The organism is Vibrio owensii, from assembly GCF_002021755.1.
Classification (GTDB): Bacteria; Pseudomonadota; Gammaproteobacteria; order Enterobacterales; family Vibrionaceae; genus Vibrio; species Vibrio owensii.
Genome location: NZ_CP019959.1, coordinates 3,343,851 through 3,401,521, shown reverse-complemented (window position 1 = coordinate 3,401,521; position 57,671 = coordinate 3,343,851). Strand labels below are relative to the sequence as shown.

At 45.5% G+C, this 57,671-nt stretch carries 50 protein-coding genes (1 of these 50 only partly in view); 23 read left to right on the top strand and 27 right to left on the bottom strand.

Annotated features, from left to right (window positions below; translation table 11 throughout):
- The 4 genes from fos to A9237_RS15910 form a co-directional block, all read right to left on the bottom strand.
- Positions 1-370, bottom strand: partial view of a fosfomycin resistance glutathione transferase gene (gene fos, locus A9237_RS15925; RefSeq protein WP_078608615.1) — the 5' portion only. It extends 29 nt beyond the left edge of the window; 370 of the gene's 399 nt are visible here — the first part of the coding sequence; its start codon is at positions 368-370; its stop codon lies off the left edge, out of view.
- 102 nt (positions 371-472) lie between these two features.
- Entirely contained in the window at positions 473-1,420 is a 948-nt protein-coding gene (locus tag A9237_RS15920) for an LpxL/LpxP family Kdo(2)-lipid IV(A) lauroyl/palmitoleoyl acyltransferase (RefSeq protein WP_078608614.1), read from the bottom strand.
- Between the two features lie 365 nt (positions 1,421-1,785).
- Entirely contained in the window at positions 1,786-2,724 is a 939-nt protein-coding gene (locus tag A9237_RS15915; RefSeq protein WP_020197648.1) for a LysR family transcriptional regulator, read from the bottom strand.
- Positions 2,725-2,854: 130 nt separating this feature from the next.
- Positions 2,855-3,715, bottom strand: coding sequence for an SDR family oxidoreductase (locus A9237_RS15910; protein WP_078608613.1), 861 nt, complete (start codon positions 3,713-3,715; stop codon positions 2,855-2,857).
- A 151-nt stretch (positions 3,716-3,866) separates the two neighbouring features.
- Between A9237_RS15910 and A9237_RS15905 the strand changes: the two genes are divergently transcribed.
- From A9237_RS15905 to A9237_RS15895, 3 genes are all read left to right on the top strand, one after another.
- The gene (locus tag A9237_RS15905) at positions 3,867-4,778 is read left to right on the top strand and encodes a LysR family transcriptional regulator (protein WP_078608612.1); all 912 of its coding nucleotides are present in this window, start codon (positions 3,867-3,869) and stop codon (positions 4,776-4,778) included.
- A 96-nt stretch (positions 4,779-4,874) separates the two neighbouring features.
- Entirely contained in the window at positions 4,875-5,504 is a 630-nt protein-coding gene (locus tag A9237_RS15900) for a LysE family translocator (protein ID WP_078608611.1), read from the top strand.
- A 525-nt stretch (positions 5,505-6,029) separates the two neighbouring features.
- A complete protein-coding gene (locus tag A9237_RS15895; protein WP_078608610.1) occupies positions 6,030-7,457 on the top strand; it encodes an APC family permease in 1,428 nt (475 codons plus the stop codon).
- 94 nt (positions 7,458-7,551) lie between these two features.
- Here the strand turns inward: A9237_RS15895 and A9237_RS15890 are convergent, their stop codons facing one another.
- From A9237_RS15890 to A9237_RS15875, 4 genes are all read right to left on the bottom strand, one after another.
- Complete coding sequence (locus A9237_RS15890) at positions 7,552-7,884, bottom strand: DMT family transporter (protein ID WP_005442747.1); 333 nt, start codon at positions 7,882-7,884, stop codon at positions 7,552-7,554.
- Between the two features lie 153 nt (positions 7,885-8,037).
- Positions 8,038-8,718, bottom strand: a complete 681-nt coding sequence (locus A9237_RS15885) for a hypothetical protein (protein WP_078608609.1) — start codon at positions 8,716-8,718, stop codon at positions 8,038-8,040.
- Between the two features lie 193 nt (positions 8,719-8,911).
- Entirely contained in the window at positions 8,912-9,409 is a 498-nt protein-coding gene (locus tag A9237_RS15880) for a GNAT family N-acetyltransferase (protein ID WP_078608608.1), read from the bottom strand.
- Positions 9,410-9,411: 2 nt separating this feature from the next.
- A complete protein-coding gene (locus A9237_RS15875; protein ID WP_078608607.1) occupies positions 9,412-9,813 on the bottom strand; it encodes a hypothetical protein in 402 nt (133 codons plus the stop codon).
- 352 nt (positions 9,814-10,165) lie between these two features.
- Here A9237_RS15875 and A9237_RS15870 point away from each other — a divergent pair, with 352 nt between their 5' ends.
- The 5 genes from A9237_RS15870 to A9237_RS15850 all read left to right on the top strand — a co-directional run bounded on the left by A9237_RS15870 (position 10,166) and on the right by A9237_RS15850 (position 15,706).
- A complete protein-coding gene (locus A9237_RS15870) occupies positions 10,166-10,468 on the top strand; it encodes a DUF1330 domain-containing protein (RefSeq protein WP_005442737.1) in 303 nt (100 codons plus the stop codon).
- A 1,074-nt stretch (positions 10,469-11,542) separates the two neighbouring features.
- Positions 11,543-12,484: a homoserine O-acetyltransferase MetA gene (metA, locus tag A9237_RS15865; RefSeq protein WP_005442735.1), complete on the top strand. Its 942-nt coding sequence runs from the start codon at positions 11,543-11,545 to the stop codon at positions 12,482-12,484.
- 149 nt (positions 12,485-12,633) lie between these two features.
- Positions 12,634-13,362, top strand: a complete 729-nt coding sequence (gene pilW / locus A9237_RS15860) for a type IV pilus biogenesis/stability protein PilW (protein ID WP_078608606.1) — start codon at positions 12,634-12,636, stop codon at positions 13,360-13,362.
- Positions 13,363-13,719: 357 nt separating this feature from the next.
- On the top strand, positions 13,720-15,315 hold the full coding sequence (locus tag A9237_RS15855) for a S41 family peptidase (protein ID WP_078608605.1): 1,596 nt from the start codon (positions 13,720-13,722) through the stop codon (positions 15,313-15,315).
- Positions 15,299-15,706, top strand: a complete 408-nt coding sequence (locus A9237_RS15850; protein ID WP_038894019.1) for a hypothetical protein — start codon at positions 15,299-15,301, stop codon at positions 15,704-15,706. Before A9237_RS15855 ends, A9237_RS15850 begins: the two co-directional genes overlap by 17 nt.
- A 108-nt stretch (positions 15,707-15,814) precedes the next feature.
- Here A9237_RS15850 and A9237_RS15845 read toward each other — a convergent pair whose 3' ends face one another.
- The 3 genes from A9237_RS15845 to hrpA all read right to left on the bottom strand — a co-directional run bounded on the left by A9237_RS15845 (position 15,815) and on the right by hrpA (position 21,278).
- Complete coding sequence (locus tag A9237_RS15845) at positions 15,815-16,330, bottom strand: outer membrane beta-barrel protein (RefSeq protein WP_009704277.1); 516 nt, start codon at positions 16,328-16,330, stop codon at positions 15,815-15,817.
- A 215-nt stretch (positions 16,331-16,545) separates the two neighbouring features.
- The gene (locus tag A9237_RS15840; protein WP_009704276.1) at positions 16,546-17,025 is read right to left on the bottom strand and encodes an outer membrane beta-barrel protein; all 480 of its coding nucleotides are present in this window, start codon (positions 17,023-17,025) and stop codon (positions 16,546-16,548) included.
- A gap of 215 nt (positions 17,026-17,240) precedes the next feature.
- The gene (gene hrpA / locus A9237_RS15835; RefSeq protein WP_078608604.1) at positions 17,241-21,278 is read right to left on the bottom strand and encodes an ATP-dependent RNA helicase HrpA; all 4,038 of its coding nucleotides are present in this window, start codon (positions 21,276-21,278) and stop codon (positions 17,241-17,243) included.
- A 175-nt stretch (positions 21,279-21,453) separates the two neighbouring features.
- Here hrpA and A9237_RS15830 point away from each other — a divergent pair, with 175 nt between their 5' ends.
- Positions 21,454-22,038: an FMN-dependent NADH-azoreductase gene (locus A9237_RS15830; protein ID WP_005433839.1), complete on the top strand. Its 585-nt coding sequence runs from the start codon at positions 21,454-21,456 to the stop codon at positions 22,036-22,038.
- Positions 22,039-22,090: 52 nt separating this feature from the next.
- Here the strand turns inward: A9237_RS15830 and A9237_RS15825 are convergent, their stop codons facing one another.
- The 6 genes from A9237_RS15825 to A9237_RS15800 form a co-directional block, all read right to left on the bottom strand.
- Positions 22,091-22,588, bottom strand: a complete 498-nt coding sequence (locus tag A9237_RS15825; RefSeq protein ID WP_078608603.1) for a 4Fe-4S binding protein — start codon at positions 22,586-22,588, stop codon at positions 22,091-22,093.
- Positions 22,575-23,186, bottom strand: a complete 612-nt coding sequence (locus A9237_RS15820; RefSeq protein ID WP_045481777.1) for a TorD/DmsD family molecular chaperone — start codon at positions 23,184-23,186, stop codon at positions 22,575-22,577. The genes A9237_RS15825 and A9237_RS15820 overlap by 14 nt, the downstream gene beginning before the upstream one ends.
- Positions 23,187-23,316: 130 nt before the next feature.
- Complete coding sequence (locus A9237_RS15815) at positions 23,317-24,168, bottom strand: dimethyl sulfoxide reductase anchor subunit family protein (RefSeq protein WP_009703242.1); 852 nt, start codon at positions 24,166-24,168, stop codon at positions 23,317-23,319.
- A complete protein-coding gene (locus A9237_RS15810) occupies positions 24,168-24,797 on the bottom strand; it encodes a DMSO/selenate family reductase complex B subunit (RefSeq protein ID WP_078608602.1) in 630 nt (209 codons plus the stop codon). Before A9237_RS15810 ends, A9237_RS15815 begins: the two co-directional genes overlap by 1 nt.
- Positions 24,797-27,244, bottom strand: a complete 2,448-nt coding sequence (locus A9237_RS15805; RefSeq protein ID WP_078608601.1) for a DmsA/YnfE/YnfF family dimethyl sulfoxide reductase — start codon at positions 27,242-27,244, stop codon at positions 24,797-24,799. The genes A9237_RS15810 and A9237_RS15805 overlap by 1 nt, the downstream gene beginning before the upstream one ends.
- Before the next feature lie 524 nt (positions 27,245-27,768).
- On the bottom strand, positions 27,769-29,082 hold the full coding sequence (locus tag A9237_RS15800) for a MipA/OmpV family protein (protein ID WP_020195926.1): 1,314 nt from the start codon (positions 29,080-29,082) through the stop codon (positions 27,769-27,771).
- A 256-nt stretch (positions 29,083-29,338) separates the two neighbouring features.
- On the opposite strand from A9237_RS15800, the gene A9237_RS15795 reads away from it, so the two are divergent.
- The 4 genes from A9237_RS15795 to A9237_RS15780 all read left to right on the top strand — a co-directional run bounded on the left by A9237_RS15795 (position 29,339) and on the right by A9237_RS15780 (position 34,450).
- Positions 29,339-31,375: a M4 family metallopeptidase gene (locus A9237_RS15795; RefSeq protein ID WP_078608600.1), complete on the top strand. Its 2,037-nt coding sequence runs from the start codon at positions 29,339-29,341 to the stop codon at positions 31,373-31,375.
- Between the two features lie 177 nt (positions 31,376-31,552).
- The gene (locus A9237_RS15790) at positions 31,553-31,903 is read left to right on the top strand and encodes a VC1380 family protein (RefSeq protein ID WP_005442702.1); all 351 of its coding nucleotides are present in this window, start codon (positions 31,553-31,555) and stop codon (positions 31,901-31,903) included.
- A gap of 22 nt (positions 31,904-31,925) precedes the next feature.
- On the top strand, positions 31,926-33,866 hold the full coding sequence (locus tag A9237_RS15785) for an alkaline phosphatase D family protein (protein ID WP_078608599.1): 1,941 nt from the start codon (positions 31,926-31,928) through the stop codon (positions 33,864-33,866).
- Between the two features lie 143 nt (positions 33,867-34,009).
- Positions 34,010-34,450 carry a tellurite resistance TerB family protein gene (locus A9237_RS15780; RefSeq protein ID WP_005451837.1) on the top strand — a complete coding sequence of 147 codons (441 nt, stop codon included), beginning with the start codon at positions 34,010-34,012 and terminating at the stop codon, positions 34,448-34,450.
- A 222-nt stretch (positions 34,451-34,672) separates the two neighbouring features.
- Here A9237_RS15780 and A9237_RS15775 read toward each other — a convergent pair whose 3' ends face one another.
- Both A9237_RS15775 and A9237_RS15770 read right to left on the bottom strand, forming a co-directional pair.
- Positions 34,673-35,203: a 3'-5' exonuclease gene (locus A9237_RS15775; RefSeq protein WP_005442698.1), complete on the bottom strand. Its 531-nt coding sequence runs from the start codon at positions 35,201-35,203 to the stop codon at positions 34,673-34,675.
- An 82-nt stretch (positions 35,204-35,285) separates the two neighbouring features.
- Positions 35,286-36,827, bottom strand: coding sequence for a sensor domain-containing diguanylate cyclase (locus A9237_RS15770; RefSeq protein WP_078608742.1), 1,542 nt, complete (start codon positions 36,825-36,827; stop codon positions 35,286-35,288).
- 286 nt (positions 36,828-37,113) lie between these two features.
- On the opposite strand from A9237_RS15770, the gene A9237_RS15765 reads away from it, so the two are divergent.
- Genes A9237_RS15765 through A9237_RS15755 form a run of 3 tightly spaced genes read left to right on the top strand, consistent with a single transcriptional unit; the run spans position 37,114 to position 42,576 of the window.
- Positions 37,114-37,746: a DUF2760 domain-containing protein gene (locus A9237_RS15765; RefSeq protein WP_005442696.1), complete on the top strand. Its 633-nt coding sequence runs from the start codon at positions 37,114-37,116 to the stop codon at positions 37,744-37,746.
- A complete protein-coding gene (locus A9237_RS15760; RefSeq protein WP_078608598.1) occupies positions 37,746-39,710 on the top strand; it encodes an Hsp70 family protein in 1,965 nt (654 codons plus the stop codon). The genes A9237_RS15765 and A9237_RS15760 overlap by 1 nt, the downstream gene beginning before the upstream one ends.
- Before the next feature lie 55 nt (positions 39,711-39,765).
- Entirely contained in the window at positions 39,766-42,576 is a 2,811-nt protein-coding gene (locus A9237_RS15755) for an Hsp70 family protein (protein WP_078608597.1), read from the top strand.
- An 85-nt stretch (positions 42,577-42,661) separates the two neighbouring features.
- Here A9237_RS15755 and A9237_RS15750 read toward each other — a convergent pair whose 3' ends face one another.
- The gene (locus A9237_RS15750; protein WP_005377692.1) at positions 42,662-42,856 is read right to left on the bottom strand and encodes a hypothetical protein; all 195 of its coding nucleotides are present in this window, start codon (positions 42,854-42,856) and stop codon (positions 42,662-42,664) included.
- A gap of 86 nt (positions 42,857-42,942) precedes the next feature.
- On the opposite strand from A9237_RS15750, the gene A9237_RS15745 reads away from it, so the two are divergent.
- The gene (locus tag A9237_RS15745) at positions 42,943-43,629 is read left to right on the top strand and encodes a DNA-3-methyladenine glycosylase I (RefSeq protein ID WP_005377694.1); all 687 of its coding nucleotides are present in this window, start codon (positions 42,943-42,945) and stop codon (positions 43,627-43,629) included.
- 84 nt (positions 43,630-43,713) lie between these two features.
- On the opposite strand, the gene A9237_RS15740 is transcribed toward A9237_RS15745, so the two are convergent.
- Positions 43,714-44,691 (bottom strand): Gfo/Idh/MocA family protein, encoded by a 978-nt coding sequence (locus tag A9237_RS15740; RefSeq protein ID WP_078608596.1) that lies wholly within the window; start codon positions 44,689-44,691, stop codon positions 43,714-43,716.
- 11 nt (positions 44,692-44,702) lie between these two features.
- Positions 44,703-44,990 (bottom strand): putative quinol monooxygenase, encoded by a 288-nt coding sequence (locus tag A9237_RS15735; RefSeq protein ID WP_005389066.1) that lies wholly within the window; start codon positions 44,988-44,990, stop codon positions 44,703-44,705.
- Positions 44,991-45,093: 103 nt separating this feature from the next.
- On the opposite strand from A9237_RS15735, the gene A9237_RS15730 reads away from it, so the two are divergent.
- Positions 45,094-45,972 (top strand): LysR family transcriptional regulator, encoded by an 879-nt coding sequence (locus A9237_RS15730; protein WP_078608595.1) that lies wholly within the window; start codon positions 45,094-45,096, stop codon positions 45,970-45,972.
- 128 nt (positions 45,973-46,100) lie between these two features.
- Here A9237_RS15730 and A9237_RS27165 read toward each other — a convergent pair whose 3' ends face one another.
- Complete coding sequence (locus tag A9237_RS27165; protein WP_153303237.1) at positions 46,101-46,256, bottom strand: hypothetical protein; 156 nt, start codon at positions 46,254-46,256, stop codon at positions 46,101-46,103.
- 143 nt (positions 46,257-46,399) lie between these two features.
- On the opposite strand from A9237_RS27165, the gene A9237_RS15725 reads away from it, so the two are divergent.
- The 5 genes from A9237_RS15725 (at position 46,400) to A9237_RS15705 (ending at position 53,068) form a co-directional block, all read left to right on the top strand.
- A complete protein-coding gene (locus A9237_RS15725) occupies positions 46,400-47,743 on the top strand; it encodes a sodium/glutamate symporter (protein ID WP_078608594.1) in 1,344 nt (447 codons plus the stop codon).
- A 230-nt stretch (positions 47,744-47,973) separates the two neighbouring features.
- Complete coding sequence (locus A9237_RS15720; RefSeq protein WP_078608593.1) at positions 47,974-48,465, top strand: prepilin-type N-terminal cleavage/methylation domain-containing protein; 492 nt, start codon at positions 47,974-47,976, stop codon at positions 48,463-48,465.
- A gap of 270 nt (positions 48,466-48,735) precedes the next feature.
- Positions 48,736-50,475: an ABC transporter transmembrane domain-containing protein gene (locus A9237_RS15715; RefSeq protein WP_078608592.1), complete on the top strand. Its 1,740-nt coding sequence runs from the start codon at positions 48,736-48,738 to the stop codon at positions 50,473-50,475.
- Positions 50,476-50,477: 2 nt separating this feature from the next.
- A complete protein-coding gene (locus A9237_RS15710) occupies positions 50,478-52,256 on the top strand; it encodes an ABC transporter transmembrane domain-containing protein (protein WP_078608591.1) in 1,779 nt (592 codons plus the stop codon).
- 263 nt (positions 52,257-52,519) lie between these two features.
- On the top strand, positions 52,520-53,068 hold the full coding sequence (locus A9237_RS15705; RefSeq protein WP_020195938.1) for an MSHA operon transcriptional regulator: 549 nt from the start codon (positions 52,520-52,522) through the stop codon (positions 53,066-53,068).
- Positions 53,069-53,252: 184 nt separating this feature from the next.
- Here the strand turns inward: A9237_RS15705 and A9237_RS15700 are convergent, their stop codons facing one another.
- From A9237_RS15700 to A9237_RS15685, 4 genes are all read right to left on the bottom strand, one after another.
- Positions 53,253-53,468, bottom strand: a complete 216-nt coding sequence (locus A9237_RS15700; RefSeq protein WP_078608590.1) for a hypothetical protein — start codon at positions 53,466-53,468, stop codon at positions 53,253-53,255.
- 99 nt (positions 53,469-53,567) lie between these two features.
- Complete coding sequence (locus A9237_RS15695) at positions 53,568-54,692, bottom strand: HD-GYP domain-containing protein (RefSeq protein WP_078608589.1); 1,125 nt, start codon at positions 54,690-54,692, stop codon at positions 53,568-53,570.
- A 258-nt stretch (positions 54,693-54,950) separates the two neighbouring features.
- On the bottom strand, positions 54,951-56,156 hold the full coding sequence (locus A9237_RS15690; protein WP_078608588.1) for an aromatic amino acid transport family protein: 1,206 nt from the start codon (positions 56,154-56,156) through the stop codon (positions 54,951-54,953).
- A gap of 173 nt (positions 56,157-56,329) precedes the next feature.
- On the bottom strand, positions 56,330-57,523 hold the full coding sequence (locus tag A9237_RS15685; protein WP_078608587.1) for an iron-containing alcohol dehydrogenase: 1,194 nt from the start codon (positions 57,521-57,523) through the stop codon (positions 56,330-56,332).
- Positions 57,524-57,671: the final 148 nt, after the last annotated feature.

Below are 57,671 nucleotides of genomic sequence, written 5' to 3'. Positions count from 1 at the left end.
GATGCTTTATGCTCTCTAATCGCGAGTACAAATCACCACTGTGGATTTCTAATTTGTGCCCATCAGGATCGAGAAGATACAACGAATCCCCTTCACTCTTGTTCTCTTTCCACTGAGCAATATCGAACTTAATAAGCTTGTGAGAAAAGTCCGTGAAGTCTTGCTGTGAGATAGAAAAAGCGATGTGGGAGTAATCAGTCTTCTCGTCTGGCTTATCGACGGATAAACAAAGCCATAGATCACCCAAAGAAAGATACGCGCCTTGTTTCCACTTCACGTGTCCCTTAAAACCGAGCGCGTTGATATAGAAATCGAGCGAGCGTTCTAAATCACTCACCGCTATCGTAATGTGGTTCAATCCTGTCAGCATGGTTCATCCTTGGTCATCAAACGTCGCTATTGTGGCAAACAACCAAGCAGAAATGAATCGACAGATAAAATAAAGCCCAGAACAAATGTCTGGGCTCGTAGGTTACATCGCAGGTACAAGTTGGGGTTTATACAAACAACATTCCCCATCCGGACGAGTTTTAAAGCGACGATGCAGCCACATGTACTGCCCAGGGCATGCCATGATCGACTTCTCGACAATCTTATTTACAAACGCTGCCGCTTGGTCTGGATCGTTTTTTGGAAAGCCTTCAACTGGCGCGCTAATAGTTAAAGTGTATTGCCCATTGCTTTCACGAACCATAGTAAATGGCACAATGGCACAATCCGTAGCATCCACCAGCAAGCTGGTTCCCGTTGTTGTACAGGCACGCTTTACCGCAAACAAAGGCGCAAACGTCGATCGACGTGTACCATAGTCGTGATCAGGTGCGTACCAAACACGCTGGCCTGTTTTCAGTGCTTCCAACATGCCCTTTACATTTTTACGATCAATCAAAGTACGATTCGAGCGAGAACGTCCTTTGTATTGGAAGTAGTCAAAACATGGGTTGTTGTTTGGGCGGTAAACACCAGAACCCGACTTTTGGATCCCAAATGCTCGCGCACCAAGTTCTAGATTCATGGAATGCACTGCTAACATCAGAACACCTTTGCCTTGTTGTTCTAACGCTTCGATATGTTCCATTCCTTCGATGTTGACGTGCTTGCTGACACGTTTATCTGACCAAAACCACGCCATCGCGGTTTCAAACAGTGCGATACCCGCGTTGTCGATGTTTTCTTTTATTATCGCCTCACGCTCTTGGTCGCTCATGTCTGGAAAACACAGCTCTAAATTACGTTTTATCGTGACTTGTCGTTTTTTCATTAATCGCATCGCAATGCGACCAATTCCGCTTCCGAGCGCGAGTTGTACACGAAATGGAAGGAGGCTAAGAAGGTACATGATACTAATTATGATCAATGTGCCCCAGTAGCGAGGTGCCAAAAATTCTGCCTTGAATTTTGGTGCTTTGTGCTTATTCATGAGTGTGTCATCAGACGAATTCGTCTATAAAAATCCTTAAAACAACGATAAATACGAAAAGTTATTATCATTGACTGTGCTTATTAAAAACTAAAGCGCGCGGAGTGTAGGCCTCTTTGACACGCTACACAATAAGAACTTTCGGAGATTGCGGGCGACTTTATCAAATCTAAGAAAAATGCCGTGATTTTCGTCGAATTGCCATAAAAATGCGGCTTACTGCACTGACGACAAGCGGTAGTTCCGCCGCAGCGAGTAGTTGCGTTTCGAGAAATGAATTTTGAAAGAGTGAGCGTCCCGAGAGTGTCTCTCTCGTCTATCGCCCAATAAAAGGAAAAAGGGAGCGAAAAGGCTCCCTTGTTGAGTCAGTTTTTAAGTACGCTTTGTTCCAATAAACCACTTTCCACCAGATCAGTAAGAATGACTTTAGTTTTTTCTCTGAACAGATCACGCAGTAATCTTACGGTTGGCGTAATTGATTGTCGGCTCGGACAAATCAGCCACAGTTCCGTTGGTGTTGGTTTGTATTCACTCATGACATTCACTACGTTGCCTTTTAGCAAATCTTGCGACATATCTAAACACGATTTGATAGCCAAGCCCTTTCCAGAGACACACCAACGTCGGACTAAATCGCCATCATTGGAAGCTCGATTGCCTTTGAGTTTGACCTTGTGTTCACTATCACCGTCACTGAATCCCCAAACATCCTGCAACGTATCGTGGAGTTGATACAACAAACCATTATGTTCGATTAAGTCTTGTGGGTGCTTAGGCGTTCCATGTTCCGCAAGATATTCTGGTGTTGCGCATAATAACCTTGGCACATTGCAGATTTTAAACCCATACATGCTGGAATCTGTCGGTGCACCGTAACGCAGTGCCATATCGACAGAGTCTCGATAGAAGTCCACGTTGCTATCACTGATGTTGCTTCTCAGCGTCACCTGCGGATAACTGTCCATAAACTCATCGAGCCAAGGAGTAACTAAGTTTCGTCCTAAATCGGAAGAAAGCGCGATTCGCACTTCCCCATCAATAATGTCGAGATCTTCACGCATGTTCTGTTTCGCGTGTTCTAACAGTTCGAGTGCTTTCTCACACTGAGGAAGATAACGCTCACCCGCACTGGATAAACGCAAATGGCGCGTGGTTCGCACAAACAACTCAGCCCCTAAAGAAGCTTCGACTCTTTTTACCGCCGCGCTGGCCGTGGCGGTTCTCATATCTAATGCGGTCGCGGCTCCTGTAATGCTACGAAACTCAGCGACTTTGAGCACTACTTGAAGATCTTCAAGCAACATATTATCTAATCCTATTTGATAATCTCTTGATGATTATAAAGCTTTAGAGAAGATAAGCATGTTTGAAATCTCACATTCAAATAACGACAAAGGGAGCACTTGGCTTCCCTGTCATTAAATTCTTAGGATGTTATTTCTCAATGGCATGCGCAAATTCATTCGCAAAGTCATCGAAGTTGCGTGCTGGCTTACCAGTCACTCGCTCAACGGTGTCCGTCACTTCTGTGTAAGCCCCCGTTCCGAACCAAGCCATGATTTCAGCCAACGCATTGGCGAACCATTCATCCATTCCTGCTTCTTTCATCGCTGCGGCGGCGTCTTGTTCAGAAACAGCCACATATTCGATTTGCTTGCCTGACGCTTGAGAGATCACTTCGGCTTGCTGTGCAAAAGTCAGTGCCTCAGGGCCAGAAAGCAAATACGTTTGGCCATCGTGACCTTCTCCAATAAGCGATTCAACAATCACTGCCGCCACATCGCGAATATCCACCACGCTTTGTTTTGCATCACCAAGCGGTAAGAAGAATTTACCCATTGCATTGATGGTCGCTAAGCTACCAAAGAGGTTCTGGAAAAAAGAGTTAGGCTGAATAATGGTCCAAGCCAAGCCCGATGCTTTGACTAAATCATCGGTCACTACGTGGGTACGAATGATTTCTGAATCCGCATCGCTCTTAGCCCCCATGCCCGATAGCTTAACAACATGTTCAACATTCGCTGCTTTTGCCGCTGCGATGACGTTCTTCACCCAAAGCTTGTTGTCTTGATGAATCGGCATAGAAACGTAAATACGTTTTACACCCTGCATCGCTTTTTCCATCGCAGCAACGTCGGTAAAGTCACCCTCACGAACTTGTTCTGGCTGAAGATTCATGGTTGCTGTTGAGTTGGCACTTCTTACCATGACACCAAAATCTGCGCCTGTTTGTTGTAGTTGACGAACCACTTCTGAGCCTGTGTTACCTGTTGCGCCTAAAACTAGAATGTCCATGATGTTCTCCTACCGAGATTGAGCGTATGTTCTGTATTTGCAGCATGCCGCTGCGGTATGGAGTAACTTTAGTTAATCCCGTAAAAATTGACTAGATAGCTAATCTGGGCTTCACTATCCCATATTCGGGATGAAGAAAAATAGAGTTAACATGAAAGAGATATCAGCCTTGCCTTTATTTGCGCGCGTCATTGAGCTCAATAGCTTTGCTGAAGCGGCAAGGCAACTCAATGTGCCGACAACAACCGTGAGTAGGAAGATTCAGCAGTTGGAAGCTGAGCTTGGCGGCAAGTTGATTAATCGCTCCACTCGCTCATTGTCGCTTACTGAACTCGGCCAACAAGTCTTGCCCAAAGCACAGTTAATCGCAGATACGGTCAGCGAGCTTTATCATGAAGCGGAAGATGCCGCGAGCAAGCCGATTGGCACACTCAATATCACTGCACCTCGTGCACTCAGTCAGAACCTACTCGCCTCCCTATTTGCGGAGTTTCAAGCACGCTATCCCACGATTAAGATCAACCTTGCTTCGTCTAATCGATATCAGGATATGACGAAACAGAGTTTGGACTTCGCCTTTCGTTTAGGCCCATTGAGCGATTCTTCTTTGGTGGCGATTTCGCTCTCTCCCGTGAAGTATGTTTTGGCCATTTCAAACGCTCTGGCTAACGCTCTACCCAAGTTCGAACACCCGCGTCAATTGAATGCAGCGCCGTGCATCCGCAATCACGTGGAGGGCTACTTTTTACCTTGGCGGTTTAGCTTGAAAGATGAAGTGGTCGAAGTGACCGAAGCTGGCAGTGTCACAACCGATGATTTCTTTGTTAGCAAACAACTTTGCTTAGACGGTGCAGGCGTTTGTTATCTGCCAAAGTCTATGCTCTACAAAGAATTGCAAACCCAAGAGCTCACGGTGATTTTGGATGATTGGGTCCCCCAAGATAAAACCATGCTCTTGGTATATCAGGACAGAAAACACTTACCGCAGAAGTCGCAATTGTTTATCGATTTTATAAGAGAGAAAAAGTCTTATATCGAAGCGTTTTTATCCGGTCAAAACTGACGATGACGTCGCACTCTAATCGTTTGTTTTTCAACACATGCGGGTGTAAAGTCTCGCCATAATAGCTATGAGACATTCTCTTTAATTGGAACAAGTATGAACTTCGACACCTTGTTGGCGTTTGGCGGCATCGTTTTCTTTCTGGCTGTGATACCCGGCCCTAACGCTTTGCTGATTTTGTTTACAGCCCTGACGCAAAGCCGCCGCTTCGCGATAGCCAATATCCTTGGCGTGGCGCTAGGCTTTCTGATCCATGCGTTTGTATCGGCGAAAGGTTTGAGCCTGCTGCTTTCTCAGTCCGCGTTAGCATTTAATATTTTAAAGTGGATGGGTGTCGCTTACTTGGTATGGCTGGGAATCAATAACTTGAAAAGTGGCCTTAAGCTGGCAGACCAAAAGCTAAAGCTCGACCGCAAGATAGAAGAGCAGACGCTAAAACAAGCCTTTGCGAAAGGATTACTGACCAATCTGCTGAACCCAAAAATCGTATTGTTTTACCTATCGATCTTCCCTCAGTTTGTGCAACCCGAACACATTCTTGAACAAAGCATGATGTTGGGTGCGCTACAGGCAAGCATCGTCGCGAGTTGGTTTTTGTTTGTGATCTTCTTTGCCACCAAAGTGAAAGCACTGCTCACTTCTTCCAAAACCAGTAAGTGGTTGAACTACTTGAGTGGTGGGCTGTTTATCTTCTTTGGCATTGGGTTAGCTAACACCCGTTTTTAGCCCCCAATGACAGACACAAAAAACACGCTCTAGGGCGTGTTTTTTAATACTGTTCTGTTAGCCAAAAACTGCGGCCAATACTAAGATCCCGACAAATAGCACCGCCACCAATCCCAGCAGATAAGAGAGTTTTCCGGTGCCGCCTTTTGGCGCTTGATTGCAACATCCCATGGTTTTCTCCACTTTCTAAATCACTCTAACCGCCCTCAATCTAGACCTTCCCCCAAGGTTAGAGTCAAACAATGGCGTATTTCGACCAAATTTCTAGGATTCTGGTAATAAATAATTCGCTATAAACACATTTCTTAATATGCATTTTTTAACGCAATCTTGCGTTTTTTGACCAGAGCAAACGTTTAAATTGATTACGATTAAACCACTGAGATTTCGGTTCATTTTTGAGTAAATACATACCATTTTTGGCTATATACCGGCAGATTCGTGCAGCCCTACAATACGCCCGTCTTACTTGTAGCACGCGGGTTCTCCGTCCGAGACACGTGGCTCAATAATTAAAGGTATCGAATGAGCAATATCGCCAAATCCGCCGTCAAACTCAGTGTCTTTTCTGTCATCATGATTACGGTTACTTCCGTCGACAGCATAAGGAACATTCCGGGTGCCGCCTTATTTGGTAGTCACGCCATCTCTTTCTTCTTACTGGCAGGTCTTTGCTTCTTCGTCCCTACGGCATTAGTGTGTGCAGAATTGAGTACCACCTACCCGCAACAAGGCGGTGTGTATTTGTGGGGTAAAGAGACGTTAGGTCCAAACTTTGGCTTTGCGACCGTGTGGTATCAGTATGCTGAGAACATCGTGTACTACCCACCTCTCATCTCGTTTATCGTCGCAACCGGTGCGTATCCTTTCTTCCCTGAACTAGCCCAGAACAACATCTTTATGTTGATCATGATTAACGTGATTTTCTGGGCGCTGACTTTGGTGAATATCTTCGGTCTGCGTTTGTCTTCGCTCATTACGAATGTGTTCGGTACGCTTGGGCTTATCTTCCCTATCCTGCTGATCATCGGCTTAGGCGGTTACTGGGCGTACACCAATCCAAGTGAATCGCATATTTCACTTCGTCATGCATCTGACTGGTTACCTGATTTCTCACAAGATGGCATTGGTGCCGGCTTTACCGCGGTTGTGCTTTCTCTAACAGGGCTTGAGATCACCACCTCTTACGCGAGTGAAGTCGATAACCCGCAAAAGACTTATCCAAAGGCACTTATTGCTTCAACTGTGTTGATTCTGGTTTCTCTAACCGCGTGTTCACTTTCCATCTCTTCCGTAGTATCGAGCGATCATTCAAGCCTAAGCGAAGGGGTTATTCTGGCGTTCAAGGCGTTCTTCGATGATTTGAACATGTCGTTCATGCTGCCAGTTATCGCGCTCGCGATTGTGTTTGGTAGCTTAGCGAGTCTGAATAACTGGATCATTGCACCAACTAAGAGCTTACATGTCGCTGCGAAAGACCATTTCATGCCGCTGACATTATCAAAAGAAAACAAGAACCAAGCACCAGTTCCACTTCTGTTGCTGCAAGGTGCGATTGTAAGTGTGCTTTCTTTGGTGTTCATCTTGGTGCCTAACGTGAACCAAGGCATGTGGCTGTTGAATATTCTGATGACTCAACTCTACATGGTGATGTACATCTGTATCTTTGTCAGCTTCTTGGTCTCACGCCGTAAACACGCCGATATTGAACGCCCGTTCCGCGTACCTGGTGGCAAGTTCGGTATGATGCTAGTGGCGACGCTAGGCTTGGTTAGCTGTCTGGTGACCATCTTCGTTTCATTCGATGTGCCAGCAGGTATCAGCGCTCAAACAGGCGCATCTGCTTTGATTCTTGGCTTTATCGCCTTTAGTTTGCCAGCGATTGGTGCCGTAATGTACCGAAATCGTAAGCGTCGCCGAGAAGGCCAATTGATTGAGGCGATGGCGAATTAATCGCATCCATGTTTCTTTACATAGCCAAAGAGTGTTTCTTCAGATAGCAAAAAGCCGCGAACTATTCGCGGCTTTTTGTTGGTAAATCTATGGATTAGTGACCGACGGTCTTAGACAGCAAGTTCACAATCATAACGCCAGTAAGAATGAAACCAATACCAACGAGAGCAGCAAGGTCGAGTTTTTGTCCGTACAGGAAGTAACCGACAGCAGCCACAAGTACAATCCCCGCCCCGCTCCAGATCGCATATACAATACCAACTGGCATGCTTTTTACGGTCACAGACAGTAGGAAAAAAGCGATACCATAACCGATGATAACCACGGTGCTCGGCATCAACTTAGTAAACTGTTCTGTCTTTGGAATAGAAGAAGTCGCAATCACCTCACACACGATAGCAATAGACAGCGCAACCAGTGGAGGCATAGAAACAAGCATTTTGAACATAAGGCAAACAACGCTCAATTAACCTTAACTCGATGACATATCGAATCTCTGAGCGGCGCATTATAATCAAAATCCGTCAGTACGCTATAAAAAGTGATGCAACTCACATTTACACCAGCGTAATAATCGCAGTTAGAAGTCGGTCTCTTCCAAATTAATCACGCAGGCAGACGCGTCATTTCTGGCTGTAAGTAACGAATCTGGATCCGCATAAACGATGTTTTCCAACCCCAACTTTTGCATATCATCAATGTGATACATCCAAGCTGCGTTGCTGGTATCGCAACCTGCTTTGTGTAATTTTTCACGTTTGTTCAAGTGCCCAAACATGGTGATCTTTGGATTTACCGCCACCAGCGCAAAAAAGGCTTCTTCATGCTGACGCCATAAACTCAAGGATTGATGCCATTGTTCGAGTTCTTGTTGATCAAAGCCATCGGTGTCCCATTCATCTTGCATCGCGCCACCAAACCAAAGCACTTCTGAGCCTTTCATAACCAAAGTACTCGGTGCCGCTGTTAGAACATAGTTCGCACAAGCAGAAGCGCACGTTCCATTGACGATTAAATGAACCTGATTGTTGTAAACCCAGCGTCCTAGTTCCATCGCTGGTCGATACTCGCCTGAGTCGCTGTCTATCATCAAGGCAACAACACCATGCGGTTGAACGTTGGCAAGCTCGATGGCTTCTCGCACGCTCTCCGCGGTTATTTCGCCATTAAAGTAAAGTGTTCGCCCTTCCATGTAGATATCTTCAGATAAACTGCACGCTGATAACCCAGTGAGCGTGAGTGCACCTAGCCACTTTCGCATATCTCTCTCCATGATCTTCATTCCAAAACTCGACATCCAACTTCAAATGAGTATTGAACAAGTTGAATAAAAACGACGGAGAAAGTGGCACATTTTTGACCAACGTCAAAATATGCACATTGTTACTTATAACCTATTATTTTTTAGCGAATGGCGATTTAAATTGCACTAACGTGGGGGGGGATGAAAGATATCAAGAACTTAGCTCGGATGACTCCCAAACCATAATGATGGTCTGGACTCCGTTGTGTGAAGCGTTATGTAGAGGACGGAAACCGTATTTCAGATATAAAGCTTCATTATGCGGTTCGCATTGCAAAAACAATTTTGGAATGCCAAGTTGAAACACGTGATTTTGTGCACGAACGACCAGCGCAGCAGCATAACCTTTACCGCGTGATGAGGCATCGACGTAGACTCCACCTAACCAGTGCTCATACTCAGGGAAATGAATGTTCTCTCGGATCTTGAGTTCAGCGACTGCTACAAGGTCATTGTTTTCATCATGAACCACAAATGAAAGTGGAAATGCATGGCGGCTATTGGCTTTGAGTAAAACCTTCTCGCGAACTTGAGTGGGCGTCACACCAGGAACAGTGTAAGCCCACTCATCAAAGTACCATTGTGCAATAAGATCAGACTCATGGGGGAAGTCAGCGAGAAAGTGAATTTGGAATGCCCTTTCTGCCACTATTAATAGCCACCATCTGCACTATCGACAACAGTCGCTTCATTGCCAACATCCGCTTTAGCATGGTTAAAATGATGCTGCTGTGAAAGCTCAAAGTAGATATGCATATCAATCGGTTCTGGTGTGTTGAGAAGCATTTTACCAACCTCACGCTGGAAGTGGCCGTAATTACCAAGCTCTTCGGTTAAACCTAACTGCTCATAGCTCGCCAAACTGGTAAACATGCCGTAAGCGTATTGATAACGCATCATGTCTTCCATTTTGTCGTGCCCAAGTTCGGCCAACGCTTTGTCGACTTCGTCTGGCAGATAAACGTCCTTATCGCCAAACTCCCTAAGCAAGACGTTAGGAACTTGATGTGCAATGCTCTGAATGGTCTCTTTTCTTTTAAACATACCGAACATAATGTCCTCCACTGACGATGATTTTCCATACAACGTATTTAAGTACGTGCTGGCGAGCCAATTAGTATCTTTATTGGTATTAAGGCTCAAAATTTATACTAACTCGATCTCATAATTCTCTTCAAACGCTACCGTATTCGTTACACAAAAATGTACTCAGAAATCTTGCCGCAATCACAATTGCAGAGCGTCAGTTTGAGTCGATAATTCATACCAATTGAGCAATAACCCCTAATCAATTTGGATTTTCAATGGAATCTAAAAAGTGTTTCGATTCCGCTCTCTCTTATCGAAATGACCAGACTGCATTAAGCTAAATTTCATCGGCTAACGTGCAATCAAGGAGCATACCGTGACTTACTATTCAGTATTAGATGTAACCCCTACAGCCCAAGACTGGGTACCTGCTTATGTCAGCGTCTCGAACGCACTGGTGGAAAAACACGGTGGCAAGTACATCGCACGAACTAACGTGCACGAACGACTAGAAGGCAATGGTGAAGCACCGGCGCTTCGCATCATTATCGAATGGCCTTCTCGCCAAGCAGCACTCGACTTTATGAATGACCCAGAGTATGTGCCTCACCTAAACGCTAGAACCGCAGGTTCAATCAGTAATCACTACTTGATCGAAGGTAATGACCAACTGGCATAAGACACATAAAAAAAAGCCCAGCAAACGCTGGGCTTTTTCCGGTTTATATCAACAAGGTGAGTTTTCACTGCATCAACAGAAATAGTTTCAATATCATTATATTATTCCTGCTATCACCTTTTAATAAACCACCTACACTAACTGACGTGTTAATGAATGATGCATAATGTATGATTCTCAATCATCAAAATAGCTCCAACGTTAAGAATCAAAAACTTTGTCAGTGATATGTTTATATCTCAGAACTAACTTACAAACCTATATTTTATTTCTAATTTAATCTTATCAATCTTTGTTCGTTTTAAATCACATAATGTCTAAGTAGAGTTCTTATCTAAGGCTCATTCTAATTGTGATATAAGAGCGTTGAAAACGGTGTCTAACGACGTAAGTAGGTCAACCTGAGTAGGTTGTGATGACAAGACAGCCGTTCACCTACCTCTAGAGACTCACTTGCCTTGGAAGCTTCTCTAACCAACACTGATTAGGCTTCGAGAAAACTCAGCACTCTCTAACTACTCAACTTACTAATAAGACCATTATTCGGCTTTTTCTTACAATAATTTTTATAGGGGTCATTCTTTCTATAAATTCAGACTTTAAATTATTGCTTCATCAATTTCAATCGTACACAGCCAAATTAGAGATATTAAAAATTAGTTGTTAGCATATCATTCGATAAAAGACAAAGTAACTTGTCATAACCTTTAACAACGCATCACACAAAAACAAGAGTTAGAATATAACCCAACTAAATTAAATGAATTAATAATTTTAATTATCTTACATCGGCATAATTTAACCTTCCGGATTATTAGCGTAATCAAGTATTCACTTACTGAAAATAAGTGATTGGAATATTTAAAATTAGAACAGTTCGACTTAGGTTTTTTATTCTAACAAGCACTATCTTCAAATGTAGAGCCCCTTTGGTGTGTTTGCCTCTTGTGTGAGATGAAAGTAAGAACAAAAGAAATCCGGTTCAAAGTCACATTTCATGTCGACATCCGTCAGTAATTACGTTAGCTTTAGAAGTATAGACGTCTAAAAAGTTAAGCTTAGGGAGAGAAAGCCGTGCCAATTAGAATTCCAGATCAGTTACCCGCTAGTGATGTATTAAGGACAGAGAACATCTTTGTGATGAGCGAAAGTCGAGCGGCGAGTCAGGAAATCCGTCCATTGCGAGTGCTTATTCTCAATTTGATGCCAAAGAAGATTGAGACAGAAACTCAGTTTCTTCGCCTACTTTCTAATAGCCCACTTCAAGTGAACGTGGAACTGTTACGAATCGATAATCGCCCAAGTAAGAACACACCAACGGAGCACCTAGACACATTTTATCGTCAATTTGAAATGGTAAAAGGCAAGAACTTCGATGGCCTTATCATTACTGGTGCTCCATTAGGTTTGGTCCAATTTGAAGATGTGATTTATTGGGATCACTTGAAGACCATTATGGAGTGGGCAAAAGATCACGTCACGTCAACACTTTATGTTTGCTGGGCTGCACAAGCAGGTTTGAAGCTTCTATACAACCTGCCAAAGAAAACACGCAAAGAAAAGCTATCAGGCGTGTACCATCACTCTATCCATCATCAGTACCACCCTCTTCTGCGTGGTTTCGATGATACGTTCTTAGCACCACATTCTCGTTATGCAGATTTCTCGCCGGAGTTTTTAGAAGAACATACGGACCTCGATATTCTCGCAACGTCCGATGTCGCGGGTGTTTATCTAGCAACCACAAAAGACAAGCGTAATGTGTTTGTCACTGGTCACCCAGAATATGACTCTCACACACTCCATAACGAATACATTCGAGATTTGGGCGAAGGGATGGAACCTGCTATTCCAATCAATTACTACCCGAATAACAACCCAGACAATCCACCTTGTGCGAGTTGGCGCAGCCATGGACACTTGCTGTTCTCTAACTGGTTGAACTATTGCGTTTACCAACAAACGCCGTACGATCTGGATCATTTCAGCGAAGACGCCTTCACTAAAGACGACTAACTGCCTGAATTTAGAGTGTGAACTAAGCCGCCAACTGGCGGCTTTTTTGTATCAGTTTGCTAACCTGATCGCATAGTATTTTTTCCCCAATAGGCTTTTGCATCGTAATTCATATCATGCTGTGTGAATCAGGGATGTGGGGCATATATATGAAGCTTGGAAAACTCGGTGTATTAGTGTTAGCAAGCCAGCTAGGTTTGGTTGGGTGTGTCACCGTCAATGAAGATGGAAACAGTCCAGTTGTGAAAGCCGATCCAGTTTCTATGGCAGAGTCTAGAATCGCTCTCGGTCTCGGCTATTTAGAGAGTGGCAGTATGATCCGAGCACACGATAATCTGCAGCAAGCCCTTACCCACGCACCCAGCTACTATCGAGCTCAGCTTTCGATGGCGCATTACTACGAAACCGTAGGTGAAGACTCCAAAGCAGCACAGATGTACAAACGCTCTCTTCGCCAGCATCCCAAAAATGGTAACGTACTGAACAATTACGGCACCTTCCTGTGTAAACAAGGTGAATACAGCCAAGCAGATAAAATGTTCAATCGTGCGATCGAGCAGCCTTACTATTACCTTATCCCTGCTAGTTACGAGAACGCCGGATTTTGTGCACTAAAGTCGAATCAAGCTGAAAAGGCAAAGTATTACTTCGCTCGAGCTATCGACCATGACCCTCACCGTCCTAAATCTATCCTTCAGTTAGCAAAGCTAGAGATCGACAGCGGAAACTACACCGATGCTCGTATTCGCTTGATGCGCTTTAACCAAATGTACGGAGTCAAGAAACCCTCTCTCCGTCTGATGGTAGAACTAGAACGCGCTGCGGGCAATGAAGCCTTAGAGCGAAAGTATCAGTACCAACTCGATCAAATTTCTTAACTCCATAAACTCAAAGAGTCGACCACAAAGCGTCGACTCTCGTCATGCTCGGACTGTTTGCCTAGCATTCTTCTGTCGTTCAATGCTTTTCTAAAGCCACTTTCAATCGTCTAAAATTACAGAAGTGTCATGGTGAATTTTCGCGTCAAAAATAGCACTAACTTGCTATTTATTAATGAATTTTTAGATTTAACTAAATTAGTAAACTGAATTTTTACTCTAATTTATATGACACCAATCACACTAATTTGCTTAGTGTTTGCACAGCAACGAACAAGATCTATACATTCGAGTGGCTTATAGGTAATTTATTAAAAACAATTCAAATCTATAAATGTCACAGAAATAAGGAAATTTATGTTGAAGTATAAGAACACAGCGTTGGTGGCAACTCTCCCTCTTCTATTGTTACAAGGCTGTGGAGGCGGCGGTGACAATGGAAATAGCTCTAGCACTGCAGTCGGCAATAACATAACCTGGTCAGCAGGAGACTTCTCTACCCCGGCTAGCGAGTTTGCGAATAAATGTAGCATCGCTAGAACAGGCATTGACCCATACACAGGGGATTATTATCCAGACCAAACAGGTTCAGCACTGCAAGAAAAAATGTTCTTACGTGCGTTCAGTAATGATACCTATCTTTGGTATGACGAGATCCCAGATATCAACCCGGACAACTTCCCTACCGTTGCGGCTTATTTTGATTCGCTGGTAACGACAGAAAGAACGGCTTCTGGCCAATACAAGGATCGATTCCACTTCACTCGCTCTTACGACGATTTCATGAAATCACAACAAGCGGGTCTTGTTGCTGGTTTCGGCTTTAACTGGAAATTCGTTCAAAGCTATGAACCACGAGAAATCATCATTTCTTACACAGAAGATAACTCTCCAGCATCTTCAAATGGTGTTGCTCGTGGCGACAAGCTATTGAAAATCAATGATGTTGATGTTGTGAACACCTCTTCGAGCTCTGAGATTGATTTCATCAACAATACGCTTTTCTCTCCTACGTTAGGTCAAAACTACACCTTCACGTTTGAAACCGTTGATGGCGCTCCGAAGGTGGTGACTCTGACATCGGCAGATGTCGCAACCAGCCCAGTTCGTAATGTAAAAGTCATCGACAACAACGGAACAAAAGTCGGCTACATGCAATACAACGCTTTTGAAGTGACTGCGCAACAGCCACTTATCGATGCGTTTAATCAGCTGTCAGCTGCAAACGTTGAAGAGATCGTGATGGATCTACGCTACAACGGTGGTGGTTTAGTTTGGCAGTCTGCACAAGTCGGCTACATGTTGGCAGGCACACATCCTAATGCCACCTTCGCTGAACTGATTTACAACGACAAGATCATGAACTCTGGCAAGGTAGAAAATAACGTTTATAACTTTGTCGACACTGAAATTGATTGGGGTAAAGGTATCTTGACTGACATTGCCCTACCAACATTAAGTGCGAAACGCGTTTACGTTCTGACTACTGACAATACCGCGTCTTCAAGTGAGCTTCTCATCAATGGTCTTCGTGGTATTGATGTCGAAGTGGTTCAAATTGGTACCACGACAACGGGTAAGCCATACGGCTTCTCGCCAGAGCAAAACTGCGGCAACATGTACTACACCATTCAATTTAAGTCTTCGAATGCTAAAGGATTTGGCGATTTTGCCGATGGCTTTACACCTACAGCAAAAAATCTTGTATCGTCTACTATTGGTATAGATGACAAAGTGGAAGGCTGTGTTGTGGCAGACGACTTAACCAAACCATTGGGTAATAGCTCTGAAGGCATGCTATCTGCAGCACTAAACTACATGAACACAGGAACTTGTCCTCCTGCGCCTGCTGTGGCGGCAGCTCCAAGAGCGATGCCTATGCTAGGTGGCACTCCACTTGATAAAGGGATTGATCCACTTCGACAAGAGGCTATTCATGTCAAAATTAACTAGAACAAAAGCAATAATTACCGGAGCGGGTATCAGCGTGATGCTAATGGGTTGCTCTTCTTCAGGTCACAGCGATGATGCAGTCAATGCACTAAGCATTAAAACGTCTGCAGACACAGTGACTGAGATCCAACAAGCAATCACGACAATTCAAGGCAACCAAGTGCCACCAAAAATTGCGTCAAATACCTTCGAAACAAACTCACATTTGTTGATCGTTTCTGGGCAATTGATGGAGAGTTACAACATGCCATTGAACGGCGCAGAGACAGAATTGCCCGATCAATACACCTTGCAACTTCGTGAAGAGGAATGTGGCGTTTATTACGAGAAAGACGACAAGTTTGTCCCTCTAACCAACATTCAATGCCGACCTAATCCGATTCAGGACTAAACAAAAAGCCCACCGTTACTTTATTCAAAATAACGGCGGGCTTTTCTCATTGTTCATATTCAAATCAAACGAAATCTTACGATTCGAATGACTCAGTCTGAAGCCATATTATAAGAAGTGGAACGTCACATTACCTGTGATGCTGCTTACTGTATCGCTGTCCCCATCGATATCAACCCCAAACGCTTGATAACTTGCACCGACAGAAATGTTGTCTAACAAGAAGTATTCCGCACCAACACCGTACATATAAGACACGCCATCGTCTTTGTCCAAGCTACTCAGATTACCATTGTATTCGACGTTAAACGCGTTAATACCACCTTTCGCGTAAACGTGCAGAGGACCAAAGTCGATACTTGGCTTTGCGGCTAAGTAGAAAGAAGAGAAATCTACATCACCTCGGTTACCAGCAAGATTTAAATCCACTTGGCCATGGTTGAAATAGCCCACTTCAATACCAATCAGCGGCAAGATCCCCGTACCAACATGAATGCCATAAGTGGTGTCGTTTTCGCTATCGATGTCTGATTGACCAATTTGACCACCAGCATAAAGCCAAGAGTCAGCAAGTGCAGATGTTGAGCATAGCGCCAAAGCCAATAACGAGAGTTTTGTTTTCATAGTTATACCTTTCCTGTTCGATTCCTGAACGGAACATCACGCGAACTGCATCGCGTTCCTTATGTATCTAGGTAAATACTATATTCAAAAAGTGGCAGGTTTTAAGAACAAGAAATGAATAATTTCTGTTCAATGTCTATTTGTGTGATTTACAGACAAAAAAACACCGGCGCGTTGCCGGTGTTTATCAAATAAATCTTCGAAATGTTCGACGATTATAGGAAGTGCAGTGTCGCGTTTAGAGAGAACGTACCGATGTCGTCTTTGCCCGCTGTGTAGTTCATGTAGCTTGCGCCAACAGACATAGGACCGAAAATGAAGTATTCCGCACCTACACCGTACATTAGATCCACATCATCGTCGTCTTTGCCGCCAGAAACTTTCTTATCCCACTGGTGGATACCGCCTTTCGCGTAAACATGCAGAGGACCGAAGTCGATGCTTGGTTTAAGCGCAGCGTAGTAAGAAGTCAGTTTAGTTTCTTGACCAGCGATCTTGAATTCACCGTGTTGAGTAACACCCGCTTCGATACCGATGATTGGCAGAATACCTGTACCTACGTGTACAGAGTAAGACGTGTCTGTTTCGCCTTTGTAGTCAGACTGACCTACAGAAGCACCACCATAAATCCATGAATCTGCCATTGCTGCAGAAGAAGCACTTAGAAGTGCCACTGCCAATAGAGTTTTCTTCATCATCAACCTTTACTCTTTATTATTACCCACTTCTGCATCAAGCAGAGGTTGGTACTGCAAACACAAGGGAGGCGAACCATTGCCTCCCTTGTGACTTAAAATCACTTGTGGGTAAATAACTGCAATTACTGTACCAATCGAGCTTGCCACTGGACAAACCATTGATTACTCAGCAAACCCCACAAGAAAAAAACTGCCGCTATTGTACCGATCGCTTAGCAAGCATCAATCGCATTTTTGATACGTTTATCAGAAACTGGGTACGGAGTCCCCAATTGTTGAGCAAAGAAGCTCACTCGAAGCTCTTCGATCATCCAACGGATCTCTTTCACGTTCTCAGGAATCACCATGCCTTTCGGAATTTTGTTGAGCAGCTCTTTGTAGTCGCTCGTCACGGATTCCACTTTCAGCATGTGCAAACGGTCTTTGTTTGGATCGATCGGCAGCTTCTCCATACGACGCTCAATCGCACGCATGTAACGCAGAATATCTGGCAGGCGTTTCCAGCCACATTCTGTCGCGAATCCCTTGAAGATCAACCCTTCGACTTGCGCTTTGATGTCCGATAATGCGAACGCCATGGTGAAATCGATCTTGCCTTTCAACTTCTTATTGATGTTGAAAGCGGTCGTCAGGATGGTTTCCACTTGCTGTGCAATGTCTACCACCGTGTCACCAAGCTCAGCACGAACGTGTTCTTTCAGCGCGTCAAACTTCTCTGGCTCCCAAACCAAACCGCCCTGCTCTTCGATAAGCTTATCGACACCACACGCGATACAGTCATCAATCAGATCCAGCACTTTACCGTAAGGGTTAAAGTACAGACCCAACTTCGACTTGTTCGGTAAGTTAGAGTGCAGATATTTAATTGGCGACGGCACGTTCAGCAAGATCAGACGACGCTGACCCGCTTGCATTGCCGTGACCTGTTCGTATTCGGTCTCGTACAGTTTGATTTCAACGCTGTCTTTGGCATCCATAATCGCTGGGTACGCTTTAACGTCGTAACCACCGCGTTTTTGTTGGTATACCTTAGGCAGTTCGCCAAAGCTCCACGTATGCAGACCTTCTTGCTCGATGTCGTCATCCGCAACTTTTGAAAGGGTTTCTTGAACTTTGTCTTTCAAGCTCTCTTTCAATTCGTGAAGGTCTTTATTTTCCTTCAACTTGCGATTTCTATGGTCAACCGCGCGGAAAGTCACCTTCAAGTGCTCCGGAATTTGATCCATATTCCAATCTTCGCGCAGAACTTCCACCCCCGTCATTCGACGCAGCTCTTTCTCTAATGAGTCAAGCAGTGGCGCTTCCATTGGCGTTGCACGAGCTAAGAAAGCATCGGCGTAGTTTGGAGCAGGAACAAAGTTCTTACGTACTGTCTTCGGCAGCGATTTAATCAAGCTCACTACAAGCTCATGGCGCAGACCTGGGATCTGCCAGTCAAACCCCGCAGGCTCGACTTGGTTCAAGATCGGCAGCGGCAGGTGTACCGTCACACCGTCACTGTCATCACCCGGCTCAAACTGGTAGCTCAGCTTAAGTTTCAGGTTGTTTTGATGCCAGAAGTTCGGGTAATCCAAATCGGTAACGTGGCTTGCATCGCCCTTGAACAGCATCTCTTTTTCGAAGTTCAACAACTCTTTGTTGTCTTTCGACGCTTTCTTCCACCATGTATCGAAGTGTTTACCAGAAACCACTTCAGTGCCAACGCGTTGGTCGTAGAAATCAAACAGTTCATCGTCATCGACCAAGATGTCACGGCGACGAGATTTATGTTCAAGCTCTTCCACTTCTTGAAGAAGCTTACGGTTTTGCTTGAAGAACGCGTGCTTGGTTTCCCACTCACCTTCCACCAGCGCACTACGAATGAATAGTTCACGACTGACGGTTGGATCGATACTGCCGTAGTTCACCAAACGCTTCGGCACTATTGGCACGCCGTAAAGCATCACTTTCTCGTGTGCCATAACCGAAGCACGTTTCTTCGACCAATGCGGCTCGCTGTAACTGCGCTTAATCAAGTGCTTCGCTAATGGTTCAATCCACTCAGGCTGAATCTTAGCGATGATGCGCCCCCAAAGTTTTGAGGTTTCCACCAACTCAGCAGACATAATCCATTTAGGCTGCTTCTTGAATAGACCTGATGCAGGGAAGATATGGAAACGAGCATTACGCGCGCCTTGGTATTCATTCTTCTCTTGGTCTTTCATACCGATGTGTGACAACAAACCGACTAGGATTGAACTGTGTACGCCATGGTAAGACGCAGGCTCATCGTTCAGTTTGAATTCCATTTCACGCATCGATTGGTGAATTTGGAAGTACACATCTTGCCACTCACGCACGCGCAAGTAGTTCAAGTAATCTTGTTTACATTGCTTGCGGAACTGGTTGCCCGTTAGCGCTTTTTGTTGCTTCTGGATGTAGTTCCACAGGTTCACAAACGTCAGAAAATCTGAGTCTTCATGGAAGAAACGTTTGTGTTTGTCATCTGATGATTGCTGCTTGTCACTTGGACGCTCGCGCGGGTCTTGAATCGACAATGCCGCTGCGATGATCATCACTTCTTTCAATGCGCCTTGCTTTGGTGATTCCAATACCATACGTGCTAAACGTGGGTCGATTGGAAGGCGTGCAAGTTGACGGCCAATGCTAGTTAGGCGTTTCTTCGATTCTTTCGCATCAGAATTGATTGCACCCAACTCTTCTAGAAGGCGAACACCGTCTTGAATGTTGCGTTTGTCAGGTGCTTCTACAAATGGGAAGGCTTGAATATCACCCAGACCAAGTGCGGTCATCTGCAAGATAACCGACGCTAGGTTGGTGCGCAGGATCTCAGGATCGGTAAACTCCGGACGTGACTCAAAATCTTCCTCTGAGTACAGACGGATACAGATACCCTCTTCCACACGACCACAACGACCTTTACGCTGGTTCGCACTCGCCTGAGAAACTGGCTCGATTGGAAGACGCTGAACCTTAGTACGGTAGCTGTATCGACTGATACGCGCCGTACCCGGGTCGATAACGTACTTGATGCCCGGAACCGTCAACGAGGTTTCTGCTACGTTGGTTGCCAGTACAATACGGCGACCAGCATGAGGTTGGAAAATCTTGTTCTGTTCACCCGCCGACAAACGCGCGTAAAGCGGCACAATTTCCGTGCTCTTAAGATTACGTTTAGACAGTGCATCCGCGGTATCACGGATTTCACGCTCACCGTTCATGAAGATCAGGATGTCACCTAAGCCTTCATCGCACAGTTCGTCTACCGCTTCGAAGATACCTTCAAGTTGGTCACGATCATTATCGTCATCACCACTTAGTGGGCGGTAACGCGTTTCTACTGGGTAAGTACGACCTGACACCTCAATGATTGGTGCGTTGTTGAAGTGTTTTGAAAAACGCTCAGGGTCGATGGTTGCCGACGTGATGATCACTTTCAAATCAGGACGACGTGGCAGCAACTCTTTCAAGTAACCCAAGATGAAATCGATGTTCAGGCTGCGCTCGTGCGCTTCATCGATAATGATGGTGTCGTATTGATTCAAGAAACGGTCATGCTGAATTTCAGCCAGCAAGATACCGTCCGTCATCAATTTGATTTGGGTATTTTCAGAGATCTGATCGTTGAATCGAACCTTGTAACCAACAAACTCACCAAGCTTGGTTTCCATCTCTTCAGCAATACGGCTTGCAACCGAACGCGCCGCAAGACGACGAGGCTGAGTATGACCAATCAGACCGAATTTACCGCGACCAAGCTCAGCACAGATTTTTGGTAGCTGAGTGGTTTTACCTGAACCAGTTTCACCCGCAACGATAACCACTTGGTTTTCTTCGATCGCTTTCGCAATGTCGTCGCGTTTTTGGCTAACTGGCAGGATTTCAGGGTATTCAATCGTTGGTTTGTAGCTACTACGTTGCTCCACAACCATCATGGATTTGGCGATGTCTAATGCGATTTCATCAAACACAGCGTTACGTGCTACGTCTTTTTTGATTTTGCTTGCACCAGAGATTCGTTTACTCAAGCGGAAGCGATCACGCATCATGCACTGGTTAAGTGCCTTGCGCAGTGACGCCGCGTTATTTACTTGAGCCTGAGGCGCAGCATTCTGAGAAGCTTGTGCTTGAGATGCATTAGCCTGCTTCGCTTTGGCATTTTGCGCACCATTTGACGGTGTCGCTTGCTCTTCAGCGGGATTCTTTTTTGGGGGCTGTGACGAAGTCAAAGCGTTTCCTATTCTTTTCATTACATAAAACTGCGCGGATTGTAGCACATAAGGGCTAGAACAAGATAACGGAAAGCAGCATCCGGCAATCATTCAATTTTTTCGAACAACTTAAGCGAATCCATCGGGTTTTGAGTCGATGAGCATTGCCTATAATGCATCACATAGCCGAAAGCACTTATTAAAGGAAATCCATATGTCTCGTGTACTAGCTCTTAAATCAAGCATCCTTGGCGATTACTCTCAATCAAACAAACTGGTTGAAGACTTCATCAAAAATGTAGACCAAGATAAGCTAACTGTTCGTGACTTAGCTGCAAATCCACTGCCAGTTTTAGACTTTTCCGTTGCGACAGCACTACGTGCAACAGAAGATCTTTCGCAAGAGCAACAAGCGGTGGTTGACCTATCTGATACCCTAATTGAAGAAATCAAAGCAGCAGATACTTTGGTTATCGCAGCACCAATGTACAACTTCACGATTCCAACTCAGCTGAAAAACTGGATTGATTTGATTGCTCGTGCAGGCGTGACATTCAAATACACAGAAAACGGCGTTCAAGGCCTGATTGAAGGTAAGAAAGCCATCGTAGTCACCACTCGTGGCGGTCTTCATAAAGACTCACCAACCGACAGCATGACACCATACCTACGCACAGTATTGGGCTTTGTTGGTATCACGGATGTGGAGTTTGTTTACGCAGAAGCGCTAAACATGGGCGAAGACGCAGCAGCAAAAGGTATTTCAGACGCTCAAAGCCAATTGGCAACCTTGGCGTAAGATTAAATAGAATTGAATACAAAAAAGGGATTGGTTCGCGCCAATCCCTTTTTTATCGTTTTAAGTCAAAACTGATCATGCTGTTATAGCAGCTTTGTGCGCATTGTCCGCAACCTTTGCATTTGGCAGCGTCAATTTTAGGTTTGACATCATCTTGCCATTGCAAGGCATCATAAGGGCAACTGTCCTCGCAACTGCCGCAATAACCGTATAAGTTTTCGCAGCTGTTCGAGATAGTGGCTATCAGGCCTGTAGACTCTATTTGGTTTGAAAGCGCCAATGTAGGGCACGCCGACTTACACGCGCCGCATAGATCACATGCCGAGTAGCTGATGTCTAACACAGCAACGCCATCAACCATTTCTATGATTTGGTTAGGACATGCAGAAGCACACTTTCCGCATCCATCACAAAGCCGAGTGAACATCGACTCTTCCACCGCATACGGCGGTCTCGCTTTTACACGAGGCTCTTGAGCTTGCTCTACTGGCGCACGACGAAACGAAAACAGACGTCGCTTACTTAGATCAACCGATTCAGACTGGCGCATCCGAGTAATCTCTCTTTGCTGGCACAACGACTTGGTATTGCTCACTCAGGGATTGAAGTAATTCTTCAGTAAGATTCGACAGTTTTGAGTAAGGCGCAAGAGTCACCGCTTTTTTGAAGCGCTTGTTGAAAAAGCCAAACCATGTCATCAAGTGCTCGCGCAACATTTCAGCCGCCAGTTTTTGTTGATCAGTTTCAATCAACATGCCTAACACCATCAGCATCAAGCCGATCTGGTCTTCTGGCTCACGTTGGTCAGATTCCAAAGCAAAACCACAACGCTGCAAGAAGTAACGATATTCAATGGTTGATTCACCAAACAACACCGCTTCTTTATCTAGATAAGCCGAACCCCAAGGTGGCGCTGGCATCTCACCAATACCGGCAAACATGCGATCGTGCTCCATTTGCAGAGCCTCTTCGCTCTCGTTTTGAAAGCTGCGCAGCATGTCATTGAGCGCTTCGATTGGCGTATCAGTATTGCTCAGCAACGTATCGAGATTTGCCGCTGGGTAATCTTTTGGCTGGTAGTAAAACAGTGCACCAAACAGCTTAAGAACGATGCTGGTATCTTGTGGTTCAAGTTGAGAAATTTGCATGAAGTACCTTTGATGACTGGTGTTTTTATTCTTCGATTAAATGAAACAGAAAAGAGGTGGGACGAACACTCGCCCCACTCTGCTAATTGTTATCAGTACAAATAATGCTTATCAGCACAAATAACGGCTATCAGTACAGACCAGATGTAAAGTGCATGCCGTAGAACACGTTGCGACCCAGAATCTCTGCAACGAACAAGGCAACGAATGCCACGATAACCAGCAAGTTCTTCTGACGACCTTCTGCGGTAAACAACTCAGCGAATACCCAAAGAGCAGCAGCAACCACAAGCAACAACACATGACCAGCAACATAGCCAGATAGCATTGTGATTTGATCCAAGCCACTGTGAATCGCCGTTGAGATACCTGCGAAGTAAATCGTCTGCATCACTGAGAACGCTAGGTTCAGCGCAATCAGGCTTACACCAGCCCACATTAGGCGACGATTGGTTTTCTCAGCCGTCACGTCCAATACGTTGATCAGCGTGTAACCAAACATCAGACCCGAAGTCACGACCGTGAACCAAAACGCAACCGTGGTCATTGGTGAGTACCATGCTGGTACCGTTTCGATTTGGTAAACATTTGCCATCGCGAACATGAAAATCACGCCAACCGCGATAGACAACCAGTTCACAATTTTGCGAACGCCTTCGCTGCCGATTTTTAGAATCGTCAGCAACCAGTACAAGCCCGCTAGAGACAGAAAGCTTGCACCCGTTAAGATCTCGTTAGATAGCGCCGCACTGCCAACACGGTTTAATGCGTTGAAGGCACGAAGTGGGCTACCCAAGTGAGTGGTTGAGAACAAGAAACCCAATCCCATTACAACCAAAATTGCGAAACGAGCGATGTTCATACGAGGTTCTGTCACGCGTGGTGGCTTACCGAATTTCTCGAACGCATTAACCGTTAGGTGCGCGCCAACCGCTGTTTGAGCAAGAACCGTAAAGGCAACTAATGGTGCTTCGTATAACATTATTTCACCTCTCTTGGATTCTGTAAGAAACCAGTGCGGTCATTGGTTGGACGACCATTTGGATTTAGCTTCACGATCAGGTTCGGGCTCGTAATGCGAGCATCTGGCAGTGGTGCCACATCCGCGTTTGAACCGTATTTTGCGCGTAGCTCATCAATTGGACCAAACTCAATCGCACGCAATGGACAGCTATCAACACACACTGGCATTAAGCCTTCCGCGACACGTTCGTAACAGCCATCACACTTAGTCATGTGACCTTTTTCTTCGCTGTATTGAGGTGCGCCGTATGGGCATGCCATGTGACAAGATTTACAACCGATACACACGCTTTCATCGACAACAACAAAGCCGTCTTCTTCACGCTTGTGCATTGCACCTGACGGACAAACCTTGGTACACGCAGGGTTAGTACAGTGGTTACAAGAGATCGATAGGTAGTAAGCGAACACGTTTTGACGGAACGCGCCGTTTTCTTCCGTCCAGTTGCCGCCTACGTATTCGTAAACACGACGGAAGTTGCGGTCGATACCCAGATCTTTGTTGTCTTTACAAGAGAGCTGACATGTTTTGCAGCCAGTACATTTGCTTGAATCAATGTAAAAGCCATACTGCTTCGCTGTGCTCATTATTTAGCCCCCATTTTCTTAATTAGCGTCACTTCAACGAGGTTGGTATGGCTCGGGTTTGATTTTGCCAACGGGCTTGGACGTTGTGTCGTCAGCACGTTGATTGAACCTGCTTGGTCAACACCTTTACCATTTGGTGAGTACCATGCGCCCTCACCTAAGCCAACGATGTGTGGCATGATGCGTGGGGTTACTTTTACGCGAACGTTCATTTCACCGAACTTGCTGCGCACGCTAACCAAGTCACCGTTATTGATGTTGCGTGACGCAGCATCAATCGGGTTAATCCAAAGTTCCTGTGGTGCCGCTGCTTTTAGGATGTCGACGTTACCGTACGTAGAGTGCGCACGAGCTTTGTAGTGGAAACCTGTTAACTGAAGTGGGTACTCTTTACGATCAGGAGAATCCCAGCCATTAAACGTCGAAACGTATTCTGGTAATGGCTTGATAGATTCATCTTCGTCCAATTCCCATTCTTCGTTGATCTTCGCTAACGTCTCCGAGTAGATTTCAATCTTGCCCGATGGCGATGGTAGTGGGTTCGCTTCTGGATCACGACGGAAGTCTTCGTACGCCACGTGTGGACGGTCGAACTGCTTCTTGTAGATACCCTGCTTTCTCATCTCATCGTAAGACGGCAAGTTTGGATCGTTGTTTTGTTTAACGGTCTGAGCGTACATCCATTGCAACCACTCTTCTTGAGTGCGACCTTCAGTAAACTCATCAAACACGCCCATGCGCTTCGCCACACCAGACATGATGTCGTAGATAGGTTTGCATTCGAAACGAGGCTTGATCGCTTGGCTTGCAAAGATGAAGTAAGGCATTGATGCAGCTGCACCATCCATACAGAAATCCGATTGCTCTGACGTTGTGCAGTCTGGCAATACGATATCGGCATACTTCGCCGAAGACGTCATGTGGTTGTCGATCACCACAATCATTTCACACGCTTTTTCATCTTGAAGAATTTCGTGTGTGCGGTTGATATCTGAGTGTTGGTTAATCAGACAGTTACCTGCATAGTTCCAGATGAACTTGATGTTGTTTTGTAGCTTCTGAACGCCTTTAATGCCGTCGGTCAGATCTGTCATTTCCGTACCGCGGTAAATCGCGTCTGTCCAAAGGAACATTGGGATAGAAGCGCTGATCGGGTTTGGCACTTTCGGGAAGCGTTGGAATGGGTATGAGTGGTTACCCTCACGAGCACCAGTACCACCACCTTGCAAACCAACTTGACCACGTAACAATGACAACATCATTACCGCTTTACACGCTTGCTCACCATTTGCTGAGCGTTGTAGACCCCAACCTTGGGTAATGTAAATGCGTTTAGCATCGCCAACTTCACGTGCAAGTTTCAAAATCACATCTGCTGGAATGCCCGTGATAGGCTGTGCCCACTCTGGGGTTTTCTCGATGCCATCTGGGCCAGTGCCCATGATGTAATCTTTGTAGCTGCCGTTTTCTGGCGCTGATGCCGGAAGCGTTTTACGGTCGTAACCCACACAGTAACGGTCAAGGAAGTCTTGATCGACTTTATCTTCCGTAATCAATACATGGGCGATGGCTGCAATTAAAGCTGCATCTGTACCGTGCTTGATAGGAATCCATTGGTCTTCACGGCCTGCAGCAGTGTCAGTGTAACGAGGGTCGATACAAATCGTGCGAGTGTGACTGATGTTTTTCGCATCCACATAGTTGTGAACCTGACCACCACCCGACATACGAGTTTCTGCTGGGTTGTTACCAAACATCAGACATAGGTCTGCATTTTGAACATCGTCAATCGAGTTGTTATCAACGAACGAACCGTAGAAGTACTCCGACATACATTCGATGTTTGCTGCAGAGTAGTCACCGTAGTGATTTAGGTAACCACCACAAAGGTTCATCATACGGGCAACCAATGTCGCGCTTGGATCCCAACTCTTTGTTACTGTGCCACCAAGCGTACCTGTACCGTAGTTTAGGTACACCGCATCGTTACCGTGGTCTTTAATGATGCGTTTTAGGTTATCACCAATGAGGTCAAAGGCTTCGTCCCAAGTGATGCGTTTGAATTTACCTTCACCACGCTTACCAACGCGAAGAAGTGGGTATTTCAAACGGTCTGGCGAGTAAACACGGCGACGCATAGAGCGACCACGCAAACAAGCGCGAACTTGGTGATTATGGTTGTACACATCATCACCCGTGTTATCGGTTTCTACCCATTTGATTTCACCGTCGACCACGTGCATACGAAGCGGACAACGAGAACCACAGTTTACGGTACATGCCGACCAGACAATTTTTTCGTTTGGTTTTGCTGGTGTTTCTTTGGCAACCGCTTTAGTTGCAAACGGGAGAGAAAGCGCGTTTCCTGCTAACGCCAAAGCGCCAAGTGCAGAACCGCCCTTTAAAGCATCACGCCGAGTAATATTAAACTTACCATTTTGACTCATGGTTTTTTCCTAAATTACGTTTTTGAATTTGGTCGTGGCGCTTAATTAATGGCTTTAAGTGGGGAAAGAACACTCGTTAGAAATAAAAGACATAGAGATTGTATTTTCAAAATAGGCATTCATTGAAAATATCTAATTTCGCTTTAATTAATACACAAGGCAAATCAAAGCAACATTTCTACAAAACCATCAATTAAGCTAGATAGCACAAGCCTCGAGCAACTAAGGCATGGCCACCCGCCACTATTAATATCCTTGTAGATTTAAGGGGTGATAATCTTGACCACAGTCAATTATTAAAAAATACAAAATGCAATCTTATATTTCATTTCAACGTTTTATATGAATGAAGTATTAATAGGTCAGAGAGGTGTCAATTCAATTAAATATTAGAATAGTATTTAAATTGAATGGATAATAAATACGAATACAGAAGAATGGAAATAAGAATAATTACCAATTAACAGGAAATAAATAAGCCTCATGTCAAGATGAGGCTTATTCATATTTGTTTTTAGCTAAGCTTAAAAATCGTACTGGAAGTAGATCGTATTGTAGTTACTGCCGCCTTTGATACGGCCAAACTGAGAGGCGTTCTCGAAGATTGCACTGCGGTGATGCAGTGAGTAGCCGACCCACATGTTCTCCCAGTCTTTTTGGTTGAACAGGTCACCGACGTTTACATCCAATGAGAAATCGAGATAGTTGAGCAAGTTGCTTGGTGTATAACCCTTCTCTTCCATCTCTGTCCCTTCGATATAGGTAATGTTATCGATGTAAGACATACCTTCTGCAACACCAAAACGCCATTTCGTAGGCCAATTAAAGGTGTAATACGCTTTAATCGCCATCACGTATTCAGTGCTAGAAGATTGCACGTCTGACGACCAATGGTGAACAAGACCTGGAGTTAGATAGATATCTAGAGGTAAGCCAAATAGCTCGTCTGTCAGCGGATGCCCGTAGAAGAACGACGTCAGTTGGTTATTGTATTCGTCTTTCTCAGCATTGAACTTAAAGATGTCACCCATGTTAGAAGGTGTTGCCCAGCCATGTGCAATTCGAAGATACGGACGATTACGCAAATCTGACTTGCGCTCTTTGCCTTTATCATTGAAGAAGCCAAAGCCAACGAACACTTCACCTTGGTAACGATCTTCCACAATTTGGCTGTTGTAAGCTTCACTATCCAGACGAGTGATGCTGGTTTCACCCAATAGATACAGGTTAGAAATTACGTGGTAACGTGCTTTGATACCCAAATTCGCATCAATACCCGCACCAATTTTCTCACCTGTTGAATCTTTAAATGAGTAGTACGAACTGTTGAAGTCGGCATCTTTATAACGAATGGTAAAAGAGGGTTCTAACTCCCAATCGCCCAATTCATAGTTAGCAGCGATACGGTAGTTAGAGTGAAATTGAAATTCGTCATCCGTCATGACTTCAAATTCAGCGCGCCAGTTTTCATCGAAGTTATAACGAATTTGACCACCGAAATCGACACGATCCCCTTCAAACGCATTTTGAATGGATTTAGGAATATCAACAAAGCGTAAGCGCATGATGGCACTGGTACGCCAGTTAGAATCGCTCTCATCAAATAAGAACACACCGCCTTCGATACCGTCGATGTACAAGTGTTCGTTTTCAAAGAACATCATTGGCACAAACGTGCTCACCGTTGAGTCATCATTGGCTGTATAAAACGGGATCGATGCCGTTCGGTACATTGCCGCAATGCCCCACTCTTGCTCCGCGTGCTTTGTTTCAGCCAACGCCGAACCGCTCAGCAATAAACCAGAACATACTAACGATGCTCCTACTAGGTGTTTCATAGCTCTCCTATGTCACTGTAATTTGAGAAGGTCTCGATTGAAAAAGAGTATATCTGACTTTGGTCTAAGATCGGGTAAAAATTCCTACAAGACTCCGTCTCCCCTCATATCACAGTACAAACCTTGAGCAATTTATAAATTTATCTTGAATTAACGTCAAATATTCAATTAATTGCACTTAAACATATCACTTAATTATCTTTACTCTGCACTCGCATTCTTTATGCAAATAAATACACATAATAAAAGGTAAACTATGCGAAACGTCACTTTATTAACGCTTGCGCCCTTCGCTTTTGCTTCACATGCGGCACAAATTCTGGACCATTCACAAACGGATCTATCTACGGCACTCAATAACACACAACGAGCGTCTTATTCCGCGGCGAACACTAAGCTGAGTTATCGAGACATCAATCGAGTCGAAATCGGTAACCAAATTTTGGTTCGCAAACAGCAACTCCATTACGGCATACCGGTTTACGGACACTCCGTTGTGGCCGATCTCTCTACTCGAGGATTTGCTCAACCTGTCGATGGTGATGTTGTTGTCGGCATTGAGAGCGATATTGATTCAACCCTACCTATGATCAGTGGCAAGCAAGCCATTGAGATCGCAACGGGCAACCGTCAAGGTGTCGCCGCAAGCAAATCTCCAAGTAATGAAAACTCGCCAAGTGATGACGCTCAGGCAGAGCTAATGGTCTGGTTAGATGAGCAACAAACCGCGCGATTGATTTACAAAGTCGATGCAATCCAGATTAAGAATTTCCGCCCTTCTCGCCCTATCACTTTGGTAGATGCAAAATCAGGTGAGATCGTCGACCAATGGGATGGGATTGCGTTTTTGGAAGCCGAAGGACCGGGAGGCAACCGCAAAAGCGGCCGTTACTACTTTGGTCCCAACACCAAGTTTGGTGGGTTCCAAGTTAATCAATACTGCCAAATGGACAGCGAAAACGTCATTACCCTCAACATGAACAACCAACAATGGGGTGGCCAAGTTCATCGTTTTGACTGTAACGTGAATAACTATCGAGAAGTAAATGGCGCGTACGCTCCAATGAATGACGCGCACTACTTTGGTCAACGCGTGTTTGATATGTACCAAGATTGGATTGGTGCTCGCCCTATTCGTCAAAAGCTAACCATGCGAGTTCACTACGGTTCGAACTATGGGAATGCTTTTTGGGATGGTCGCCAAATGACCTTTGGTGACGGCAATAACTCAATGTACCCACTGGCAACGTGGGACGTTATTGCTCATGAGGTTAGTCATGGCTTTACCGAGCAAAACTCTGGGTTGGAATATCGTGGCATGTCGGGCGGAATGAATGAGTCCTTTTCCGATGTCGCCGCTGCAGCACTTAGCCAATATGTGCATGGCAGCTTTAATTGGAAGATGGGCGAACACGTTATGAAATACTCGCCAGCTATGCGTTACTTCATCAACCCAAGCCATGACGGTTCCTCCATCGACCATATCAACCAATACTACAATGGCATCGATGTGCACCACAGCTCAGGCATTTTCAACAAAGCCTTCTACCATTTGGCAATGAGCCCAAATTGGGACATCAAGAAAGCATTTGTTGCTTATGCGACGGCCAACCAACTTTACTGGCAACCTAACTCGAACTTCCAACAAGGTGCGGAAGGCATTTGTAAAGCAGCACAAAAACTCGGATACGACGGCTCTGCTGTAACCTCAGCGTTCGCAGAAGTTGGGGTGCAAGTAATGAACTGCGGCGATACACAACCAACGCCAACACCGAATCCTGAGCCAGAGCAAGGGACGACAGAGCTGGAGATCAATATGCCAACACCTGTTGAAATCACACCGAATGGCGAACAACAGTTTGTATTGCGTCAGTCTCCGGCTGATGAGGTATGGGTGCAAACTTACAATGGCTACGGCAATATCGACATGTATGTTGCAATCGACCGTCCAGCAACACTTTCTGACTACGACTGCGTTTCGACTAACCAAGGTAACCACGAGTATTGCGGTTTCAGTGGTATTAAAGGAGCAGATATCTATGTGCTCGCGGCGAACACTCAAGGCTCATCGGACGTTTACGTGGCAGTGAGCGCAGAGTTAGAAGCGCCCCAACCAGAGCCGGTTCCACAAGATCAGTGTGCAGACATAGAAGAGTGGTCTCCTTACTATTACTACCCTTCGGGCACGGCGGTGAAATACTGGGGCAATCACTTTGTCGCCTCACAAGACAACTGGGGCGCGAATCCATTCGACAACTATTGGCTATGGACTTTTGAAGGCAGCTGCCAATAACCTAGCCTCCCCCTTTAACAAAGAGCTCGGAAACGAGCTCTTTTTCATTGGTTGATTACTCTGCACGCAATCAAACACGAAACGGTCAAAATTCTCTCTTCTCTCAGCAATGAGATTTAGATTTTTGCCAGATTCGCCGATACAATAGAAAACCAATGACCAAAGCCGCAGTTTATCGTGAAAGCATCCGAACTCATCTCCATAATCAACAACTTGCCGGAAGGTAGCGACCCCGATATCGTGATGGGTGAAGAATGGCTACCAGAACGCTTGGAAAGCACCACTCTTGATGGTGACATGCTGTTTATGCATTTCGATAACGCACCAGAAGATGGCCAAGGCGAAGAAGAAGGTCGCGGTTTTGTTGATCATGAAATCGACCTGATCCGTACTCGTCTACAGCAAATTCTCGATGAAGACAGCGACAGTGCATCTAAAGCCGATGCTATGTTAGGTTTATTTCTGATGGGACATGAACTTAGTAGTTCGCAAGTTATCGAAATACTCGAAGAAGATTCAGAACACTGATTCAAAATATTAAGGAACCGCTTTGCCAACATCGCTCAACACCAACGAACTTTCCTCTCTTCCTCTGATTGTTGCCGGTCCGATTTTAAGAAAAGTCACCGCAACGGAAGTGAACATTTGGTTGGTGACGACGCAACCTCTTGAAGGCTTGGTTGAAATCAACGATGTAACCACTGGGGCGCAATATTACTCTCAACCAGTCTCGGCAGAGCATCTATTACAAGTTGGTAAACGCGCTTGGGTTTGCATGCTCACGCTGCAAGGTGAGTTTCCTACCCATCAAGCATTACGCTATCAAATCCATACCCAATCCGGTTTGCTAACCGAGTTGATGCCCCATCTAGTCTACGGTGAAGGCACAGATTCAGCACAAGGTGTGGAGTTCCTAATCAGTGAAAAAGCCGATTATGTCCTGCATGGCTCATGTCGTAACCCACATCATTTTAGTAAGGACACTCTGGTCCAAGCTGACGCAAAAGTTGCTAGCCAACCGATAGAAGACCGCCCTGATATGCTCATCATGAGCGGTGACCAAATCTATGCCGACCATGTAGCAGGTCCAATGCTGGATGCGATTGAGCAATTAGTCGAGTTGCTAGGCTTGCCTGATGAAGAGTTCGCGCAAGCACCAATTAGAAACACGCAAGAACTGTATCAAAGCCCAGATTGCTTTTATGGCCGAGATAACATTCTGCCCCACTACGTGGACGATGGCAGCTTACTTAGCAAGTTCTTCCCCCATCGTGGCACCCCTATTTTCAGTTCACGTGAATGCGAAAACCATCTCATCAGTTTTGCCGAGCTGTTTGCGATGTACCTACTCGTTTGGTCTCCAGTGCCATGGAAGCTAGTCAATCGTGAACGTTTATTGGAAAGAGAATTTACAACCGGCGGAAAAGCGTTAGAGCCTAAATGGCAGCAACATTGGCGTGATGAGAAAGTCCATATTGATGCGTTTGTCGAAGGCTTGGATAAAGTCCAGCGTTTACTCGCTCACGTTCCTACTTACATGATCTTTGATGACCATGACGTGACCGACGATTGGAACCTAACGGTTGGCTGGGAAAAAGCAGCCAATGAGAACCTCTTCTCACATCGCATCATCGGTAACAGCCTGATCGCTTACTGGCTATGCCAAGGTTGGGGAAACGCGCCAGAAAAATTCAACGCCCCGTTTATGGAGCATGCGCGCCGTTACTTTGAAGAGCTGACTTCAGAATCTCAAGACGAGTTCATAAAGTACCTTTATCGTTTTGAAGATTGGCACTATACGATTCACACCTCACCAAAAGTGGTGGTATTGGATACACGTACTCGTCGTTGGCGTTCAGAATCACGCATGAATAAACCGTCGGGTTTGATGGATTGGGAAGCCTTGATTGAATTCCAACAAGAGCTGATGCATCAAGACAAAGTGATCATCGTTTCTGCTGCGCCCATGTTTGGTGTGAAGTTTATTGAGACGCTGCAACGCATCATGACCAGTTTTGGTCAGCCGCTGCTGATTGACGCGGAGAACTGGATGGCGCATCCGGGCAGTGCGAATACCTTGATCAGTATTTTCACTCATACCAAAACCCCAACTAACTTCGTGATTCTCTCTGGCGATGTACACTACTCCTTCGCCTATGACATCAAGTTGCGTTTTCGCCGTAATAGTCCAAACATCTATCAGATCACGTGTAGTGGGATTAAGAACCAGTTTCCAGCGCAACTTCTGAGCGCATGTGATGCAATGGATCGTCTGCTGTATAGCCCTCGCTCACCATTGAACTTGTTTACCAAACGTAAGCGTTTGAAGATCTTTAAACGCGCACCAAGCAACCACAATTTTTATCGACTCGTGAACCAAAGTGCGATTGGCGAGCTGAGATTGGATGAAGACGGAAAGCCAAATAATATCAGCATCTTAACAAGTGAAGGTGATTCAATCGATTTCCCGCCGACAAAGGTTGAGGAATAAATCCGCTTTTTGGCGGTCAAATACTGTATTGAGCAAAAATGTCATCTCAACCGTATGAGATCTTGATCAAATTTCATCAAGACCTTGAGATTTGCTCAAACCATTACCATCTTAAATAAATAGATAACAGCTTGGTGCTCAACATGTTTAATTCGCTTACTTCATTATTTAAACAACTTATAGAAGGCTCGGACCTTAGCCAATCCAACACGCTGTCACCCAATATGGCGATAGCCTGCTTGCTTTGTGAAGTGGCTGGTGCGGACCATCAAATCGATGAAAGAGAGCAAGCAACCAAACGCTCTTTGATCATGAAATTGCTTTCCCTGACGGAAGAAGAGACCGACACACTACTGAATCAGGCTCAGAACCGATCGAGTGAATCGACTTCCCTTTATGACTTTACGTCTCAACTGCGTGAGCTTTCACAAGAAACCCGCTACGAACTGATTAAAAGTATGTGGGAAGTGGCGTACGCTGACGGTGAAATTGACCCATTGGAAGATGCCGTAATTCGCAAAACAGCAGAGCTACTCTACGTCGACCACAGCGACTTTATCCGAGCGAAACTACAGTCTCAGTAAAGCGCTACCTCAATAAAATACAGCCTAAACAAAAATAAGAACCAATAAAAAACGCGCCTCATGAGCGCGTTTTTTGTATCTCTAGTCTGGATTTGACCGAATCAAACATCATCATCTCCGCAAGAGACTAGCCAACATTGTTGTTATTTATTAATAACTAATTTAGAGCTGGCTTATGACGAGCAGACTGAAATCCAATGAAAGATTTATGAAAACAGAAGCTTATAGCATGGTCAGTGCAAGTTTCGCCAAGTTGTATGCATCCACATAACCGGAATGCTGACGACCTTCCCACTCGATACCTTTGGCTTCTTGCGCCGCTCTGTGTCCAATACGTTTTTCTTTAAGACGATTTTGAATTCGGTACAAGGTTGCTAAGTTAATGAACTCGGTAAATGGTGCATCAATACCTTTTTGTTGGCACTCTTCAAGCAAGATAAGGTCATCACGTCCCCATGATGCGTAAATCTTATTGCGACCACCGAAGTTCTTTAGCATCGATTTGAGGACTTCTTCTAGTGGTCGACCTTGCTTTTCAATCTTACGCGGTGTGATGCCCGTTAACTCGGCGCAGAACAGAGACACTTCATCGTGTTCTGGTTTCACGTAGTATTGCGCGCGCTTTACGATTTCACCTTTCGACAAATCTATTTCAGCCAAACCAACTTCAATGATCTCGCCCGTGCGACCCACGCCGTTTTCATTCCAGCAGCACATTTCTAAATCGAAGCAGACGATACGGTTATGGTTCATAGTTTGTCTTGATTCCTAACGTAAATTTGAAAGCGTGAGATTCTACCGTAACCAATCTCAAAACTCGAATTTGCTCGCTGAATTAATCGCCGATCGATACAGAGTTTCGACCATTTTCCTTACTTTGGTAGAGCTGCACGTCCATTTTATGGAATAAACTCTCAGGATCTTCATCTTTGTGCACCGCAGCACCGATGCTAAGCGAACAAATGATTGGCGTACTTTCGTAATCAAACGGAGAGCTCGCCACTATCCCACGTAGCTTATCTAAGTAGATGGCCAACTCTTCTTTATCCGTCACTCGCGATAAAATGCAGAACTCATCACCACCGGCGCGGTAAAAGCGGTCACCATCAAGCAGATTTGCGTTCACCAGCTTAGTGACATGCAATAACGCTTCATCCCCGGCCAAGTGTCCATATTTGTCGTTAATAAGCTTAAAACGGTCAATATCGAAGCCCACTAAAGAGAACTTAACGCCACTATTAATGTAGTGCAGTAAGTTATCGTTAAATACGCGTCGGTTCAGCAATTGGGTCAACGGATCCAACTCTGCCATGCGCTTTAGCTCCACCGTTTTATTGTCGAGCATCACCGCAAGGCGTTCCTTCTCACGCGACTGTAGATTAACGATATAGCTAATCAAGAAGGCGATAACCAAACCCGCGATGCCTGTACCATACAGTACTGAACGCTCCCACGCAGATACGGATTCAGAAAGTTTAAACTCGATGACCCAATCTCGGTTTGGCAAATGAATGGTACGGCTGATGATCTTACCGTTTAAAGCGTCCCAGTTTTCACTTTTAAACAACAGAGGATCGTCGTAAGCATCAAACCCCTTATCTTCAACCTTGACGGACATATCCAGTTCCGTTGCCGTCTTTGTGATCAGTTGATCGAAGTAAGCCGTGCTGCGCACTACCCCAACAACGACACCAAGCAATTCTTGTTTGTCGAAGCTGAATACTGGGTGATAAACCAATAAGCCGGTTTTCTCTAATGACTGGTCGTAGCCATCTTGTAATAGACGAACTTTGTCTGAAATGTTGGCTCTGTCATGAGTGATGATGTCATCTAAGATCAACTCAAAACGCAGACGTGAGGAATAAAAGCCAAGCAAAGACAGGTTGGTTGCGGTTCTTGGATAGATATCGGTCGCCACATAAGCAGGCGCATCGTCTTTAAGGATGTATCCGAATGTCTTCTCGCCATCCTTGGGTACGGTAAAGATCTGAAAGTCTGGGAAAGTTTGACGTGTTTTAGCGAGGTAACTTTCTAACTCACTCGGCTCAACACGTTGCATCCATTGTAAAGCAATCAAACTCTCTGAGCTGCCCACTACTTGCTTCGCATAGTAAGGAAATTGCGTCCAGTAAGACTTATCAACGGAGTGAAAAAAGTTCGCTCCCGCACCGATGAACTCAAGATCGTTTTCTACGGCAAGTTTAAGAGATTCCGCTTGGCGGTCAGCCAAGGTATCAAAGATGGTCATGGTGTAACGCTGTTGTATTTTGTAGGCAACACCAACCATGCCAGCGGTAACGATAATGACCGTAATAAAGGCTACAATAGAAGCAGAATATCGTTTGAAAATGCTCTGTTGAGCCGTGCTATATGTCATTTCGTGTTCCACGTTTTTTGCGTGCAATGCTTCGATAATGATGGAAATACTGCGCCACATGTGGGTAAACATCAAGCAACAACGTTTGCCGCTCCGTCTAATCGTTGATTTTTCATGCTAATCATGCGGTATATTCACGAATTATTACAGTCTTAAGCCTTGAATATGCTACCATCCACCATCATTTTAATGTCTAAACTTGGTGCAGGTCGCAAAGACGATCCTTTTAGTAAACACATGAGCCAATACTGAGCACCAATAAATCAATAGAAAGAGAAAAAACGTCATGAACATTGATTTGAATCTAATTCCTCAAACGTTCGATATGCTGCATGCTGGTCTGGCAGCTTCGAGTGTTTTACTTCTTCTGATCGCGGTATCGCGCAAATCAAAAGTGGTCGAGAAAGTGGTAGAAAAACCGGTCGAGAAAATCGTCGAGGTTGAGAAGCCAGTTGAGAAGATCGTTGAAGTAGAAAAAGTAGTGGAAGTAGAGAAAGTCGTAGAGCGTGTTGTAGAAGTTGAATCAAAACTTGCAACAGCATCAACGGACTCTGCAATGCAGCTGCTTTCTATCATGCAACAAGAAGCTCGTCTGATTGACTTCTTAAAAGAAGACCTAACGTCATTCTCTGATGAAGAAGTAGGCGCAGCCGCTCGCGTAATCCACACTGGCGGTCAGAAAGTACTGAACGACTACGTGACGCTAGCGCACGTTCGTAACGAAGACGAAGAAACTCGCATTACGGTTGAAGAAGGCTTCAACCCACAAGAAATCCGCCTAACTGGCAACGTAACAGGCAGCGCGCCATTCAACGGCACGCTAGTTCACAAAGGTTGGAAAGCAACATCAATGACGTTGCCTAAACTGGCTGAGAACTACGATGCATCTGTGATTGCTCCAGCTGAGGTTGAGCTTTAATGGAACACATGAACCAAGAAAACCATTCTCAAGAAGCGTCTGTTGAAACTCAACAGACGCCTAAATTCAGTGTTGGTATCGACTTAGGTACAACACACTGTGTCATGTCTTTTGTTGATACACACAACGAGGACGCTCGCGTTGAAGTGATGCCTATCCCGCAGTTGACTGCGCCGGGCACGGTAGAGACTCGCAGCCAATTAGGATCTTTCCTATACCAGCCGCACGAGCACGAAATGAACCCGCAATCACGCGTTCTTCCGTGGTCGAGCGAGCCAAAAGCTCTGGTTGGTGCAATTGCACGTAACCTAGGTTCGAAAACGCCAATTCGCCTTGTTGCAAGTGCGAAATCTTGGCTTTGCCACGCTGGTGTGAACCGTCGTGATGCATTCCTACCAGCAGGTAGCCCAGAAGAAGTGGAAAAAGTATCCCCTCTTCGTGCGACAGAGCTTTACCTAGAGCACCTAAAAGACGCTTGGAATCACACGAACCCAAATCACAACCTTGCCGATCAAGACGTAACTATTACTGTTCCTGCTTCTTTTGATCCTGCTGCTCGCGATCTAACTGCAGAAGCAGCACGTAACGTTGGCTTTGTGCACCTAACGCTTCTAGAAGAGCCACAAGCTGCGCTTTACAACTGGATTGATAACAGCAACGACAAATGGCGCGACGAAGTTGAAGTTGGCGACATCGTGCTTGTGGTCGATATCGGTGGTGGTACAACCGACCTTTCTTTGGTTGAAGTAACTGAAGACGACGGCAACCTAACTCTGAACCGCATCGCGGTAGGTGAACACATCCTACTTGGCGGTGACAACATGGACCTTGCGCTTGCGTACCGCTTGAAGATGAAGCTAGCGCAAGAAGGCAAAGAGCTACAGCCATGGCAAGTTCAGGCAATGACGCACGCATGTCGTGACGCGAAAGAAGCGCTATTGAACGACAGTGAGCTTCAGTCAGTGCCAATCGTAGTACCAAGCCGTGGTTCTAAACTGCTTGGCGCAACGCTGAAAACAGAACTGACTCAAGAAGAAGTACAACAAACACTGGTTGACGGCTTCTTCCCTCAAGTTGCGATTACGGACCACCCTGTTCAACGTAACCGTGGTGCACTAACGCAAATGGGTCTGCCTTACGCACAAGATGCGGGTATTACTCGTCACATTGCAGCGTTCTTGTCTAAGCAAGCCAATGCTCTTGCTGCTTCAGGAAATGGCACAGAAGCAGCAGCTCAAGATTTCAATCCATTCGCTAACATGCCTGGTATGCCAGGTGCGGATGCAACCCAATCAGCTGAGTTCATCAAGCCAACCGCAATCCTATTCAACGGTGGCGTTCTGAAATCGAAACTTCTAGCAACTCGTCTAGAAGACACGATCAACGAATGGCTAATTGAAGCAGATGCTGAAATGGCGAAACGCCTAACAGGTGTGGATCTAGACCTTGCGGTTGCTAGCGGTGCGGCTTACTACGGCTCTGTACGTCGTGGTCAAGGCGTTCGTATCCGTGGTGGTATTGCTTCGGCGTACTACGTGGGTATCGAAAGTGCGATGCCAGCGATTCCGGGCATGGCGCCTCCAATGGAAGCACTGTGTGTTGCACCATTTGGTATGGAAGAAGGTTCAAGCGTTGACGTACCAAGCCAAGAGTTTGGTTTGATCATCGGTCAGCCGGTTAACTTCCAATTCTTCGGCTCAACGGTTCGTCGTGATGACCTAGCAGGTACTCACCTAGACTACTGGGCTCCAGAAGAGCTTGAAGAGCTTCCAGAAATCCAAGTAACGCTGCCTGTATCTGAAGGTCGTCGTGAAGGTGAAGTGGTTCCGGTAACCCTAGCCTCTCGCGTCACAGAGCTTGGTACGCTTTACTTAGAAGCCATTGCCGCTGATAACGGTCAAAAATGGCATGTTGAGTTCGATGTGCGCGAAGACGCGAAAAGCAACTCAAACGAAGAAGAATAAATAGAAATCAAACGGCATCCAATCGGGTGCCGTTTTTAAATACACGAAGGTTTGTATGGCATCTCCTCGTTTCCTTGTTGGTATTGACCTTGGCACCACAAACACTGTGGTGGCGTATTGTGAAATCACCGACAACCTTGAACAATCCGAAGTATCCCTATTCGACATCGACCAATTGATTGGTCCGGGTGAAGTGGTTCGTAAACCATTGCTGCCCTCTTTCCGCTATCACCCTGCGGTTGGTCAAATCTCCCCTTCTGACCTAACACTCCCTTGGGAAAACGAACCTGTATCTGGCGACATTAGTAATGTGATCGTGGGTGAATGGGCTCGTGAATTAGGCGCTAAGGTGGAAGGACGTCAGGTATCCAGTGCTAAAAGCTGGCTATCGCACCAAGCAGTGGATCGTAGTTCAGACATTCTTCCTTGGGCTGGTGCGCAAGACGTAGATAAAGTCTCACCCGTTATTGCCAGCGCAAGCTACCTCAACCACATTCGTCAAGCATGGAACTACCGTCACCCTAGCAATAAGCTAGAAGACCAAGATGTGGTTGTGACCGTTCCAGCGTCGTTCGATGAAACCGCTCGTAAGCTCACGCTTGAAGCGGCTGAGCTGGCAGGCTTAAAGAAAATCGTCCTGCTCGAAGAACCACAAGCCGTATGTTACGACTGGTACGCACGCCACCAGCAAACCGCAGCTGATGAGCTCAAAGAGTTACCGCTGATTCTGGTGTGCGATGTGGGTGGTGGTACTACCGACTTGAGCTTGATTGAAGCAAGTTTCTCTTCACAAAATGAGCTAGCCCTTGATCGTATTGGCGTTGGCGAGCACTTGATGCTTGGTGGTGATAACCTCGATTTAGCATTAGCACACCTTGCAGAAAGCCGCTTCAACCAAAGTAAGAAGCTCACTGCCGCAAGCCTGACTAAGTTGATTCAGCAAACTCGCAAGGCGAAAGAAAACCTGCTTTCAGCGAGTGCACCTGAAGAAGTAAAAATCACCATGCTAGGCAGTGGCTCAAAACTTCTTGGCGGAACAAAGAGTATTGGGCTGAGCAAACAAGAAGTGCACCAAATCGCTTTGGATGGCTTCTTCCCGCTTTCTGATTTCAGTGAAGTACCAGACAAACGCCGCAGCGCCGTTGTCGAGTTTGGTCTTCCATACGTTGCTGACCCAGCAGTTAGCAAACACGTAGCCGAGTTCTTAACTCAGCACCAACAAGTTGCTCGTGCCGCTCTCGGCATTGAAGACGACAAACAAAATGCAATTCCGGTAGGTTTGCTACTTAACGGTGGTGTGTTCAATAGTGAACTTGTGACTGAGCGAGTCACTACCCTACTGTCCGATTGGCGCGGCGCTCCGGTTACGGTATTAGATAACCCACATCCAGATTGGTCTGTTGCACTAGGTGCTGTTGCGTTTGGTAAAGCACGTCGTGGTGCACAGCTAAAAATTGGTGGTGGTGCAGCGCGTTCTTACTTCTTGCATCTTCAAGAAAAGAATAAGATGGGCAAAGCGCTCTGTTTGCTTGCAAAAGGGACAGAAGAAGGTCACGAGATCCGCTTAAGTGGTCGTCGCTTCTCGCTTACCCTAGGTGAACCCGTTCGCTTTAACCTGCTGACTTCTACCCACGACACCTTAAGCAATAACACCGCTATTCAAAACGGTGTGATGGTGGACGTTGATCCTGACTTGTTTGCTCCTCTGCCACCTTATATCACCACCCTTGAAGGTGAAGGTGCCGAACTGCAAGCCAACCAAAAAGAGCGCGTAGAAGTGCAACTGGCGTGTCAGTTGACCGAAGTCGGCACGCTTAAGATGGAATGTGTCAGCGCAGAAGATGACAGCAAACGTTGGGAGCTGGAATTCGAAGTTCGTAACAAGCAAACCGATGACAGCGAGCAAGTTAAGCTTCACCCTAAACTGAACGAATGTAAGGAGCTGATCGCTCGCCTTTACAGCGGCAATAAGAAAAGCGCGGAAAGCAAAGAGATCAAAACCTTAGCCAAAGATCTTGAGAAGAAACTTGGCAAACGTGACGAATGGGATTTCACGACCCTACGTCAACTGTTCGATACCTTTGCACAAGGTCGTAAGCGTCGTCGCCGCTCTGAACAACACGAGAAAAACTGGCTTCGTTTGGCTGGCTTTGCACTGCGTCCGGGCTTTGGCGATCCAACCGACTCATGGCGCATTGAACAAGTTTGGGGTCTCTACCAACAAAACATTCAGTTTAAGAACCATCAAGGTTGGACTGACTGGTGGGTGTTCTGGCGTCGTATCGCAGGTGGCTTGAGCCAAGAGCAACAAGAGACCATCTTGGCAGACATCGCGAAATACCTACATCCTGGCGCAATGAAAAACCCACAATCCGCCAAAGCAGCGCAAGACATGGGTTACGAATCAATGGTGCGCTTATCTGCCTCTCTAGAGCATCTAGAAGTCGAAGACAAGGTTCTATTAGCAACGTGGTTCTTGAGCAAAGCCATCAACCATAACCAGTTCGAACAAGCGCACTGGTGGGCTATGGGTCGCTTGGCATCGCGTACGCCTTTATATGGCAGTCAGCATAACGTTGTTCCTCGTGAACAAGCGGAACAATGGTTGCCTAAGCTGTTAGAGCAGAACTGGCAGAAAGAGCCAATGATCGCGTTTGCAGCCGTAATGATTTGTCGTAAGACGGGCGACCGACTATTCGATATCTCGGACGACTACCGTGAGCAGGTATTGGCTAAGTTGAAGCAAAGCAAGGTGCCTGAATCTTGGGTATCACTGGTTGAAGAAGTCAAAGAGCTATCTGAGAGCGAATCGAAGCGTATCTTTGGTGATGCACTCCCAAGCGGTCTGACGCTGGTAAATAACTAAGCTCCCATGCTTATAAGCGCAACAAAGCCCTTCGAGTGAAGGGCTTTGTTTTATCTGATTCTACTTGCTGACGAACGACGACTCGTTAGTTCATTTCCGTATTGATCACCACATCACGCGTTTCATTATCCATATCACTGATGCCGACCACTGAGATTTCACGGTCAGATAAATTCTCAATCATGCTGTCTTCTAACCCACCGTCCGTCATCCACGCATAGAATTTTTCCGCAATACGATCCGAACCTTCCCCGACAAACGTTAATGTGACCTTCTTCATTTGTGACACTCCATCAATTTACGATTCAGCCACTTAAGCGTAGTATGTTTCGCAAATATCGACATAAACTAGGACTAACTTCTTTTATGAGTATCGAAAAATTTGACGCGATTTATCAGCGTGCTGCTGAGCGTAAAGGTGGTGAAGATCAACTTGAAGCGCTTTTATCTCATCCACTAAGCAAAGAAGAGCTGGCAGCGATTCCCGACGACCGTTGGCTGGCCGCTTTTTCAATGAAGGTATTCCAAAGTGGGATTTCGTGGAGCGTGGTTCGCAACAAGTGGCCGAACTTCGAAGAAGTGTTCTTCGGATTTAAGATTGAGCCGCTGTTGATGCTGTCAGACGAGCAATGGGAAACCAAAGCAACCGACAAACGCATCATTCGCCACCTCACTAAAGTCATGTCGATTCCTGCTAATGCTCGTATGATCCACGAAGCAAAAATCGAATACGGCTCGTTTGGCAAAATGGTTGCCGATTGGCCGCAAGAGAAAATCACCGACCTATGGGCGTATTTGAAGAAACGCGGTAATCGCCTAGGCGGAAATACTGGCCCTTACACACTTCGTCAAATGGGCGTTGATACCTTTATCTTGTCTAGCGACGTCGAGGCTTACCTGCGCAATTGCAAGATCATTGAAGGTGGCAAAGATACGAAGAAATCGCTCGATGCCACCAATAAAGCGTTTGTTCAATGGCAGCAAGAAAGTGGTAGAAGCCTGTCTGAGATCAGCCAAATCATTGCGTTCAGCACCGGCGATAACCGTATTTAATCCAGACTGAACACAAAACAATAACGGCACACTAATCATTATATTTAGTGTGCCGTTTTTATGTTCATTGCTTCAAGCACAAACTTACTTTGAAGCCAGTGATTCCCACTCAGTCAGTAGCTGCATAATACGGTGAGAGTCTTCCCATGTTGCACAAGGGTTCTCTAACGAGGTACGCCCTGCTTCAACCGCTTGGCGAATATTGCGCACTTGATAGAAGAAAGCATCCCCTGCCGCCGGAACAAACACTTCACGCTTCGACGTCTCGTAAATTTCCACACTAAACTGGTTTTCTTGCGCTGGTAGCCATGGGTTTGAATCTAACGTAATACAGCCTTTGCTACCAAGAATGGTGAATTGGTGTTTCAATCCGTGATCTTCAGCGGTGTGTACGCTCGCGGTTTGTTGCTCACCGAATTGCATCATCAAACTCGATTCACAGATATTCCCATCGTTACCTTGTCGACCAATCGCTGTCATTGAACGGTTCTCAAAGGTTTGTTCACCCAACATGGTTTTCACCACCAAATGCACCAATGACATTGGGTAACAACCTAAATTATACAAAGCACCTTTACTGTCTGGATTAACAAACTGCGCAATCGACGCAATATAAGACGTATGGATGGAGCGAAGTTCCCCAACCTCTCCCGATTTAAGCACCGAAACCAACTCGCTGATCAACGGGTGATGCAAGTACATCAAACCTTCAGCAAAGAATACCTTGTGCGTTTCGACTGCTTTTAGTGCCAACTCGGTTTTTTCCATATCTACCGAGAGTGACTTTTCACACAGGATCGCTTTCCCCTGCTCTGCCGCTTTGACGATAAAGTCATGATGAAGGTGATTTGGCAATGCGATGTAAATAATGTCGACTTGCTCATCAGCAATCAACGCATCGTAATCGGTGAACGTATTCTCGATGCCATACTGCTCAGCGAATGCCTTTAAGTTCTGTTCCGAACGCCCAGCCACCGCGTACAATTCACTCTTGTCATCGCCTTGGATTGCCTCAGCCATGACTCCTGAGATAAAGCTTGTGCCTAAAATGCCCCATTTCATGTTCACGTCTCCTATTGAGCTTGGGTTTCGAATGCTTGAACTAACTCCGCCATTTCAGCCGCAATAAACGCTTGTGTATGCGGCATAGCAAAATGCGCTTCAATCGCGGCGCGGTTTTCATATCGCTCCCAAAGAATCACACGTTGTGGATCTTTAGAGTCGTAGGTCGCATTCGCTTGCAAGCACCCCGCTTCGCTTTGCATATCAAGGCAAAATTGTTCAATGGCTTCAACCACTTGTTGTCTTGGCTTATCGGCATTCATTTTCAGTTCGGCGGTAACAAAAATCGTCTCGCTCATGATGGATCTCTTTCTCCATTCTTAATCATACGCCCACTGTAATTAACCTCATTTGATTGATAAACTCTGATTTAGTTATTTCTTTATCAACTCTGGGTGTGTAATGGATAAATTAACAAGCATGAAAGTTTTCGCTTACGTGGTCGAACACGGCAGCTTTCGTAATGCAGCACACCGCTTTGATATTTCACCGACCATGGTTGGCAAGCACGTGAGCTTTCTTGAGCAAAGCTTAGGTACACAGCTGATTCATCGCACCACGCGCAAACAGTCCCTGACCGAAGCCGGTAGACTCTACTACCAAGAGTGCCACCGCATTATTGAAGACATCACCAACGCAGAGAACCTGATCCAGACGCTGATCAACCGTCCAACCGGAACAGTAAAAGTTAACTGCCCTGTCACGTATGGCAAAAAGGTCATTGCTCCTATCGTGGCTGACTTCTTAGCTGAATTTCCCGATTTGAACGTTGAGCTGATGTTGGACAACAATTTGATTGACCCATATCGAAGCGAAGCTGACGTGATTATTCGAATCGGTGAATTGGTCGATTCGTCGTTAGTCGCGAGAAAATTGGGTGAATACCACATGACTTACTGCGCCTCACCCTCTTACCTTGAGCAACATGCCCCTATCCAATCGCTTGATGACCTTGAACATCATCATTGTTTGGGGTTTCAGTATCACCAAGGAGAAAGCCAACAAGTGGTGAACATGCCATCTAATACCTTTGGAAACAGCAACACCCGATTAACGTCTAATAATGGCGATGCACTTAAGTTTGCCGCGTTAAAAGGCTCTGGTCTTCTTCTGCAACCAAAGATCTTAGTTGAACAGGAAATCCAATCTGGTGCCTTAGTAGAAATTCTCCAGCAACATGCTCCCAAGCCAAAACCGATCCACCTGCTTTACCGTTCAAAACAGCTTTCCCTTAAAAACCGCACCTTGGTTGATTTTGTTCTTTCGCATGTGAATCCGTAACGCCACCTCATAAAGCGGCGACAATTTCACCACTCAATCAACTTTTATTGTCGATATGACAAATATTATTTCTTGTTAATTGTCTTTATTTTTCAGGCCGTTAGCATGGAACGCTCATTTAGTGAACACTATTTGTTGATTCCCATCAATTGCATTGCTCTGACAAAGTGACTAGGATTGCCGCCTTTCCTGAGTGAACTATCAAAATAACATCGAGAAATTTCATCAAATTTCTCTTCAAGTTCGTGCGCAATCACGACACTTGCACTCATTTCAAACTGCATAAGCGCATTCCTTTGCTTATGAAAACGACATTGATTTCTCAACACTTTTGGTCACGTATGTGACTTTTTTCGTTGGGAGTGATTTTTCAATCAAGGTTGGTCACAAGGACGCTACCCCTTGACTGCATTTACTGGAGGATAAGATGCCTAAAGGTCTAATGCTGACTGACTTAGCCATTGCTGGCTTACTATTGATTTTGGCAAAAGTCATTCGCGTTCACACGCCACTACTACAACGTATGTACATTCCATCGGCGGTTCTCGCGGGATTATTCGGTCTGATTTTTGGACCAGCCCTGCTAAACGTACTGCCTTGGACCGACACCTTTACCGCTAACGCAAGCCTTTTAACTGCTGCACTTTTTTCTGCGTTAGGTTTGGCAACGGATGTTCCATCACCTAAAACCGTCGCACAGCGCGCTGGCTCATTGTGGGCATTCAACCAAATCGCTTCTGTTTCTCAGTGGTTGTTTGCGGCAATGTTTGGTCTCGCTATCACTACCTTCTTCTGGCCAGAGATTAATCCCGGCTTTGGTGTGACAATGTCTGCGGGCTTTATGGGCGGTCACGGCTCTGCCTCTGTGGTTGGTGAAATCTTCACGGGGCTTGGCTGGGAAGATGGCTTCACACTTGGCTTAACCTTCGCAACCGTGGGTATTTTCATTTCGATTTCTGTCGGCATGCTCATGCTGCAATTCGCATTGAAGATGGGTTGGATTCGTAGCTTTACGACATTCGACAGCATGGACGAACACGAACGCAAAGGCCTTGTTAAGCCTGATGATCAAGAACCGGTAATGAAAGACACCATGTCTTCCCTGTCGGTTGATTCTTTCGCGATTCACGCTGCGCTAGTGGTTGTCGTAACCGCTTTCTCTTATGTCGCTGCCAACTATTTGTCTTCTTTCCACGATAAGGTGCAGATCCCGACGTTTGTAACTGGCTTCCTTGGCGGCATGCTTGTGCGAATCATCGCGAAACAAACGAAAGCTTCACGCTATCTTTGTGACGGTGCATTCAAACACGCTGCGGGCATCAGTACCGATTATTTGATTATCTTTGGTATCTCAGCCATCAAGATTACCGTCTTAGCCCAGTACTTAATGCCTATGGTAGTACTAGCAATTGGCGGTGTAAGTTTCACACTTTGGTTAATCTTTTGGGTAGCACCACGAATCATGGGCGAAGATTGGTTTGAGAAAGGCATCTTCTCTTGGGGTTGGTTAACCGGCACGGTAGCTATGGGGATTGCTCTACTTCGTATTGTTGATCCAAAGATGCGTAGCAAGGTACTTGATGATTACGCCATCGCTTATGTCCCAGGCTCAATAACTGACATCTTCATTATCTCTTTGATGCCGATCGCGATGTATAACGGCATGCACTGGCAGGCGCTTGGCGTTGGTCTAGCGTACATAGCCGTGGTTCTTTTCATTTGGCGTTTTGTTTTCAAACAAGGCTCACACGCAGCAACAAGCACCTCATAAAGCGATGATATAAAGCCCCATATCTTTATAGGATTGGGGCTTTTTCTTATTGAGATTACACTTACTTTTTGTGTGAGATTGAATAAATTACGAATGCAATTTTAAGCAACTTGTTTTATATATTAGAACCGAATCATTCATCGCATAACTTCATTCTTTTTCAATACCTTTCCAGCCATAATTTTGCTCCAGAATAGCAGACTATAAAAATACATATTCGGAGGTTGGCTGTGCGTAATACCAAAGGTTTTACACTGGTAGAATTGGTGGTTTGTATCATCATTCTTGGGGTGGTAAGTGTCCTTGCGCTCCCAAAATTTCTTGGTATCCAGAAGGATGCCCGCATTGCTGTCTTGTATGGTGCTCGTGAGGCGCTGATGACAGCCAACAATCAAGTCTATGCAAAAGCGGTGCTCCAATCGCAAGAGAACGTCGACGCTGGTGAACTGATGAACATTGATTTGAATAACGATGGCGTCAACGATCTGATTGGCTACTACGGATATATCAAGAATGTGATTCCAGCAAAAGAGCTCGCCGGATTTGACCCAAAACTGACTATCAATCGTTGGTACGGAGTGGACGATGAAGATGAACCCTATTTCTTAATTGGCTTTGCTAATAAGCCTGTCGACATATTCAACCTTTGCTACGTAGAAGTCTATTATCCAAAAACAGCAGGTGGTCAAATAAAGTACGGAATTCAAACCAGAGACTGCTAAAACCGGTAAAAACAAGCTTCAAGAGTGTTACTTTTGAAGCTTTCCTTTCTGTTTGAGACGGAACCCCTCAAAACTGCAATTAACATTAATTTCACAATATCTTGTTACATCCTCCCCTTTCAGCAATACATAAGGCGGCTATTCATCGAGCCTCTATAAAATCGACACATTGTGTTGTTTTTCATTTCGCTCAAAAATTATGCTTGTAAACTCATCAATTCGCTCAATAATGGTTCCATAACAAATTCAATAATTTAAGCAGGAGGCGAAATGAGAATATTCTGGCAGCTGCGTTGGTATTTCCAACTAAAGTGGAAACAATATGTGGGGTCCATCCTGCTATTTGCCGTCATTTCCGCCCTTCAGCTTGTTCCTCCCAAAGCGGTCGGCATTATTGTCGATGGCGTGGTCGATAATACACTTGAAACCAGTACCTTAGTGATGTGGTTATTAGGCCTTATCGTGCTGTTTTTTGCGATATATGGCTGTCGAATACTGTGGCGAATTTGGCTATTTGGCGCGAGTTGGGAACTAGGCACCATTTTGCGTAATCGCCTTTATCGTCATGTCTCTACTCAGCCCCCTCGATTCTTTGAACGCTACAAAACTGGCGACCTGATGGCGCGTGGTACGAACGATGTTCGCAACATTGTTATGACCGCTGGTGAAGGCGTGTTAACTGCGGCCGATTCTCTGATCACTGGTATCGCGGTACTGATCATTATGGTGACGCAAATCAGTTGGAAGCTGACTGCAATGGCATTATTGCCGATGCCGTTTCTTGCCATCATCATCTTCTTCATCGTTCGTATTCTGCATAAACGATTCAAAATCGCACAAGAAGCCTTTTCTACGATGTCAGACATGACTCAAGAGTCACTAAATGGCGTGCGAATGCTGCGTGCTTTCGGATTAGAAAACCAAGAGCAGCAACGTTTTGAAGAGGTTGTGGATGATACAGGCGAGAAGAACATCGCCGTTGCCCGTGTTGATGCGCGCTTTGATCCAGCCATTCAGCTGACTATTGGTATGTCTTTCTTTTTGAGCGTGGCGTCTGGTGCCTACTTAGTTGACCAAGGTGATATCACACTTGGGGATTTGACCGCATTTACTATGTATTTGGGTCTTATGATCTGGCCTATGCTGGCATTCGCGTTCCTATTTAACATCTTGGAAAGAGGCTCTGCCGCGTGGAACCGTCTGCAAGAAATCTTCGATGAAAAGCCAGAGATCGTCAGTGGTAAAACACCATTAGGCACTAAACCTTTGCCTTTGCAGATCAAGATTGATGAATTCCACTGGTCTAAAGATCTGCCACCAGCACTAGTTGATGTCCATATCACTCTTGAGCCAGGAAAAATGCTCGGCATTGCAGGCCCAGTCGGCAGTGGTAAATCAACCTTACTAACCTTACTGCTTCGTCAACATGACATGGATAACGGTACGATTCAGTTTGGTGATATCAAAATCAAGGACGCAGTCCTGCCCGAGTGGCGAGATCGTTTTGCTGTTGTTAACCAAAGCCCGTTTTTGTTCTCTAAATCTATCTTCGACAATATCGCTCTGGGCAACCCTAGCGCATCAAAAGAAGACGTTTATCGAGCGGCGAAACTGGCTTGTATCCACGACGATATTGAGAAGTTTCCTGAAGGCTACCAAACCGAAGTGGGTGAAAAAGGCATCACCCTCTCTGGAGGTCAGAAACAACGTATCGCCATCGCACGTGCCATGCTTCTCAATGCCCAAGTGTTGGTCTTGGACGATGCCCTATCCGCTGTTGATGGACGTACCGAGCACCAGATTCTGAAGAACTTAGAGACTTACTATCGAGAGCAATCATTGATTGTTATTGCCCACCGCCTCACTGCTCTAGAAGCGGCAGAAGAGATTGTGGTGTTGAATCACGGGCACATAGCAGAACGTGGCCAGCATGAGGCACTTCTGGAACGTCAGGGTTGGTATGCGGAAATGTACCAGTACCAGAAACTAGAACAGGCAATGGAGGACTAATCATGAAGCAATCGACAACGTTTAAACGGTTAATGTCTTACCCATTGTCGCAGCCAAAACCCATGCTAAAAGGCTTGGCGCTACTGTTTATCGCGGCGTTAGCCAGTGCTGGCGGACCTTGGCTGATTCAGTATTTTATTGATGAACACATCGCGAAAGGTGATTACTCACGCGACATTTTGATCTCACTTTCCGCAGGTTACATTGCCTTGCAGCTTATTTCAGCGGTGTTTCAATACTTCCAATCATTGCAATTTAGTATTGTGGCAACCAACACGATCAAAACGATTCGTAAACAGGTTTTCTCTGGCGTGATCAAGCAGCCTTTATCGGCATTTGATTACACTCCTGCGGGTAAGTTGGTTTCTCGTATCACCAACGATACGGAATCGCTGCAACAGTTTTATGAGTTACTGATCGCCACTGTGGTGAAAAACGCAGTAATGATCTTGGTGATGTTGGGCGTCATGTTCTACATGAGCTGGAAGCTGACTATCGTCGTGTTGGTGCTGCTGCCAATCGTAATCGGCTTTATGTACTTGTTCAAAAAGCTCAGTACAGAAAGCTATCGAAACATGCGTGACCTACTGACAGACATTAACGCCAATTTAAGCGAATCCATTCAAGGCATGAGTGTGGTGCAGTTAATGCTGCAAGAAGAGCGCTTCAACAAACAGTTTAATGGCCTCACTGACGAGCATCTGGTTGCCTCGAAGAAAGTGATTCGTTTGAATGGCTACCTATTACGCCCTCTTATGGATTTGCTCGCAGGCCTTGCCCTACTCTCTCTTGTCGCTATCTTTGGCTTTAATGGTGTCGAGTTGATTGGCGTGGGTGTTCTTTACGCTTTCATCAGTTATCTAGCACGCGTGACCGAACCTTTGATTGAGATGACACAGCAGTTGGCATTGCTTCAGCAAGCATTGGTATCGAGTGAGCGTGTATTCGAGTTGATCGATGCGCAAGAGCAAACATACGGCGATGACCATAAGCCACTGCAAACAGGTGCGATTGAGCTTAACAACCTGACTTTCAGCTACGATGGCAAACAAGACGTATTGAAGGACATTTCCCTGAAAGCGTCGCATCAAGATTTTATTGCGCTTGTTGGCCACACCGGTAGCGGTAAAAGCACACTCGCTTCTTTGCTCATGGGGTTCTATCCAACCGAAATCGGTGAACTACGGATTGACGGGCGTCCATTAAAATCTTTAGGCAAAGACGTGCTGCGTAAAGACGTTGCGATGGTACAGCAAGACCCACATATTCTCCCGGCCAGCGTTCGTGAGAACATCTCTTTGGGCAGAAAGGTAAAAGATGAGCAGATTTGGGATGCACTGGAAAAAGTCGGCCTTGTTGAACAGATTCGTCGTTACCCGAACGGATTAGATACGCAACTTGGTCAGGGTGAAACGAACCTTTCGGCAGGTCAAAAACAATTGCTTGCGCTCGCACGTGTACTTGTCGCTAAGCCTAAGATTCTGATTTTGGATGAGGCAACGGCAAACATCGACTCGGGTACAGAAGCGTTAATTCAAAAAAGCCTTGAAGTGCTTCGTCAAGATATGACGCTTGTTGTAATAGCTCACCGCCTATCGACGATTTTGGATGCCGACCAAATCATCGTTCTTCATCACGGAGATTTAGTTGAGAGTGGCACGCACAGAGCGCTGTTAAAACAAAATGGTCGATATGCACAGATGTATCAACTTCAGCAAGCCAATCGCCATATTCAGCAAATCGAAGAGGAAGACGACAAGCAATTCGAGGAAGCTGTTTAAACAGTCTGCATAATACGCTACCACTACCTTGAAGCCCGTTAGCTATGCTGCGGGCTTTCCTTATACGAAAGTTCCATTCATAATCTAAACAATTTCTTTATTTCTTACCTATTATTGACATAACCCCTCGCTATTATCCGCGAGGTCGTTGTAAAATCGCGTTAATTATCGACACGAGCTAGCCCCGCTAAAGTGTTTTTCTTTTCGCTCAAAGCTCATGTCGGACTGTTTTCTATTGCATATTAATTTCATGACTGAAGTCCATGGACCAAGATAAGTTTACTAACATCTATCGCTTGCCAGGTTCGTTACAAATTCGAATCGCTAAGTGGCAAAAGACTTTCCGCGGCACATCTGATTTAGTTCTTCATCAGGTGCTGATGGAACGTAATAAGCAATTTAAGAAACCAAGCTTTTTGCCAAAGAGCTGGTGTATCACGCCTATTGATGAGAATGACATCACCATTACTCATCACGGTAAGTACATTCAAACCGTCATGCGTACCATGCTGGATAGAAAAGTGTCGTACAAGCGTCTTTTCTTGTCTCGTATGGATGCAGAGAAAGGTGAAAAAGTCCTGCGCGAGTACAAACTTGAATGGGTAAGAAAGCACAATCAAATTGCTAAGAAGTACAACCAAATCAAGAAAAAGCAGTACATGAACTTTGCAAGAGAAGAGGAAGAAACCCTCTACCCTTCGATTCCTAAAGGCGAGTTTGATAAAGCGTTGTGGAATAAATTGGTGGTGTCTACTTTTGGTCCCGAGAAAAAGTACAAAAACCCCCATTACGTACGCAAAGCAGATTTCTAAAAAATCCCCCGACTGTTCGGGGGATTTTTTTATGCTTTCGATACGTTAATAGTGACATTGTCACGAAGAGATTAAATCAGGATTGTTATTAACGCAGCGAGCGTTGCAATTGTACAGCGCTCGCTGACGGAGGAGCTGCGACGGTGAGAAAAGTAGGATGAGAGTCGCAGCATTGTTGAACCAGTTAATGACGAGCGTTAGCGCCAAACTCTACTTCTTTATAGATATCGGCCAGTGACTTCTTACCTTGTTTGTCCTTGGCTGAACGCTTTCTTGGTTGGTAATGATACTCTTGGTCTTGCAAAGCTTCTTCATGTTCCTTTGCAGACTCTACGAATTCAGCATTCGCAAGTGCTTGTTGGCGTAAGCGGTTTACTCTTTCTAGGGTTTCCCACAACATACTTCACCTCCAAACGAGTTACTGTATACATATACAGTATTATTTATTCTGACCTCCTAGTCAATATTTTGATTCCCTTCACGGTTTGCTCCTCTACTCTCACATTAAACTCATACCAGCGTAGTGCTCTGGGTACTTATGAATGATCTGTTTAAGATAGCCTTGATGTTCGCGCAAGGCATTCACGCACTCTCGGGATAACAAGCCTTGATAAACACGTTTCTCTAGTTCTAACAAGGCATACGGAATTGACCACGCTTGACGATATGGATGATGGGTGGTCATGACATCAAACACATTGGCGACGGCTGCTATTTGCGCAGCGATTGGAATACCTGAATGCTCAAGCCCATGCGGATAACCAGAGCCATCTAGGTTTTCATGTTGGTAAGAAATGATTTGTTGGAACAAAGTGACACTCGGATGAACCGGATTGCCGATTCTTGCCACAATGTTATCGGCTGATTCCACACATTGCTCAATGTGCTCCGTTAACAGCGCTTCTTGTTCTGCATTCACACAGCGACGATTGCATACGATATCTGCCGGAAGCTTAATGTCGCTTAGAGCATGATAACGAGTGAACATGCCGATTTGCTCCACAACCTCATCACTGAATTGGTATGTATCAGCAAGTTGGGTGGCAATCAATTGAGCGTACATGCCCATTCGTTTGCTATGCGAGTAAACCTCTGGTGAATAACCTGGCATTAAGCACTGCATTCTTTCCGCTAACAGCTCGATAGCGTTAACAACATGGTCTTCAGACTCCACCGCGAACTGCACCATTTCAAAGTAAGGCTTTAACCCATTCAAAGCTTCTGCACTGAACGCATTAGGCTGAATCGAATTGAGAAAGACGAAACCAGTAAAGGTTTGACGATCGTAACAAGGGATCGCAACAGATGAGTGATAACCTTCTTTCAATAAGGTTTGAATGCGCGGACAGTGGTTGATGTCGTAGAGATCGTTAACAAGACGAGGAATGGCATTGTCAGCAGCAATGCTTAAATTATGAAGTTTACGAAGTGGCGCTTCATGATGAGCCAAACACCAAGTGTCGAACTCACTCTCAGCAAAGGATTTTAGCATGCCTTGTTTTGGGTGATATTTTGCAAAAGACACCCTATCGACACACGGTAAATGTGCCTGCATCCTATTCTTCAGTGTTTGCATTTGCTCATTGAGCGGTTTTGCAAACGGGTAAAAGCTCCGGTGCGCCATACTTCACCTCCACACCAAGTAGAGAAACCAGAAGAAAAGGCTCATGAAAGTCAGCGTATTTGATGTGATTAGAGCGGCTTTTCTCCACCTAAATTATCGACATACCACAACTTAAGTGTACGAAATAAAAACAGATTTTCGCCAATCTTTTCACCGAATATTCTACGGTAATTTAATCCAGATCAAAAAAACCAGCGCACTCTCGTACACTGGCTTTTCAATACATGATGAGTTGTTCGTTATCTATCAGCTTGGTGATTAACCCAGAGCAGGAAGCACGCCCAGAGTAATGAGTAACTGCGCCATCACAATACCCGTACCCGCAATGCCCGTTACTAAGAGTGCTCCCTGACCACCTGCCACGCGGTATTCTCCTGTAAACTCATCGGAGCGACGCACTTTCACCACCATCACCAATGGTAAGAAGATAGCAAGAATAGCCAAAGCAATCGCTGCGTAACCCAGGGCCATGATGAAACCTTGTGGGTAGAACAATGCAAAACCTAATGGCGGTGTGAAAGTAATTACAGCAGCAACCAGACGGTTTGGTTTTTCACTGTCGCCTTTGATGGTGTCGCCCAAGAATTCAAACAGACCCAAGCTCACACCAAGGAAAGACGTCAAAAGAGCAAGGTCAGCAAATACACCCACTACGCTACCAAGGTTTGATTGGTGAACCGTTTGAGATAATTGACCGATAAGCGCACTTAAACCGCCGTTTTCAATCAGTGTATCTTGGCTCACAACACCAAGCGTCACGATTTGCCAGAAGATGTATATAACCAAAGGAATCGTAGAACCAACGATGATGGCTTTACGTAGAGACGAGGTGTCGCCATCTAGGTAGTTAACAATCGCAGGGATGCTGCCGTGAAAACCAAAAGAGGTGAAGATGACTGGAATTGCTGCAACGATAAGGCCTTGTTCAATTGGCATGCTCAGTAAGTAAGATTCGGTCACGTTTGGCGCAAGGAAAGACAGCACAGCGATCATCGTCACCATCTTAAGGCCAAACAGTACGCGGTTTACCTTGTCTACCGTTCCTGTACCAACCGTCACAACCATAGTGACAATAAGAGTAAAGATGATGGTAGAAGTCGAGCCTGAAATATCCAACCCAAACCACTCTGTTAGACGGTCACCAAACTGAGCACCACCACCAGCAATGTAAGCGGCACACAATGAGTAAAACAAGAACAGCATCGCAAAGCTCGCCACCCACTTACCCTTCCGGCCAAGGATTTGCTTCGCCAAAGTATGAAGGGTTGCACTGCTGTCCGCATATTGGTGAAGCTCAAGCATCAATAGCGCCGTAAACGCCATTAATGCCCACAATCCCAACATGATAATAAGAGAGGTTGAGAAACCAATACCTGCAGACGCAAGAGGAAGCGCCAGCATACCAGCACCAATCGTAGTCCCTGCAATAATCAGGGTGCTACCAAACACTTTAGATCGACTCATTGTATATTTATCTTTACAGCTTAATAAGATTCATCAGCATCAGATCGGGCTACAGCACACCAAACCTAACACCATATTTGGAATGATGACGATTCTGTAGGATCTTTCTAATAAGATCAAGCAAAGTGTAAGGATAAAAATCCATATGTGTAAATTATTTTATACAGCGATAGTTAAACTCTGATTTCCGCGAGCAATTGGGCGCACTCTTCCTCATTCATGAACTTAGGCACTGGATAGTTCCAATGCGCTTCTTTAAGTATCAAAGTCACCAACTCGTCAGTATCGGAGGTTTTCAACAGTGACGACGTTTGCTCGATGCCTATCTCGTTGTACAGCCCTTCCAATCTCTCGAGGAACGCTTGTGCGTTTGGCATAGCCTCACTTTGCGCATCGATTAACGCTCCGCTTAGTGCAGTTAGTTGTGGCTCAATCTCAGAGAATGAGAACCGGAGCACTGGTAGCAAAGCAAGGCCATTTGCCATTCCATGAGGTAAACCATACTTGGCACCTAGGTTATGCGCGAACGCGTGTACATAGCCAAGACTCGCTTTGGTAAAGGCAAGGCCTGCATAGTAAGACGCCATCGCCATTTTTTGCCTAGCTTGAATATCGCTACCCTTTTCTACTGCACGAGGGAGATATTGGAATATGAGTTTAATAGCGGCAACTGAATACGCTTTGGTTTCCGTCGTCGCGTTGCGGGATATGTAGGCTTCAATCGCATGAGTCAGAGCATCTATACCAGTGTCAGCCGTTATCTTTGCAGGCAAACCGACGAGTAGATTGGCATCTAGCGCTGCCATTAAAGGTACTAACTTCGGGTCCATTAGAGGGGTTTTGTGGTGAGTCTCTGGCTCGGAAACGACTGCCGCGACGGTAACTTCAGAACCGGTACCTGACGTTGTAGGAATAACAAATAATGGCGCAGGTGTTCTCCACACGCGAAACAAGCCGGCCAATCTCTTGATGGATTTCTTGTTGGTCACTCTGGCCGCAATCACTTTGGCACAATCCATTGCAGAACCACCGCCAAGCGCCAAAATCGTATCACAACCGGATTCTAGGTAGACATTTAATCCACGTTCAACTTGATCATAAGTAGGGTCAGGTTTTACCTCTGCATAAAGTGCGACGTCTAAACCTCTCGTTCTGGCACTTTCTGCTACTTGCTCTGCCATTCCTATTTTTACTAGCCCTTCGTCGGTAACGAGGAGCAGCTTTTTAAATCCGAGATCGGCGATGGCTTCCGTGAGTTCATGAATGCTACCGGGGCCTGAAAATAACGTTGGTTTCGGCAGAGGAAGAACGTAAGCGGCCACCTTCAGTCCATTGGTGTAACCGCGATAAAGCAGATGTTTCAACATACAAAGTCCTTTTGTTTTTGAGTATTCATTCTAGATGCTTTTTTCTTCAATTCGAGATAGTGGGTTCACAGAATTCCGTATTCATCCATCTATGCTCCTAAGCCGACCAAACCAATATTTATCTACTATTCTATAACTTAAGTACTAA

Bases quoted from the DNA above. Each gene is read 5' to 3' on its own strand.
- A9237_RS15920 (WP_078608614.1), bottom strand. From the start codon at position 1,420: ATGAATAAGCACAAAGCACCAAAATTCAAGGCAGAATTTTTGGCACCT.
- A9237_RS15915 (WP_020197648.1), bottom strand. From the start codon at position 2,724: ATGTTGCTTGAAGATCTTCAAGTAGTGCTCAAAGTCGCTGAGTTTCGT.
- A9237_RS15910 (WP_078608613.1), bottom strand. From the start codon at position 3,715: ATGGACATTCTAGTTTTAGGCGCAACAGGTAACACAGGCTCAGAAGTG.
- A9237_RS15905 (WP_078608612.1), top strand. From the start codon at position 3,867: ATGAAAGAGATATCAGCCTTGCCTTTATTTGCGCGCGTCATTGAGCTC.
- A9237_RS15900 (WP_078608611.1), top strand. From the start codon at position 4,875: ATGAACTTCGACACCTTGTTGGCGTTTGGCGGCATCGTTTTCTTTCTG.
- A9237_RS15895 (WP_078608610.1), top strand. From the start codon at position 6,030: ATGAGCAATATCGCCAAATCCGCCGTCAAACTCAGTGTCTTTTCTGTC.
- A9237_RS15890 (WP_005442747.1), bottom strand. From the start codon at position 7,884: ATGCCTCCACTGGTTGCGCTGTCTATTGCTATCGTGTGTGAGGTGATT.
- A9237_RS15885 (WP_078608609.1), bottom strand. From the start codon at position 8,718: ATGCGAAAGTGGCTAGGTGCACTCACGCTCACTGGGTTATCAGCGTGC.
- A9237_RS15875 (WP_078608607.1), bottom strand. From the start codon at position 9,813: ATGTTCGGTATGTTTAAAAGAAAAGAGACCATTCAGAGCATTGCACAT.
- pilW (WP_078608606.1), top strand. From the start codon at position 12,634: ATGAAGCTTGGAAAACTCGGTGTATTAGTGTTAGCAAGCCAGCTAGGT.
- A9237_RS15855 (WP_078608605.1), top strand. From the start codon at position 13,720: ATGTTGAAGTATAAGAACACAGCGTTGGTGGCAACTCTCCCTCTTCTA.
- A9237_RS15850 (WP_038894019.1), top strand. From the start codon at position 15,299: ATGTCAAAATTAACTAGAACAAAAGCAATAATTACCGGAGCGGGTATC.
- A9237_RS15845 (WP_009704277.1), bottom strand. From the start codon at position 16,330: ATGAAAACAAAACTCTCGTTATTGGCTTTGGCGCTATGCTCAACATCT.
- A9237_RS15840 (WP_009704276.1), bottom strand. From the start codon at position 17,025: ATGAAGAAAACTCTATTGGCAGTGGCACTTCTAAGTGCTTCTTCTGCA.
- hrpA (WP_078608604.1), bottom strand. From the start codon at position 21,278: ATGAAAAGAATAGGAAACGCTTTGACTTCGTCACAGCCCCCAAAAAAG.
- A9237_RS15830 (WP_005433839.1), top strand. From the start codon at position 21,454: ATGTCTCGTGTACTAGCTCTTAAATCAAGCATCCTTGGCGATTACTCT.
- A9237_RS15825 (WP_078608603.1), bottom strand. From the start codon at position 22,588: ATGCGCCAGTCTGAATCGGTTGATCTAAGTAAGCGACGTCTGTTTTCG.
- A9237_RS15820 (WP_045481777.1), bottom strand. From the start codon at position 23,186: ATGCAAATTTCTCAACTTGAACCACAAGATACCAGCATCGTTCTTAAG.
- A9237_RS15815 (WP_009703242.1), bottom strand. From the start codon at position 24,168: ATGTTATACGAAGCACCATTAGTTGCCTTTACGGTTCTTGCTCAAACA.
- A9237_RS15810 (WP_078608602.1), bottom strand. From the start codon at position 24,797: ATGAGCACAGCGAAGCAGTATGGCTTTTACATTGATTCAAGCAAATGT.
- A9237_RS15805 (WP_078608601.1), bottom strand. From the start codon at position 27,244: ATGAGTCAAAATGGTAAGTTTAATATTACTCGGCGTGATGCTTTAAAG.
- A9237_RS15800 (WP_020195926.1), bottom strand. From the start codon at position 29,082: ATGAAACACCTAGTAGGAGCATCGTTAGTATGTTCTGGTTTATTGCTG.
- A9237_RS15795 (WP_078608600.1), top strand. From the start codon at position 29,339: ATGCGAAACGTCACTTTATTAACGCTTGCGCCCTTCGCTTTTGCTTCA.
- A9237_RS15780 (WP_005451837.1), top strand. From the start codon at position 34,010: ATGTTTAATTCGCTTACTTCATTATTTAAACAACTTATAGAAGGCTCG.
- A9237_RS15775 (WP_005442698.1), bottom strand. From the start codon at position 35,203: ATGAACCATAACCGTATCGTCTGCTTCGATTTAGAAATGTGCTGCTGG.
- A9237_RS15770 (WP_078608742.1), bottom strand. From the start codon at position 36,827: ATGACATATAGCACGGCTCAACAGAGCATTTTCAAACGATATTCTGCT.
- A9237_RS15765 (WP_005442696.1), top strand. From the start codon at position 37,114: ATGAACATTGATTTGAATCTAATTCCTCAAACGTTCGATATGCTGCAT.
- A9237_RS15760 (WP_078608598.1), top strand. From the start codon at position 37,746: ATGGAACACATGAACCAAGAAAACCATTCTCAAGAAGCGTCTGTTGAA.
- A9237_RS15755 (WP_078608597.1), top strand. From the start codon at position 39,766: ATGGCATCTCCTCGTTTCCTTGTTGGTATTGACCTTGGCACCACAAAC.
- A9237_RS15750 (WP_005377692.1), bottom strand. From the start codon at position 42,856: ATGAAGAAGGTCACATTAACGTTTGTCGGGGAAGGTTCGGATCGTATT.
- A9237_RS15745 (WP_005377694.1), top strand. From the start codon at position 42,943: ATGAGTATCGAAAAATTTGACGCGATTTATCAGCGTGCTGCTGAGCGT.
- A9237_RS15740 (WP_078608596.1), bottom strand. From the start codon at position 44,691: ATGAAATGGGGCATTTTAGGCACAAGCTTTATCTCAGGAGTCATGGCT.
- A9237_RS15735 (WP_005389066.1), bottom strand. From the start codon at position 44,990: ATGAGCGAGACGATTTTTGTTACCGCCGAACTGAAAATGAATGCCGAT.
- A9237_RS15730 (WP_078608595.1), top strand. From the start codon at position 45,094: ATGGATAAATTAACAAGCATGAAAGTTTTCGCTTACGTGGTCGAACAC.
- A9237_RS27165 (WP_153303237.1), bottom strand. From the start codon at position 46,256: ATGCAGTTTGAAATGAGTGCAAGTGTCGTGATTGCGCACGAACTTGAA.
- A9237_RS15725 (WP_078608594.1), top strand. From the start codon at position 46,400: ATGCCTAAAGGTCTAATGCTGACTGACTTAGCCATTGCTGGCTTACTA.
- A9237_RS15715 (WP_078608592.1), top strand. From the start codon at position 48,736: ATGAGAATATTCTGGCAGCTGCGTTGGTATTTCCAACTAAAGTGGAAA.
- A9237_RS15710 (WP_078608591.1), top strand. From the start codon at position 50,478: ATGAAGCAATCGACAACGTTTAAACGGTTAATGTCTTACCCATTGTCG.
- A9237_RS15705 (WP_020195938.1), top strand. From the start codon at position 52,520: ATGGACCAAGATAAGTTTACTAACATCTATCGCTTGCCAGGTTCGTTA.
- A9237_RS15700 (WP_078608590.1), bottom strand. From the start codon at position 53,468: ATGTTGTGGGAAACCCTAGAAAGAGTAAACCGCTTACGCCAACAAGCA.
- A9237_RS15695 (WP_078608589.1), bottom strand. From the start codon at position 54,692: ATGGCGCACCGGAGCTTTTACCCGTTTGCAAAACCGCTCAATGAGCAA.
- A9237_RS15690 (WP_078608588.1), bottom strand. From the start codon at position 56,156: ATGAGTCGATCTAAAGTGTTTGGTAGCACCCTGATTATTGCAGGGACT.
- A9237_RS15685 (WP_078608587.1), bottom strand. From the start codon at position 57,523: ATGTTGAAACATCTGCTTTATCGCGGTTACACCAATGGACTGAAGGTG.